The 57,671-nt window shown below is 36.0% G+C and carries 53 protein-coding genes, 1 tRNA gene and 1 pseudogene (1 of these 55 only partly in view); 48 read left to right on the forward strand and 7 right to left on the reverse strand.

Translation table 11 applies throughout. The features are described 5' to 3' along the window. The 7 genes from CJZ72_RS08890 to CJZ72_RS08920 form a co-directional block, all read left to right on the forward strand. On the forward strand, window positions 1-556 hold the 3' portion of the coding sequence (locus CJZ72_RS08890) for a YggS family pyridoxal phosphate-dependent enzyme (protein ID WP_095443771.1). Its footprint begins 131 nt before the window's first position; 556 of the gene's 687 nt are visible here — the last part of the coding sequence; its start codon lies beyond the left edge, outside the window; its stop codon occupies window positions 554-556. After that, window positions 556-1,146, forward strand: coding sequence for a cell division protein SepF (locus tag CJZ72_RS08895; protein WP_095443772.1), 591 nt, complete (start codon window positions 556-558; stop codon window positions 1,144-1,146). The genes CJZ72_RS08890 and CJZ72_RS08895 overlap by 1 nt, the downstream gene beginning before the upstream one ends. 29 nt (window positions 1,147-1,175) lie before the next feature. Beyond that, window positions 1,176-1,445, forward strand: coding sequence for a YggT family protein (locus tag CJZ72_RS08900; RefSeq protein WP_005881034.1), 270 nt, complete (start codon window positions 1,176-1,178; stop codon window positions 1,443-1,445). Between the two features lie 35 nt (window positions 1,446-1,480). Continuing rightward, window positions 1,481-2,263 (forward strand): YlmH family RNA-binding protein, encoded by a 783-nt coding sequence (locus CJZ72_RS08905; RefSeq protein ID WP_005881032.1) that lies wholly within the window; start codon window positions 1,481-1,483, stop codon window positions 2,261-2,263. Window positions 2,264-2,283: 20 nt separating this feature from the next. Continuing rightward, window positions 2,284-2,991, forward strand: a complete 708-nt coding sequence (locus tag CJZ72_RS08910; protein WP_005881030.1) for a DivIVA domain-containing protein — start codon at window positions 2,284-2,286, stop codon at window positions 2,989-2,991. 254 nt (window positions 2,992-3,245) lie between these two features. Beyond that, the gene (gene ileS / locus CJZ72_RS08915; protein ID WP_095443773.1) at window positions 3,246-6,038 is read left to right on the forward strand and encodes an isoleucine--tRNA ligase; all 2,793 of its coding nucleotides are present in this window, start codon (window positions 3,246-3,248) and stop codon (window positions 6,036-6,038) included. Window positions 6,039-6,365: 327 nt separating this feature from the next. Beyond that, window positions 6,366-7,661 carry an ISL3 family transposase gene (locus tag CJZ72_RS08920; RefSeq protein WP_095443774.1) on the forward strand — a complete coding sequence of 432 codons (1,296 nt, stop codon included), beginning with the start codon at window positions 6,366-6,368 and terminating at the stop codon, window positions 7,659-7,661. A 248-nt stretch (window positions 7,662-7,909) separates the two neighbouring features. On the opposite strand, the gene zwf is transcribed toward CJZ72_RS08920, so the two are convergent. From zwf to CJZ72_RS08935, 3 genes are all read right to left on the reverse strand, one after another. Continuing rightward, window positions 7,910-9,430, reverse strand: a complete 1,521-nt coding sequence (zwf, locus tag CJZ72_RS08925; RefSeq protein WP_095443775.1) for a glucose-6-phosphate dehydrogenase — start codon at window positions 9,428-9,430, stop codon at window positions 7,910-7,912. Between the two features lie 14 nt (window positions 9,431-9,444). Continuing rightward, the gene (locus CJZ72_RS08930) at window positions 9,445-10,092 is read right to left on the reverse strand and encodes a metal-dependent transcriptional regulator (protein ID WP_005881023.1); all 648 of its coding nucleotides are present in this window, start codon (window positions 10,090-10,092) and stop codon (window positions 9,445-9,447) included. Window positions 10,093-10,277: 185 nt separating this feature from the next. Beyond that, window positions 10,278-10,628 (reverse strand): DUF4828 domain-containing protein, encoded by a 351-nt coding sequence (locus CJZ72_RS08935; RefSeq protein ID WP_226103617.1) that lies wholly within the window; start codon window positions 10,626-10,628, stop codon window positions 10,278-10,280. 164 nt (window positions 10,629-10,792) lie between these two features. Here CJZ72_RS08935 and sfsA point away from each other — a divergent pair, with 164 nt between their 5' ends. The 11 genes from sfsA to CJZ72_RS08990 all read left to right on the forward strand — a co-directional run bounded on the left by sfsA (window position 10,793) and on the right by CJZ72_RS08990 (window position 21,275). Beyond that, a complete protein-coding gene (sfsA, locus tag CJZ72_RS08940; RefSeq protein ID WP_053108810.1) occupies window positions 10,793-11,521 on the forward strand; it encodes a DNA/RNA nuclease SfsA in 729 nt (242 codons plus the stop codon). Window positions 11,522-11,537: 16 nt separating this feature from the next. Then, entirely contained in the window at window positions 11,538-12,551 is a 1,014-nt protein-coding gene (locus CJZ72_RS08945; RefSeq protein WP_053108811.1) for a Gfo/Idh/MocA family protein, read from the forward strand. Beyond that, window positions 12,551-13,834: a DEAD/DEAH box helicase gene (locus CJZ72_RS08950; RefSeq protein ID WP_081133883.1), complete on the forward strand. Its 1,284-nt coding sequence runs from the start codon at window positions 12,551-12,553 to the stop codon at window positions 13,832-13,834. The genes CJZ72_RS08945 and CJZ72_RS08950 overlap by 1 nt, the downstream gene beginning before the upstream one ends. 64 nt (window positions 13,835-13,898) lie before the next feature. Further along, window positions 13,899-16,601 (forward strand): sigma 54-interacting transcriptional regulator, encoded by a 2,703-nt coding sequence (locus CJZ72_RS08955; RefSeq protein WP_005881016.1) that lies wholly within the window; start codon window positions 13,899-13,901, stop codon window positions 16,599-16,601. 154 nt (window positions 16,602-16,755) lie between these two features. Continuing rightward, window positions 16,756-17,073, forward strand: a complete 318-nt coding sequence (locus tag CJZ72_RS08960) for a PTS sugar transporter subunit IIB (RefSeq protein WP_005881015.1) — start codon at window positions 16,756-16,758, stop codon at window positions 17,071-17,073. 25 nt (window positions 17,074-17,098) lie between these two features. Then, window positions 17,099-17,419 carry a PTS lactose/cellobiose transporter subunit IIA gene (locus CJZ72_RS08965; protein WP_005881013.1) on the forward strand — a complete coding sequence of 107 codons (321 nt, stop codon included), beginning with the start codon at window positions 17,099-17,101 and terminating at the stop codon, window positions 17,417-17,419. A gap of 126 nt (window positions 17,420-17,545) precedes the next feature. Further along, window positions 17,546-19,003 (forward strand): PTS sugar transporter subunit IIC, encoded by a 1,458-nt coding sequence (locus tag CJZ72_RS08970; protein WP_053108820.1) that lies wholly within the window; start codon window positions 17,546-17,548, stop codon window positions 19,001-19,003. 63 nt (window positions 19,004-19,066) lie between these two features. Then, the gene (locus tag CJZ72_RS08975) at window positions 19,067-19,288 is read left to right on the forward strand and encodes a hypothetical protein (protein WP_005881009.1); all 222 of its coding nucleotides are present in this window, start codon (window positions 19,067-19,069) and stop codon (window positions 19,286-19,288) included. Between the two features lie 32 nt (window positions 19,289-19,320). Beyond that, window positions 19,321-19,503 (forward strand): DUF3188 domain-containing protein, encoded by a 183-nt coding sequence (locus tag CJZ72_RS08980; RefSeq protein ID WP_081133882.1) that lies wholly within the window; start codon window positions 19,321-19,323, stop codon window positions 19,501-19,503. Next, window positions 19,503-19,916, forward strand: coding sequence for a DUF3284 domain-containing protein (locus CJZ72_RS08985; RefSeq protein ID WP_081133881.1), 414 nt, complete (start codon window positions 19,503-19,505; stop codon window positions 19,914-19,916). Before CJZ72_RS08980 ends, CJZ72_RS08985 begins: the two co-directional genes overlap by 1 nt. 180 nt (window positions 19,917-20,096) lie before the next feature. Continuing rightward, on the forward strand, window positions 20,097-21,275 hold the full coding sequence (locus tag CJZ72_RS08990; RefSeq protein WP_198324534.1) for a GNAT family N-acetyltransferase: 1,179 nt from the start codon (window positions 20,097-20,099) through the stop codon (window positions 21,273-21,275). 209 nt (window positions 21,276-21,484) lie between these two features. Here CJZ72_RS08990 and CJZ72_RS14515 read toward each other — a convergent pair whose 3' ends face one another. Beyond that, a complete protein-coding gene (locus CJZ72_RS14515) occupies window positions 21,485-21,649 on the reverse strand; it encodes a hypothetical protein (RefSeq protein WP_053108829.1) in 165 nt (54 codons plus the stop codon). 153 nt (window positions 21,650-21,802) lie between these two features. Here CJZ72_RS14515 and CJZ72_RS08995 point away from each other — a divergent pair. Beyond that, window positions 21,803-21,876: transfer RNA gene (locus CJZ72_RS08995), tRNA-Arg, on the forward strand. A gap of 405 nt (window positions 21,877-22,281) precedes the next feature. On the opposite strand, the gene CJZ72_RS09000 is transcribed toward CJZ72_RS08995, so the two are convergent. Further along, on the reverse strand, window positions 22,282-22,533 hold the full coding sequence (locus CJZ72_RS09000) for a YjgN family protein (RefSeq protein WP_081133879.1): 252 nt from the start codon (window positions 22,531-22,533) through the stop codon (window positions 22,282-22,284). Between the two features lie 489 nt (window positions 22,534-23,022). Next, a complete protein-coding gene (locus CJZ72_RS09005; protein ID WP_081133878.1) occupies window positions 23,023-24,255 on the reverse strand; it encodes an aminopeptidase in 1,233 nt (410 codons plus the stop codon). A gap of 256 nt (window positions 24,256-24,511) precedes the next feature. Here CJZ72_RS09005 and CJZ72_RS09010 point away from each other — a divergent pair. After that, a pseudogene (locus tag CJZ72_RS09010) lies at window positions 24,512-25,080 on the forward strand (TetR/AcrR family transcriptional regulator). A gap of 121 nt (window positions 25,081-25,201) precedes the next feature. Here CJZ72_RS09010 and CJZ72_RS09015 read toward each other — a convergent pair. Continuing rightward, window positions 25,202-25,642, reverse strand: a complete 441-nt coding sequence (locus tag CJZ72_RS09015; RefSeq protein WP_081133877.1) for a flavodoxin — start codon at window positions 25,640-25,642, stop codon at window positions 25,202-25,204. 167 nt (window positions 25,643-25,809) lie between these two features. Here CJZ72_RS09015 and map point away from each other — a divergent pair, with 167 nt between their 5' ends. The 28 genes from map (at window position 25,810) to CJZ72_RS09155 (ending at window position 57,451) form a co-directional block, all read left to right on the forward strand. Then, window positions 25,810-26,574 carry a type I methionyl aminopeptidase gene (map, locus tag CJZ72_RS09020; protein ID WP_005880991.1) on the forward strand — a complete coding sequence of 255 codons (765 nt, stop codon included), beginning with the start codon at window positions 25,810-25,812 and terminating at the stop codon, window positions 26,572-26,574. 31 nt (window positions 26,575-26,605) lie between these two features. After that, a complete protein-coding gene (locus CJZ72_RS09025; RefSeq protein ID WP_005880989.1) occupies window positions 26,606-27,529 on the forward strand; it encodes a YihY/virulence factor BrkB family protein in 924 nt (307 codons plus the stop codon). A gap of 79 nt (window positions 27,530-27,608) precedes the next feature. Beyond that, window positions 27,609-28,739, forward strand: a complete 1,131-nt coding sequence (locus tag CJZ72_RS09030; protein ID WP_053108839.1) for a glycosyltransferase family 4 protein — start codon at window positions 27,609-27,611, stop codon at window positions 28,737-28,739. After that, window positions 28,740-29,540 carry a glycosyltransferase family 2 protein gene (locus CJZ72_RS09035; protein ID WP_081133876.1) on the forward strand — a complete coding sequence of 267 codons (801 nt, stop codon included), beginning with the start codon at window positions 28,740-28,742 and terminating at the stop codon, window positions 29,538-29,540. After that, a complete protein-coding gene (locus CJZ72_RS09040) occupies window positions 29,540-30,367 on the forward strand; it encodes a glycosyltransferase (RefSeq protein WP_053108843.1) in 828 nt (275 codons plus the stop codon). Before CJZ72_RS09035 ends, CJZ72_RS09040 begins: the two co-directional genes overlap by 1 nt. Before the next feature lie 4 nt (window positions 30,368-30,371). After that, the gene (locus CJZ72_RS09045) at window positions 30,372-31,079 is read left to right on the forward strand and encodes a glycosyltransferase family 2 protein (protein ID WP_081133875.1); all 708 of its coding nucleotides are present in this window, start codon (window positions 30,372-30,374) and stop codon (window positions 31,077-31,079) included. A gap of 97 nt (window positions 31,080-31,176) precedes the next feature. After that, a complete protein-coding gene (gene rfbA / locus CJZ72_RS09050) occupies window positions 31,177-32,043 on the forward strand; it encodes a glucose-1-phosphate thymidylyltransferase RfbA (RefSeq protein WP_005880980.1) in 867 nt (288 codons plus the stop codon). A gap of 13 nt (window positions 32,044-32,056) precedes the next feature. After that, on the forward strand, window positions 32,057-32,629 hold the full coding sequence (rfbC, locus tag CJZ72_RS09055; protein WP_095443777.1) for a dTDP-4-dehydrorhamnose 3,5-epimerase: 573 nt from the start codon (window positions 32,057-32,059) through the stop codon (window positions 32,627-32,629). Window positions 32,630-32,653: 24 nt separating this feature from the next. Continuing rightward, window positions 32,654-33,682 carry a dTDP-glucose 4,6-dehydratase gene (gene rfbB / locus CJZ72_RS09060; RefSeq protein ID WP_095443778.1) on the forward strand — a complete coding sequence of 343 codons (1,029 nt, stop codon included), beginning with the start codon at window positions 32,654-32,656 and terminating at the stop codon, window positions 33,680-33,682. Between the two features lie 151 nt (window positions 33,683-33,833). After that, the gene (gene rfbD, locus CJZ72_RS09065; protein ID WP_081133873.1) at window positions 33,834-34,682 is read left to right on the forward strand and encodes a dTDP-4-dehydrorhamnose reductase; all 849 of its coding nucleotides are present in this window, start codon (window positions 33,834-33,836) and stop codon (window positions 34,680-34,682) included. Between the two features lie 56 nt (window positions 34,683-34,738). Next, on the forward strand, window positions 34,739-36,766 hold the full coding sequence (locus CJZ72_RS09070) for a DUF7657 domain-containing protein (RefSeq protein WP_095443779.1): 2,028 nt from the start codon (window positions 34,739-34,741) through the stop codon (window positions 36,764-36,766). A 220-nt stretch (window positions 36,767-36,986) separates the two neighbouring features. Next, window positions 36,987-38,228 (forward strand): EpaQ family protein, encoded by a 1,242-nt coding sequence (locus CJZ72_RS09075; RefSeq protein WP_269768796.1) that lies wholly within the window; start codon window positions 36,987-36,989, stop codon window positions 38,226-38,228. A gap of 297 nt (window positions 38,229-38,525) precedes the next feature. Beyond that, entirely contained in the window at window positions 38,526-39,332 is an 807-nt protein-coding gene (locus tag CJZ72_RS09080; protein WP_081133871.1) for an ABC transporter permease, read from the forward strand. Window positions 39,333-39,343: 11 nt separating this feature from the next. Next, entirely contained in the window at window positions 39,344-40,564 is a 1,221-nt protein-coding gene (locus CJZ72_RS09085) for an ABC transporter ATP-binding protein (protein ID WP_081133870.1), read from the forward strand. Beyond that, on the forward strand, window positions 40,554-42,140 hold the full coding sequence (locus CJZ72_RS09090) for a class I SAM-dependent methyltransferase (protein WP_081133869.1): 1,587 nt from the start codon (window positions 40,554-40,556) through the stop codon (window positions 42,138-42,140). The genes CJZ72_RS09085 and CJZ72_RS09090 overlap by 11 nt, the downstream gene beginning before the upstream one ends. Before the next feature lie 39 nt (window positions 42,141-42,179). Continuing rightward, entirely contained in the window at window positions 42,180-44,318 is a 2,139-nt protein-coding gene (locus tag CJZ72_RS09095; protein WP_081133868.1) for a glycosyltransferase family 2 protein, read from the forward strand. Between the two features lie 207 nt (window positions 44,319-44,525). Beyond that, window positions 44,526-45,917 carry a sugar transferase gene (locus CJZ72_RS09100; RefSeq protein WP_081133867.1) on the forward strand — a complete coding sequence of 464 codons (1,392 nt, stop codon included), beginning with the start codon at window positions 44,526-44,528 and terminating at the stop codon, window positions 45,915-45,917. Between the two features lie 51 nt (window positions 45,918-45,968). Continuing rightward, on the forward strand, window positions 45,969-46,772 hold the full coding sequence (locus tag CJZ72_RS09105) for a glycosyltransferase (protein ID WP_081134018.1): 804 nt from the start codon (window positions 45,969-45,971) through the stop codon (window positions 46,770-46,772). Between the two features lie 33 nt (window positions 46,773-46,805). Beyond that, window positions 46,806-47,660, forward strand: coding sequence for a LicD family protein (locus CJZ72_RS09110; RefSeq protein ID WP_095444042.1), 855 nt, complete (start codon window positions 46,806-46,808; stop codon window positions 47,658-47,660). Continuing rightward, complete coding sequence (locus tag CJZ72_RS09115) at window positions 47,657-48,358, forward strand: IspD/TarI family cytidylyltransferase (protein ID WP_005880956.1); 702 nt, start codon at window positions 47,657-47,659, stop codon at window positions 48,356-48,358. Before CJZ72_RS09110 ends, CJZ72_RS09115 begins: the two co-directional genes overlap by 4 nt. Before the next feature lie 9 nt (window positions 48,359-48,367). Continuing rightward, on the forward strand, window positions 48,368-49,423 hold the full coding sequence (locus CJZ72_RS09120; protein WP_081133866.1) for an NAD-dependent epimerase/dehydratase family protein: 1,056 nt from the start codon (window positions 48,368-48,370) through the stop codon (window positions 49,421-49,423). After that, complete coding sequence (locus tag CJZ72_RS09125; protein ID WP_081133865.1) at window positions 49,424-50,401, forward strand: glycosyltransferase; 978 nt, start codon at window positions 49,424-49,426, stop codon at window positions 50,399-50,401. Between the two features lies 1 nt (window position 50,402). Beyond that, window positions 50,403-51,383: a glycosyltransferase family 2 protein gene (locus tag CJZ72_RS09130; protein ID WP_081133864.1), complete on the forward strand. Its 981-nt coding sequence runs from the start codon at window positions 50,403-50,405 to the stop codon at window positions 51,381-51,383. A 5-nt stretch (window positions 51,384-51,388) separates the two neighbouring features. Beyond that, window positions 51,389-52,867, forward strand: coding sequence for an O-antigen polysaccharide polymerase Wzy family protein (locus CJZ72_RS09135; protein ID WP_095443780.1), 1,479 nt, complete (start codon window positions 51,389-51,391; stop codon window positions 52,865-52,867). Between the two features lie 9 nt (window positions 52,868-52,876). Beyond that, window positions 52,877-54,418 carry a lipopolysaccharide biosynthesis protein gene (locus tag CJZ72_RS09140; RefSeq protein ID WP_095443781.1) on the forward strand — a complete coding sequence of 514 codons (1,542 nt, stop codon included), beginning with the start codon at window positions 52,877-52,879 and terminating at the stop codon, window positions 54,416-54,418. After that, a complete protein-coding gene (locus tag CJZ72_RS09145; RefSeq protein WP_095443782.1) occupies window positions 54,415-55,569 on the forward strand; it encodes a glycosyltransferase in 1,155 nt (384 codons plus the stop codon). The genes CJZ72_RS09140 and CJZ72_RS09145 overlap by 4 nt, the downstream gene beginning before the upstream one ends. A 23-nt stretch (window positions 55,570-55,592) precedes the next feature. Continuing rightward, the gene (locus CJZ72_RS09150) at window positions 55,593-56,498 is read left to right on the forward strand and encodes a hypothetical protein (RefSeq protein WP_095443783.1); all 906 of its coding nucleotides are present in this window, start codon (window positions 55,593-55,595) and stop codon (window positions 56,496-56,498) included. Between the two features lie 5 nt (window positions 56,499-56,503). Continuing rightward, window positions 56,504-57,451, forward strand: a complete 948-nt coding sequence (locus tag CJZ72_RS09155) for an NAD-dependent epimerase/dehydratase family protein (RefSeq protein WP_095443784.1) — start codon at window positions 56,504-56,506, stop codon at window positions 57,449-57,451. Window positions 57,452-57,671: the final 220 nt, after the last annotated feature.

A 57,671-nucleotide genomic window follows, 5' to 3' on the forward strand; every position in this document is an offset into this window, starting at 1 on the left:
GATTAAAGCGGGAGTAAACAATTGCGCAGAAAATCGCGTAGATAAGTTATTGCAGAAAAAACAAGATTTGCAAAATCATCCTGATATCAAGTGGCATTTAATTGGTAATTTACAGCGCAGAAAGGTAAAATTGATTGTAAATGAAATTGATTACTTTCATGCGTTGGACAGTTTAAGATTAGCAGAAGAGATCCAAAAAAGAGCAGAAAAACAACTTGCTTGTTTTGTAGAAGTGAATGTCTCTGGTGAAGAGTCAAAACAAGGGATATCCCCAGATGAACTTCTTCCTTTTTTAGAATCGTTGGCTTCATTAACTAAGATAAAAGTTGTCGGTTTGATGACAATGGCGCCTAAAGATGCTTCTGCTGACCAAATTCGTAAAGTGTTTGGAACGCTGAAAGAGTTGCGTGATCTTGTTCAGAAGAAAGAACTTCCACATGCACCATGTACAGAATTAAGCATGGGAATGAGTCAAGATTTCCAATTGGCAATCGAAGAAGGTGCTACATTCATTCGTGTAGGGACAGCGTTATTCAAAGACGAGGAGGAACGATAATGCCGCTTTTAAATAGAGGAGCAATTGCTAATTTTTTCGGATTAGCTGATGAAGAAGAGTACGAAGAATACCCTGAAACAACTAATAGAGCTGTAACACAGCCGACTAAGAATAAACCAACACAAGTGCAGATGAGTCAACCCAAAACAACGGTGGTCTCAAAACCACGTGAACAACAAAGGACTACACGTCCTGTGACCCGTGAAACTGCACAACCAGAAACAAAAAAAGTAATTGAATTACATCAATCATCTGCTAAAAATGTCCGTAAAGAAGAAGCTACAAAATCTTCATTTACACCAAAGACAAATTTAGCTGGAAAAATCACGGTCATGGAACCACGTACGTACTCTGAAGCGATGACCATTGCGAAACGGATCATCACTGGAGAAGCCACGTTAGTTAATTTTCATCTTGTGGAAGAAAAACAAGCAAGAAGAATCGTTGATTTTCTAACTGGAACTGTCTATGCACTAGACGGTGATATCAAGCGTGTGGGAGACGAAATCTTCCTATGTACGCCTACAGGTATGGAAATCGATAGTTCAACGGCTCAATCGTTTGCGGACGTGAACATGTTTGACCTATAAGAGGAGGAACTACGATTTATACTATTTTTATGTTACTTAATTTGCTTGGGCGAGCAGCATATTTTTACAGTATCTTGTTGATGGTCTATGCACTGTTATCTTGGTTTCCGGGAGGATACCAATCAGGAATCGGTCGGTTCCTAGCTAAAATATGCGAACCATATATACAGTTATTCGAACGACTTCCTTTACGGATCGGCGGCTTTGATTTCACGATCTTGGCATCGATTCTCATTTTGAATTTAGCGGTACAAGGACTGCAACAAATCGTCCTATGGTTGATGATGGCAGTTTACTGATCAACGAATCAGAGAGAAAAATAGGAGGGGGAAAAATGGACGCAAATGTATATCAGCATTTTCGTGCGGATGAACGTTCTTTCATTGACTCAGTTGGTGATTGGATCGAACAGGTCCAGGGTCAATATGCACCGTATCTTACAGATTTTCTAGATCCAAGACAATCCTATATATTAGAAACGTTGGTTCGACAAGAGACCGAACTACGCTATTCTTTTTATGGGGGATATGAGCAGGCGGAACGAAAGAGATGTTTGATTTTCCCCGAATATTATCAACCTGAAGATGAGGATTTTGAAGTTTCATTATATGAGATTCACTATCCAAGCAAATTTGCCAGTTTGAGTCATGGAAAAATTCTGGGTACATTGGTTGGTACTGGGATCAAACGTTCTTACTTTGGCGATATCATTTCTGACGGGGAACGTTGGCAAGTCTTCATCGCACAAGAAGTAGAACAGTTTGTTGTAACTCAAGTAACAAAAATTGGTAAGGTCGCTGTTCGTTTAGAACCGAAGAAGTATACAGAATTGATTCTGCCCAAAGATAGTTGGACTGAAGAAAGAGGTACTGTTGCTTCATTGAGACTAGACAGTGTCATCTCAGAGATTTATAATATCTCCAGACAACGTTCAAAACAGTTGATTGAGTCAGGTAAAGTAAAGGTGAATTGGACTGAAAACACTCGACCCGACTTTTTACTTGAGTTACTGGATATTGTTTCGATCAGAGGTTTTGGTCGCATCCAAATACAGGGACTTGAGGGGAAAACTAAAAAAGAAAAGTATAGAGTATTGTTTGGTGTATTACGTAAATAAAACAAGAAGGTGGTTTACTCATGGCTTTAACTCCATTAGATATCCAAAATAAAACATTCCCGACAAAAATGCGGGGATATAATCAAGACGAAGTAGATGATTTCTTAGATTTAGTTGTTCGTGATTACGAAGAAGTAACACAAAGAAATCGTGAACTTGAAAAAGCAGTGAAACATTCAGAAGAAAAACTCGAATATTTCAATGAATTAAAAGATGCGTTGAATCAATCGATCATCGTTGCCCAAGATACTGCAGATAAAGTAAAAACTAGCGCAAGCAAAGAATCAGAAGTGATCGTTACTTCTGCACAAAATAAAGCAGATGAATTGGTGGCCACAGCTGAAAAACGTGCGCACCAATTGACGACAGATGCTGAAGAAAAAGCAAGAAAAATCTTGACAGATGCTACTGAAAAAGCAAAACAATTAGCAACTGAAACAGAAGATCTGAAGAAAAAAACACGTGTGTTCCATCAAAGAATCAGCTTGATGTTAGAATCACAATTAGAACAAGTGAAGAGTCCAGAATGGGATGAGATTTTACAACCATTCTCAAGTTATGTCACAGATAGTCATGAAGTAATCAAAGAAGTTTTGGCAAAACAACTTGACAATGAAAATCAAACTGATGTAAACTCAGACACAGGAATCATGGAAGCACCAATCACAGCATTCGATACTCAGGCAATCGATATTTCGATCGTTCCTGGAGATCATGAAGAAGAGTAGAACAGAAAAGCCTCTTGCCATTCTTTAAGCGAGCCGATGATAGTGGAAGATCGGTAAGACACTGCAAGATGAAAGATCCTCTACCTGAATTGTTTCTGAACTAAGAGTAGGAAACAGCGGTTGACCTCGTTATGGGTCTTCGAGAGTTACATCATCATGTAACTGAATTTGGGTGGTACCACGGCATGTTCGTCCCTTGGATGAACATGCTTTTTTGTGTTCTCAAAATTATTAATCAAGGAGTGTAGTGCGTAATGAAAATGAAAGAAACCTTGCAACTAGGTAAAACAAAATTCCCTATGCGTGGGAACTTGCCAAATCGCGAAGCAGATTGGCAAAAAGAATGGGAAGAAAATAAAATCTACCAAAAAAGACAGGAACTAAATGAAGGAAAACCAAGTTTTGTTCTTCATGATGGCCCTCCTTATGCAAATGGAAATATCCATTTAGGTCATTCACTAAATAAAATCAGTAAAGATATTATCATCCGTTCAAAATCAATGTCGGGTTTTCGTGCACCCTATGTTCCTGGTTGGGATACTCACGGCTTGCCGATCGAACAAGTATTAGCCAATAAAGGAATCAAACGTAAAGAAATGTCTAAGGCTGAATATTTGGAAAAATGTCGCGAATACGCACTTTCACAAGTAGACAAACAACGGAATGATTTCAAACGATTGGGTGTCGCAGGTGACTGGTATCATCCATATGTCACTTTAGATCCATCTTATGAAGCTGCCCAGATCAGAGTGTTTGGTAAAATGGCTGAAAAAGGCTATATCTATAAGGGATTGAAACCTATCTATTGGTCACCATCAAGTGAGTCTTCACTTGCTGAAGCTGAAATCGAATATAAAGATGTGAAATCACCTTCTATCTTTGTTGCTTTTAATGTCAAAGATGGAAAAGGGATCGTTGATGAAGATGCTGCTTTTGTGATTTGGACAACAACACCTTGGACATTACCAGCTAACCAAGGGATTGCAGTAAATCCTAGCTATACGTATGTATTAGTGGAAGCTGATGGCCGTAAATTTATAGTTGCAAAAGATTTATTAGAAACTGTCCAATCAGAAATCGGCTGGGAAAATGTAAGTGTCTTAAAAGAGTTTTCAGGTCAAGAGATGGAATATATGACTGCTTGGCATCCATTCTATGATCGTGAATCATTAGTGATCTTAGGTGATCATGTCACTTTAGATGCTGGTTCTGGTCTAGTACACACAGCGCCTGGACATGGGGAAGACGATTATATCGCTGGGAATAAATACAAGTTACCTGTAGTATCACCAGTTGATTCTAAAGGCGTGTTTACAGATGAAGCACCTGGGTTTGAAGGGATCTTTTACGATAAAGTAAATCCAATGGTCACAGATCTATTAAAAGAAAAAGGCGCTTTATTGAAATTAGACTTCTTTACCCATAGCTATCCTCATGATTGGCGTACAAAAAAACCGGTGATCTATCGTGCAACACCTCAATGGTTTGCATCGATTGATGATTTCCGACAAAACATCCTTGATGAAGTCGAAAAAGTGAACTGGATTATTCCATGGGGGAAAACACGTCTTTATAACATGATTCGTGACCGAGGCGACTGGGTTATTTCACGACAACGTGTTTGGGGTGTGCCATTACCAATTTTTTATGCAGAAAATGGGGAAGCAATCATCACACCAGAAACAATTGAACATGTTGCGAATCTATTCGCAGAACATGGATCGATCATTTGGTTTGAAAGAGAAGCAAAAGAGTTACTTCCTGAAGGATTTACACATCCAGGTTCACCGAACGGTCAATTTACGAAAGAAACAGACATCATGGATGTTTGGTTTGACTCAGGTTCATCACATGAAGCAGTTTTACGTCAACGTCCAGAATTGACATTCCCTGCAGATATGTATTTAGAAGGTTCTGACCAATACCGTGGTTGGTTCAATTCAAGTATCACAACGAGTGTAGCAATCAATGGCGTGGCACCATATAAATCAGTTCTTTCACAAGGATTTACTTTAGATGGAGAAGGCCGCAAAATGAGTAAATCACTTGGAAATACGATTTTACCTGAAAAAGTGATCAACCAGTTTGGAGCAGATATTTTGCGTCTTTGGGTAGCAAGTGTCGACTATGAAGCGGATGTCCGCGTTTCAATGGATATCTTGAGCCAAGTTGCAGAAGTTTACCGTAAAATCAGAAATACCATGCGTTTCTTGATCGCGAATACAGAAGATTTTGATCCGAAAAAAGATACAGTTTCTTATGAAGAACTACGCTCTGTTGATAAATATATGACAGTTCGTTTAAATGAAGTTATTAAAGAAATTCGTGAAGAAGGATATGAAAAATATAACTTTATGCATATCTATCGTACAGTGATGAATTTCTTGACAGTAGATCTATCTGCATTCTATCTAGATTTTGCCAAAGATGTGGTTTATATCGAATCAGAAAATGATTATCAACGTCGTTGCATGCAAACTGTTTTCTATCAAACAGCTGTGGCATTGACAAAATTATTGACACCAATCATTCCACATACAACGGAAGAAATTTGGTCATTCTTGAAAGAAGAAGAAGAATATGTGCAATTAAGCGAACTTCCTGCATATGAAACATTTGCTAACCAAGAAGAGTTGATGGATACGTGGGCAGCATTTATGGACTTAAGAGATAAAGTATTGAAAGCTCTTGAAGAAGCACGTAACAGTAAATTGATTGGGAAATCTTTAGAAGCTAAATTAACGATCTATCCAAATCAACAAGTACGTGAATTGCTAACAGCGGTGGACGCAGATATTCCACAATTATTGATTATTTCACCTGATTATTTTGAAGTGAAAAATGATCAAACAGATGTACCTGCAGAAGCTGTGACATTCGATGATGTTTCGATTTTAGTTGAAAAAGCAGATGGAGAAACTTGCGATCGTTGTCGCCAAATCCGTAAAGATGTCGGAGTTGATGAAAAATTACCTCATCTATGCGGACGTTGCGCACATATCGTAGAAGAAAATTATCCAGAAGCAGTTGATGAAGGATTTGAATAACAGTTAAAAGAACAGAAGTGATAAGGTACCAGAAATCCTCAGAATTCATAAAAATCATTTTTCAAATTTTGAGGATTTGGGCTTATTGCTAGAGAATGGGATTCTCGTTCGTTTATAGTGATATAGAGGTCGAGACAAAATTCGCTTAGGTTTGAGAAACTGGATAAAAAAACGAACAATACATTTTTGTATTGCTCGTTTTTTTGGCTCTATACTTTTTGATGTTGGTGAACTTCGCCAACATCTTTTTTGTATAAAAAAATATAGAAAAGACACCCTGAAATCCTTTAGAATTAATTTGGCTACCAATTCATAGGAGGATTCAAGATGTCTCATACTCAGCTTATCAAAGATACCCTAAATATTCTAGACCTAAATATCCATTTCGAGGAAAATTGTTTAACTAAAGAAAAATACAAAGGACAAATTTGCTTGATTTACAAAGGAACTCTTCTGTACAAGCCAGAAGAGTGTCCCCATTGTCTTTGTGTCGTCCCCTCTAGGATCATTCGTTGGGGGACGACAACCGTTCGGTTGTTACTGAATGATGTCTCTGAGTATCGAACTTATTTGGAGTTGAAGAAACAACGCTTTAAATGTAAGTCTTGCCAAAGAACATTCGTAGCGGATACCTCTGTTGCTGAAAAACACTGTTTCATTAGTCAAAAAGTTCGTTGGTCTGTTATTGCTTGCTTAAAAGAGAATACTTCCATGACGGAAATCGCCCGTCAGAAAAATATCTCCACTTCTTCGGTCTATCGTGTCATGAAGCGATTCTACCGCCCATTGAATCCTTTCAAACAGACTTTGCCAAAGGTCTTATGCTTTGATGAATTCAAATCGGTTCGAAGTGTTGCCAGTGCAATGAGTTTTATCATGATGGACGGACAAAGCCATGCATTATTGGATATTGTCGAAAATCGACGCTTGCCTTATTTAGAACGCTATTTTTCTCGGTTTTCATTAGCGACTCGAGAAGCTGTTGAATTCATTGTTATTGATATGTATGCACCTTATGTTTCGTTGGTTAAAAAGCTTTTCCCGAATGCTCAGTTGATCATCGACCGTTTCCACATCATCCAACATATTGGCAGAACTTTCTTGAATCACCGAGTGAAAGAAACCACTGCACGACTTAAAGGATCTTCTCACTCTCAACGAGGACTAGGGAAAAAAATGAAACGTTATTGGAAACTCCTACAAAAAGAAGAAGCAAAGTTAAACTATGAAAAACGGGTTTGGCGTGCCAGTTTTAAAGATTATTTGACTGAAAGTGAGATTGTCGATCGACTGTTAGCTTCTTGTCCCAACTTACGCCAAGGCTATCAGTTATACCAAGACATTCTTTATGCGGTAAAGAAAAGAGATCAGTCACTATTTGAGGATTGTTTAACTAGAGACATTAGCGATCTGCCAGAAACCTATACAACCACTTTACGAACGTTTAAAAAGTTTCTGCCACAGATCCAAAATGCGCTTCACTACAGCTATTCAAACGGACCATTGGAATGTTTAAACAACCACATCAAAGTATTAAAACGCAATGCGTACGGCTTTCGCAGCTTTTACAATTTTAAACTACGGATCATGATTCGTCATGGCAAAACATTTTTAACCAAATAAACAAAACAGAAAGAGGGTTTCTTCTTTCTGTTCTGTCCAAATTATTCTAAGATTTCTCTTTACCAACATCATTTGACAAAGAGCCGTTTTTTTTTTTTGAAATTTTCGAAAAAACTGACTTTTGGACGCCGTTTATTCGAGAGTCTGTAGCAAACCTGTTTTTAGATTTGTCCCACACTCTCGAAACTATTTGAATATTTTTATTGTTTAGCACTTTTTGTACTACAAAATCTTCAGATTACTTAGTCTTATAATTTGCCACGTTCACGGTACCATTCATCTGGTTGCCAGATCCATTCAAAGCCATCTTTTTCAAGTAGTTTGAAGGCTGCTTCAGGACCCATCGTACCTGCTTTATAGTTAGGGAAATCAGGTTTGGTTTGATCCCATGCTTGACGGATGACATCGATGATATGCCAAGATTGTGCGACTTCTTCCCAATGGGAGAAGTTTGTTCCATCACCTTTTAAGGCATCTAATAGTAATTTTTCATAGGCTTCAGGACTATTTTCGACAATTTCAGAACTATTACGATACTCTAATTTGATCGGTTCGGTATTGAACCCTTGACCGACTTCTTTTCCATTCAAGGATAAGGAGAATCCTTCTGTTGGTTGGATATAGATCGTCAATACATTTGGTGGAAGTGTCGTGTCCTCACAAGGTTCATCAACAGATGTTTTGAAGACATTTACGGGCACTTGTTTGAAAACGATATTGATCCTTGTTCCTTTTTCTGTTAGACGTTTTCCTGTACGAACATAGAAAGGCACACCTGACCAACGGAAATTATCGATCGTGAATTTTCCTGCGACAAAGGTTTCAGTTGTTGATGCAGGATCAACTTTGTCTTCTTCACGATAGCTTTTGAACATTTCACCATCAAGTTGTCCCTGATCATATTGGCCACGAACAAAGTTTTCTAGGACCTCTTGTTGATCGTAGATTCGAACAGCTTTCAGTGCTTTGATTTTTTCAGCGCGAATTTCCTTTTCAGAAAATGCGACTGGTGGTTCCATAGCTAATAAAGCAACGACTTGAAGAATATGGTTTTGGACCATATCTTTCAATGCACCACTGTGGTCATAATAGCCTCCGCGGTCCTCGACACCAAGAGCTTCACCAAAAGTGATCTGGATATTATCAATGTAGCGATTGTTCCATTGAGATTCAAAAATATTATTTGCAAAACGGATAGCAGAAATATTTTGGATCATTTCTTTTCCTAAGTAATGGTCGATCCTAAAGATATCTGGTTCTGGAAAGACCTGACGGATCTTTTCATTTAGATCGTAAGCCGATTGGTAATCTGATCCAAAAGGTTTTTCGATGATCAATCGGTTATAGCCATTTTCAGTGACGATTTTTTGAGATTTTAAATGGGCAACGATAGTACCAAAAAATTGTGGAGCCATAGCAAGATAATAGATACGATTGCCATCTAGTTGGTATCGCTCATCTAATTGATCAGCCAATTCTTTTAATGTTGCATAATGAGTTGAATCATTGACATCATGAGATTGGTAGTAGAAATGACTCGCAAATTCCTTTGCTTCTTCGTCGGAAGGATTTAAGGATTGGATTGTCGAAATGACAACTTCGCGGTAATGTTCATCGCTCCAAGGTCTCCGAGCAGTACCGATGACAGCAAAATGTTTTCCTAGATTGCCTTTTTTGTAAAGACGAAACAAAGAGGGATACAATTTACGTTGAGCTAAATCACCTGTACCACCAAATATCGTAAATAAAACATTTTTTTCATTAGACATGTAGGTAAGCTCCTTTATAATTTATCGACAAAAATCGTGCTGGCAGCTTTAAAACTGACAGAAATTTTCTTTTGTGCATTTTGGATGGTGATTGGACCTTCATATGCGGCAACATCAATGATTTCATATTCTTCATCGATATTAAGGTCGATCGTTACAAGATAGTCCAATAATTCTTTTTCGTCAAGGACTCGTGCAATCCGAACGGTTGAACCTACTGGATAAGAATCTAGTGTTTGTCGGCGTTCTTCATGGACCACTTCATCTTTGTGAGGAATATTCCCACCATGTGGACAATGTTTAGGATGATTCAAATAGTCTTCTAAATGATCTGCAAGTTGTTCTGATGTTACATGCTCCAAAACCTCTGCATCATCATGTACTTCATTCCAACTGTATTCTAGATGTTCGACTAAAAAAACTTCCCATAAACGATGTTTGCGAATCAAACTGCTTGCTTTTTTCAAGCCACTCTCGGTCAATTGTACACCTTGATAAGGAGAGTGTTCCACAAGTTGTTCCTTCACAAGTTTTGAAATCATTTCACTGACTGAAGCTGGTGAGACAGCAAGACTAGAAACGATTTGCTTGTTATTTACTTTAGTTGTATCTCCGCCTAACTCCAAAATGATTTTCAAATAATCTTCTCGGTTTGGTGTCATATTCGATCATCCTTTCATGGTATGAAACCATCACTAGTAAGTGTATCAAAAAAAAAGTGAATTGACTATTTTTCTAGACAAAAAAACAGAAATAAACATCGATAAATGTCTATTTCGATAGGAAAAAAACGAAAGTCAAGAAATACCTTCTTGTTCTTTCGTTTAGACTATATGGAAATCAATTTTTAACGCCCGATTTTCTTTATCTGATAAGTAGAATCTGTTGATTCATCGTAAAAAGTCATTTTTTCATAAGAAAGAGTCAAATAATAGCCATAGTGATCTCGAACAATCAGTTGTTGCTCATTCAATTCAATCAGTGTGGTCCCTAATGAGTGATCATTGATGGAAAAATCAAAAGTTGGAGAAACACGCAGTTGTTCGTTTTGTTGGTTATCATCTATGAATGACCAAACACCTTGATACTGTGAAGGATCAAAGCTCTTTTCTTGTTTCTTTTTCTTTTTAATCGCGATACTACCACCTACTAAAGTTGCTAAAAAAGCTGCTGCACCATAGATTATTTTTTTTCGCATCAGACCACCTCTTCTTTTAACGATTAATTAAAGACAACGAATGTCTTACTTTCTTCTATTGTACCGAATAATATCTAAAAATTCTCTAAGACTTTCGACTGGTTTTTCAAGAGTTTTTACTCAAATTATGATAGGATACATAGTAGGAAGAAAGGTGACGATTTTTGAAATACCCACAAGTTGAAACTGCATTTTTTATTGAGCGGCCAAATCGATTTATTGCCTATTGCTTGAATCAAAGAGGTGAGGTCATTACCACCCATGTTAAAAATACAGGAAGAGGAAAAGAGGTTTTTGTTCCTGGTGCAAAAGTTGCAGTAAACTATGCCCCTAGCCCAAAACGTAAGACAGACTATGATCTGGTTGCGGTCCAAAAAAAAGATGAGTGGTTCAATATCGATAGCCAGCTTCCCAACAGATTAGCGATGGAGGGGATCCTTGATGGAACCATCCAATTACCAAACCTATCAGGAAAAATCATCAAATATAAGCGAGAAGTAAATTATCGACATTCAAAGTTTGATATTTATTTAGAAACATCAGCGAATCAGAGAGTATTCGTTGAGGTGAAAGGCATGACACTGGAGAACAAAGAAATCGGCGCATTTCCTGATGCACCAACTCTGCGAGGATTGAAACATGTCGAGGAATTAGTTGAAGCTCATTTAGAAGGCTATGAAACGTATGTGCTTTTCATTGCACAGTTTGAGCATCTTCGAGTAGCTACCATCCATGAAGAGATGCAACCAGAGTTAGCACAGAGGATTCGCTATGCGCAACTGAATGGCGTAACCGTTTTAGCGTATAATTGTCAGGTAACGGCTGATCAAGTCAAGATAAAACAGGAAATACCGTTTGATATCGATCAACCCTTTGAAGACCCTAATCTATAGAAAGAAGGTAACGAACATGATAAATTTAGGAATTATTGGAACCAATTGGATCACACATCAATTTGTTCAAGCTGCACTTGGTACTGGAGAATATGAATTGACAGCGGTCTACTCAAGACATCTAGAAAAAGCACAAGCATTTGGTTCGAAATATGAAGGTGATATTGAGTATGCAACTGATTTAACGACATTCTTTCAATTGGAGCATTTAGATACTGTTTACATCGCTTCACCAAATAGTTTACATTTTCAACAGGCGAAGCAAGGAATTCTAGCTGGTAAGAATGTGATCGTTGAAAAACCAGCATTCAGTACGCCAAAAGAAATGGATGAGATCATTCATTTGGCAAATGAAAAAAAAGTATTCTTCTTTGAAGCTGCACGTAATATCCATGAATCTGGCTTTAAAAAAATTACTGACTACTTACCTTTAAAAGATGAGATATTAGGGGCTAATTTTAGCTATATGAAGTATTCATCACGTTACGATCAAGTGCTTGATGGAGAAGTGCCAAATATTTTCTCTACTCGATTTTCAGGTGGAGCAATGATGGATCTAGGGGTATATCTCGTATATGCAGCAGTTGCTTGGTTCGGTATGCCCACAGAAGTTCATTATTTCCCAAGAAAGATTTCAACAGGCGTTGATGGACTTGGTTGGGGAATATTGCGTTATGAATCGTTTGATGTATCCATCCAACCTGGCAAAATTGGCGATTCTTATCTACCTTCAGAAATCTATTTCGATTCTGGAACATTAGTGATGAATGGGGTCAATGCCATTGAAACAGCAGAATTCCATGATCGACAACATCAAGACATTACTACTTTGGAAATCAAAACCGCAGAAAATCCTATGGCTGATGAAGCAAAAGATTTTGCGAATGTGATCAAGCATCCAACAGATCCAACTTGGGGATTGCTTTATGAAGAATGGATCGAGTTAGCACGCAGTGTCAATCAAGTAGTTTATGATCTAAGAAAAAATGGGGGCATCAAATTTGATGCCGATAATGAGGAAGATTTTTAATGAATGAATTTGTACAAACATTTCCACAAGCATGGCAAGAAAAATGGCAAGAAAAGGCGTTTTTAGAGGCGTCACTGATACAAAAAGCAGTCTTTCAACCACTAAAAGACCAACAAAACGTGATCGGTATTTCTCCGACTGGTTCAGGGAAGACTTTAGCTTATCTGCTTCCCTTACTATTGAATGTTGAAAAGGATCACGGGAGTTCCTTACTGATCTTGGTTTCATCTCAAGAGTTAGCGATCCAAGTAGCAGAAGTCACACGAGAATGGGCTAAAGCGTTAGACCTAAAAGTCCAATCCTTAGTAGGGGGCGCTAACGTTAAACGACAAGTGGAAGGTCTGAAGAAAAGACCTGAGATCCTAGTGGGTACCCCAGGACGAGTCTTAGAACTGATGAAATCAAAAAAAGTCAAAGCACATCAATTGAAAACAATTGTCTTTGATGAAGCTGATCAGTTGCTGGATGAAGGGAATAGTCCTTTAATCGATCAACTACTGCATCAAGCACCTGTTGAGTATCAATTAGCCTTTTTCTCAGCAACAGCCGATCGTTCGTTGAAACAAATCGAAGAATTGACAAAAAAACAAATCGAAGTAATCGATGTTACCAAAGAAGATGATTCAAGAAAGGGGCAAAAACATTACTTTTTGCATGTACCAGCGCGTAAAAAAGATGAATATCTTAGAAGACTAGCGTATGTTGATGGCTTTCAAGGTTTAGTCTTCTTCAATCAGCTAAGTGAGTTAGGCGCTATGGAAGAAAAATTGCTTTTTAGAGGAGTCGCTGTGGGAAGTTTAGCTTCTGACCAAAACAAATTAGTACGAAAAGCAGCACTTGACCAATTCAAAAATAATAAGATCACAGCTTTATTTACAACTGATGTCGCAGCTAGAGGTTTAGACATCAAGGGTCTACCTTATGTTGTGAATGCGGAAGTTCCTCTTACAGAAGAAGCTTACCTGCATCGATCTGGCCGAACAGGACGAATGGGAAGTGAAGGAATAGTCATCACATTTGTTCAAGATCACACTTTGAGAGATTTGAAGAAAATTGCGCGAAAAGCGGATCTATCAATTAAAGAGATTTTTCTTCATGGCGGTCAATTGTTAGAGGAATCGCCCGAAAAAGAAGAAATGAATCGCGAAAATGAACCACACAAAAAAGCTTCCAACTATCCTTTGAAAAAAGAAACAGCAAAAAAAGAGCCAGTGGATGTTGTACGTAAAAAACGTAAAAATAAACAAAAAAAGGATAAAAATAAAGGAGCAAGGCGCAAATAAGCGCCTTTTTGTGTTATGATAAATGAAAACGGAATCACTGTTATTTAACTAAAGGTGGGATTGCATGAACGAAAGACAAGAAGAAATATTGGACTTATTGCATGAAAATCAGCATGGATTGACAGCTAGCGATGTAGCAGAAAAGCTTTCGATCGATCGAAGCAATGCAAGTCGCTATTTAAGTGATTTATATAAGGATCATTATATTATCAAAAGTCCGGGTCGTCCGGTCGTTTACTCAATGCCTCCTAAAAAGACTGCATCAGACAAAGTTCATGTTGACTACTCTACACAAGTGACATTTGAAACATTAGTTGGAGAGAACGATTCGTTAAAAGTCAGCATCCAACAAGCGAAAGCGGCAATTTTGTATCCGCCTCGCGGGTTACACACCATCATATTCGGAGAAACTGGTACTGGTAAATCCATGTTTGCCGAGTGTATGTATCATTTTGCAATCGACTCAGAAATGCTTTCAGAAGACGCACCATTTGTCTCTTTTAACTGTGCCGATTATGCACAAAATCCTCAGTTGCTATTTGGCCATATTTTTGGGATCAAAAAAGGTGCTTATACGGGAGCCTCACAGGATAGCCAAGGATTGATCGCAAAAGCAGATGGTGGGATCTTATTTCTAGATGAAATTCATCGTTTGCCGCCAGAAGGACAAGAAATGCTGTTCACTTTTATTGATAAAGGCGTTTATCGGCCATTAGGTGAAAGTGCCCATACACATGAAGCCTCCGTCCAGATCATCGGCGCGACTACGGAATCCTCAGAAAGTTTCCTTACCACGTTCAACCGCAGGATCCCAATGGCTATCACTTTACCTAACCTTGCTTCTCGGTCATTAGATGAACGCTATGAAATCATCTCACTGTTCATCAAACAAGAAGCGAATCGGTTAAATCAGCGGATAGATATTGAAAAAGAGGCTATTCTAGCATTTATGCTATATGATGCAGAAGGGAATATCGGTCAAGTCAAACGTGATTTGAAGTTGGTATGTGCAAAATCATTCCTCCATTACCGCACGCATAATGAAGAAAAACTGATCATTCGTAAAGAAGAGCTTTCACTTCAAGTCCAAAAGGGGCTATTGAAGATCAAAGAAGTTCCAGAACGTCTTGATCGTTTCATGGATAGCAAAAGTCAGTATCTCACTTTTGAGCCAGGTTTTGCAGATGTAGTCTGGTCGCAAGATCCTGAAAGAAATATGCAGGTATATAACGATATTGAAGAAAAAATGCTTTCCTTATCTGAAACTGGCGTAGAGAACATTGATTTGGAAACCCTGATTTCAAAAGATGTCGATGCGTACTTTCAAACATATGTCAAAGAGTTGACGAAAAGTACGATTCCCAAAGACTTATTACCAGATGACATTTGGCGTTTGACAAATGAGTTATACGATGTGGCGGAAAAGAGGCTTGATCGTATCTATAATGAAAAAGCTCGGTTCGCCTTTGCCCTTCATTTACAAAGTACCTTGGATCGTGTGAGGGACGGACATATGATCGTCCATCCTGATTTGAATAATGTACGTAAAAACTTCAAGAAGGAATTTCAAGTAGCCATCGATCTATCAACAATCATTGAAGAGGAACAGCAAGTGGAGATTCCTTTTGATGAAATCGGCTTTATCAGTATGTTCCTATCGATCAGTCTAGGGGAAAGCGAACCGGTCAAAGAAAACAAAGTAGATGTCCTAGTTTTGATGCATGGCAGACAAACTGCCTCAAGTATGTTGGAAATGGCTCAGGAACTATTGGGAACGAAAATCGGTAAAGCTTTCAATATGCCTCTTTCGATGGAAGTCCAAGCGATGTATGAAGAAGTATTGCATTACGTCCAAAGCCGCCAAGAATACTTGACGAATGGGTTGATCTTACTGACCGATATGGGGTCGCTGAATACCTTTAGCGATTTGATTTTTGAGGAAACGGGTATCCGAACAAAGGCAATTACTATGAGCAGTACGATGGTGGTCATCGAAGCAGTCCGGATGGCAAATGTAGGCAGAAGCTTGGAGGATATTTATCAAAGTATCCAAATTTCTTTTGAAACGATCGTTAGAGATCAGTTTAAAGTCGAGCAACAAGAAATCATTGAACGTAAAAAAGCTGTCATCGTCACTTGCTTTACTGGTGAGGGAGTAGCGGCAAAACTATATCAACGGATCGTTCCAGTGATCGATCAGAAAAAGGTCGAAGTGATCCAGATGCAGTTTTTGGAGCGTGAATCATTCAAAAGACACATCGATGCTCTACTAGAAGAATATGAGATCAAAGCAATTGCTGGAACAGTGGATGTGGATTATCAAAATATTCCTTTCTTTTCTGCGTATGACATATTCAATGATGAAAAATTGAATACATTGAAACGGATTGCAGACGATGAAGTACCAACAGCTAAAATTGTTGATTCATTAAAAGATTCACTCAATTCGATCTCTTCAGTCGACGTATTGATCCACTCATTGCAAAAGACGATCCAACAAATCCAAACGGATCTCTCAATCATCGTAGAACCAGGTGTAGATATCGGGATCGTGATTCACTTAGCGTTCTTATTAGATAGTTTAATGAAGCATGAAAAATCACGAGTGTTTGAAAATCTGGAAACTTTTTCTAAAGTCTACCGCTTGGAAATGGATATCATTCGTACGAACTTAATTAGCTTAGAGCGAAAATATCGAGTAAATATCCCTGAAAATGAAGTAGCATTTTTGACCCAAATGTTTATTGAAAATAAAATAAAGAAATAATGCACACTAATCTTGAGTATTACACACTATTCATCTGTGTGCGCACTGTGTAAAAGAGTTAAAAGGCGTGAAAACGCTATTTTAACTCTTTTTTCATTTGGCATGCTTCTTGCGTTATATTTATGTGTAAAACCAAATAAAGGGAGTGGAACAAATGGCGAAAAAAACGATTATGTTAGTATGCTCTGCAGGAATGAGTACCAGTTTATTAGTAACAAAAATGCAAAAAGCAGCAGAAGAAAAAGGAATGGAAGCAGATATTTTTGCTGTTTCGGCTTCAGATGCGGATAACAATCTTGAATCTAAAAACGTAGATGTCATGTTATTAGGACCGCAAGTTCGTTTTATGAAAGCGCAGTTTGAGCAAAAACTTGCACCAAAAGGGATTCCTTTAGATGTGATCAATATGCAAGATTATGGAATGATGAATGGTGCAAAAGTATTAGAACAAGCAGAAAAATTGATGAAGTAATTACAATTCAATTGGAGGTAGCGAAGTGGAAGATCAACAAAACCTTGAAGCCATCATGGGTTTGATCATGTTTGGCGGCAATGCCAAAAGCGACGCAATGGAAGCGATTACGGCAGCTAAAAAAGGCAATTTTGAATTAGCTGAACAGAAACTCACAGATGCAAAAGAATCACTTGTACAAGCACATCATTCGCAAACGCAAATGTTGACACAAGAAGCACAAGGAAACCATATGCAAGTGACATTATTGACTGTACACAGTCAAGACCATTTAATGACATCGATTGCTTTTACAGATCTAGCCGAGGAAATCGTCGATCTGTATCGCCGTCTCGAAGTAGAATAAGCACTATCTCTTAGAACAAGAACTTCTTTTTTGAACGGAAGAAGAAAAAAATTTTTGAACGGATTTTTTTAATTTGGTATAAGGAGACTCTTCTTTATATAACTAACTTATAGGAGGAAATAAAAAATGAACGGATTAACAAGTTGGATGGAGAAATACATCCTTCCGGTTGCCGCAAAAATCGGTGCGCAGAAACACTTAGTTGCTTTGCGTGACGCATTTATCGGTACGTTACCGGCAACGATGGCTGGATCAGTCGCTGTAATGATCAACGCAATTATTCGAGATTTACCACAGCAATTTGTCAGCACTTATGCGGATAGCTTAGCAGCTGATAAAGGAATTTTCGCAGTATTGAATGTTATTATTGGTATCAATGGTTTTGTTTGGAATGGTACATTAGCCATTGCAGGTCTGATCTTCGCTTTCTCATGGGGCTATAATTTAGCAAGAGCCTATGGGGTGAATGATCTAGCAGGTGGTATCGTTGGTTTAGCTACGCTTATTCAAGGAATTTCTTTTGGACCAGCTTTATCAGCTGCGTTGAATGTCGATGTTCCAAAAAATGTAGCAGATGCGATCAATGGAACAGAATTAGGTGCTACGATCGCAGACGGTACGTTATCTGTCGGTCTTTGGGGTTGGTTGAAACTTGATCATTTGAATGGTAATGCTTATTTTACAGTCATGATCATGGGTGCTATCTCAGTAATTATTTTCTGTAAATTAATGTTGGCAGATATCACGATCAAAATGCCGGATTCAGTTCCGCCAGCAGTATCAAAAGCTTTTGCAGCAATTTTACCAGCAACGATTGCTTTATATATCATTGCAATTATCAACTATATCGTTGGTCGCTTGGCAGATGGCCAATTGATTATTGATTTGGTCCAAAAATATATCGCTGAACCGTTCTTGGGTCTATCACAAGGGATCGGCGCAGTATTGATCGTCACAGTTTTCGTGCAGATTTTCTGGTTCTTCGGTATCCATGGACCAAACGTTTTGGCACCAGTCCTAGAAGGAATTTGGGGACAAGCACAACTGATCAATATCGATATTTTCCAAAAAGGGTACAATGGAAAAACAGGTACTCCAGCAGTATTAGATGCAATTGAAGATGGAAAAGCGTATATGTGGGTTCGTGGATCATTTGATGCCTTTGCTTGGTTCGGTGGATCAGGTGGTACAATCGTTCTCTTGATCGCCATTTTATTATTCTCAAAACGTGCAGACTACTTAACAGTAGCAAAACTATCCATTGGACCTGGTATCTTCAATATCAATGAACCAGTGATGTTTGGTTTACCAATCGTCTTGAATGCGATCATGTTCATCCCATTCTTAGTTGCCCCTGTTGTCGCAACTGCAATTGGTTGGGTCGCAACTTATCTGGGATTAGTCGCACCTGTTTCCCAACAAGTCACGTGGGTTGTTCCGCCATTCCTGCTATCATTCCTAGCAACCGGGGCAGACTGGCGTGCGCCAATCGTTACACTCGTATGTATGGTAGTCACCTTCCTGATCTGGGCACCATTTGTTATCTCTGCAAATAAAATGGACCCTGCGGCAGGCGAACAGTAAAAAATTAGTGGAGCAGAAGCATTTCCTGCTTCTGCTCACTTATCAATGTAGGAGGAAAAAAGTATGATCTCAATTGCAAGTGCAATGCAACAAGATGCTATCAAAGAGTTATTAGAAGGATACAACGAAGAGGGTATCTCTTTTACATTCAAAGAAAAACAAGGAATCAAATTATTATTCGAAACAACAGCTGAAGATACAGAAGCAGCAGCTAAAAAGGCGAAAGAATTGATTAAAGCACAACCATGGGGCACTGTTTTATATTTCCAAGCAACAGCAGTTTAGTCTTCGTGGCTGAAAGATAGGATGGGTTCAAAATGATAAAAAACGGTTTATTCTTATGTAGTGTTGGTTCACTGATCGTATTATATAGTTTAAATCCTAGTTCACAAAAATATGATCTATACAGTATGGTCACTGGACTTTTTCTGGCAGGTTTAGGTATATATTTCTTTTTGAAAGGGAAAAAAAGAGAAGAAGCAAAGGGGAAAAATAACTAATGGAAATTGTAAAAAAATTAAATATTCCGGCATCGTTTTTCTACGATAAAGTTATGGACTCTGTCCTTTTTGATGTACGTAAAGCGACTGGAAAATCAGTGACTCGTAAACAGTTAAAAAATTTGGAATACGTGAAGCAATTTTCGCAAAATAACCGTGCTCGTATCAAAATCGAAGAGCTCATTGAAAACCAGTCCTATAAATTTCGTACGTCAACAACAAAAAATGATTTTGTTGTCCATTACCAAATCAAGCCTATAGATGATTCTTCCTGTGAAGTGCATTACACAGAACAGATGGAATCTCATGGAATGCTACAAAAATTGAATGATATGATTTTAGGAACATTATTGATGTATTTCAAAAAACGTCGTTTCAAAAAAATGTTAGTGATGATTGAAGAAACTTACTAAGCTTTTGCTCAAGAGTAACAGAGCAAAAGACTATAAAATAATTTGAAGAGTCAAAGGTTGTGGCAAAGACGATGGGGAAATAATAAAAAAAGTTTATTTAAATGATATTGTTTACTAAACTGATTATTATTGAACGAGTCTTGTCACAATTTTGTTGTGTTGATGGAAGGGGTAATAATGATGGCAAATGATGTGAAAGAAGTAGGACTTGATTATGTCGATGAAATGTGTGATCTAGCGATTTATGCATTCAATGCAAAGGATACGGTAGAAAGAAGAGAAAAATTCCGAATGCTTGCTGAACATTCATGGAATTATGGCTTTTTTGATCAGGACGATCAATTAACCAGTCAAGTAATGGCTACCCCTTTTCCTGTTGAATTTCATGGGAAAGAATATTTGATGGCAGGAATCGGTTACGTTGCTTCTTATCCCGAAGCAAGAGGACAAGGCGGGATCAATCAAATCATGGAAAAAATCCTCAAAGATTGTCGTGAAAGAAAGGTCAGCCTGTCCTATCTAGCGCCATTCTCATATCCGTTTTATCGTCGTTATGGTTATGAGCAGGTATTTGATCAAGCAAACTACCAACTAGATAGCAGAGACATACCAAATGTGAAAAAGACATCAGGAAAAATGAAACGTCTGTCATTCGATCAAGCGAAAGAAGCAATGGATACCATCTATTCACAAATGCCTGAGAATAGTCGGGGCGGGTTGAAAAGAGAATCATGGTGGTACAATTATAAGTTTAAAGTCAGAAAAGAAAATCATTACGCCTTATATTATGATGAAACGGGTCAAGCAAAAGGATATGTTGTATACCAATTAACAGCACCAACGTTCAAGATAGTAGAATGGGGCTACTTGACACATGAGGCTTTTAAGGCACTTGTTCGCTTTGTCGGTTCGCATAGTGGGGCGTTTGAATCATTTGAGTATGCTTGCGGATATTCAGGCAATAGCCAAAATTATTTATTGCAAAATCCATTTGCTAAAATGACCGTGGTACCATACATGATGGGACGGATCGTTGACATAGAACGTTTCTTAGAGTCGTACCCCTTCAATGGAAAAAATACTGCATTTGCTGTGGAGATCGTCGAAGATGAGTATACAAAATGGAATGAAGGAATCTTTGAGGTCCATATCGTTGATGGGAAAAATCAGCTAAAAAAAGTCGAGCGAACTGATTTGCCCACCATCAGTGGAAACATCCAGCATATGACTCAGCTATTGATGGCTTATCGTAAGTTAGATGAATTGGTTTTTTATGATAAAATCAAGGTTAGTGAATCGATCGCTGCATTGAACTTGCTTTTTCCTCAGCAACAGCCGATTTTAAATGATTATTTTTAAGTAAAGAGGATATGTTGGGATAAAAAAGAGGTTGGGACAGAAGTGTTTAACTCCGAGAAATAAGAAGAAATTCACGAAAATTGTTTTTCAAATTTTTGTGAATTCCGGCTTATTTTTGAAGGAGTTGCTTCTGCTCCCACCGTTTATTCGGAGTTAGAGTCTGTGGCAAAACTGATTTTTAGTTTTGTCCCACGCTCTTTTTTTCAATTTTATAATAAATCGTCTTTTTTGGTAAATTTAAACTTTCGACTCTCTTTTTTCTGAGGTTTGTTTTTTTCATGCTGATCGATTGCCTTTTTTGAAAGTTCTTCTCGTTCTTTCTTCGATGCATCGAAACGTTCAGCATAAACTTTTTCTTTTGGTTTGTCATTCATAAAAAAACCTCCTCTATCACCTGAATTTATAAGTACATTTTATCATTACAGGGTCTGTCTTGGAAACGTTTTGCCTCGTTAAAACCAAGAGATTTTAGAATAGAAGCTTGCATGTGGCATATAAACAAGCTAAAATAATAGTATTGAGTTTTTGTTCCTGTAGCTCAGTAGGATAGAGCGATCGCCTCCTAAGCGATAGGTCGCTGGTTCGATCCCAGTCAGGAACGTATATATAGAGCGAGACAAAAGTCGTTTAGGTTTGAGAAATTGGAGAGAAAAAAACGAGCGTGGGACAAAAGTAAGAAACACTTCTGTCTCACACTCGTTTTTTTGAAATTTACGAAAGATCTGCCTTTTGGACGCCGTTTATTTGAGAGTCTGAAGCAAAACTGATTTTTAGATTTTTCCCACATTCTTGCTTTGTATTTGTGCAAAAAACGCCAAACAAGTTATCATTTTCATATAAAGTAGTGAACAGTATCGATGTTTTATCTTGGGTCACCGCTTCTCATAGAGGAAGCAAATGAAACACCTCGATACATAAACTGTACTTAATAGATAAAAATCAACCATAAAAATCAACCTGCTACATGCGTATGTTTCACTCGCCATTGTTCCAATTTGATGTTTAATCAAAAACCGTAAATCCCCAGCGTGATAAATGTCAGAAATAGCCACTTGATCCAATTTCCAAATAATTGCATTGCTGTACCATCGAAATACAGTCTTTTTCCATTGATCACTGTATGCTTGATCTTCCAATTATACAGCAAGCAAATTCCCCACGGTGCACAGATGCCGAAAGTACACACGGTAATCAAGGTAGCTAGGATCGATATGCCGATATACGTCACTAATCCGCCATCAAAATACGAGTTCCTCATTTCTAATTCCTCTTTTCTAGGTTGGATTTTTTTGTAAAGAATCTGTCTAACAAGAACAGTGTGCCGTATGCCAGTTCGAGTACGGATTTTTTTGGTCCCATGAAAAAACTTGTTGCGCTTAAGATAGTAATAAGTCATTCTACCTTTTTTTAGAGAAGGTGACAAATCGCTTTTTTCTCATTTTTGATAAAGTCGTTTTTATGATTTTTCGAGCACTTTCAATTGTAGAAAAATCAACACATCAAAGAATGTATTCGTACCTCAGTAGGTCTTAGGCTGTCTTTCAAGTATTGCTAGCATCAATGTCATTCAAATGGAATTTTCTCATGGATATGGATAAGATGTGCAGATAGTCAGAAAAAAATAAACTAGCAATCACCACTAACCAAGAAAATTTCTCCTAGTCAGTGATAGTTGCTAGTTTTTAGGATAATTAATCAGTAAAAAATTCTGATTTCATTCTTTAATGAAGAAGGGGGTGCTAACTGATCATGCCCAATTACCATTGCGGAAAACAGGAACTGTTGAGCCGTCTTCACGAATGCCGTCAATATTCATTTTATCGGATCCTACCATGAAATCCACATGAGTTTGACTTCGATTCAAACCTGCTTCTGCTAGTTCCTCATCGGTCATTTCTGTTCCGCCCTCTACACTGAATGCGTAAGCGGCGCCGAGTGCTAAATGATTGGATGCATTTTCATCAAATAATGTGTTATAGAAGATGATACCTGATTGAGAAATAGGAGAGGGATCAGGTACAAGCGCTACTTCTCCTAACGAACGGGCACCTTCATCTGTATCCAATAATTTTGCTAATACGTCTTGACCTTGTTCTGCAGAAAAATCGATGACTTTTCCATCTTTAAATGTGAATGTCATTCCAGAAATAGTAGTCCCAGCATAACTTAGTGGTTTAGTACTAGAAATATACCCATTGATCCGTCGATAATCTGGGGCAGTAAAGACTTCTTCCGTTGGCATATTTGCCATGAATTTTTCGCCACGGGCGTTATAGCTTCCAGCGCCTTCCCAAAGATGATTTTTTGGCAACCCTATAATGATGTCTGTACCTGGGGCAGTATAGTGTAAAGCAGAAAACTGTTCTTTATTTAGCTCTGCAGCTTTTTGCGCCAATGTTTCATCATGCTTTTCCCAAGCTAATATTGGATCTTCTTCATACACACGAGTAGTTTTAAAGATCTGATTCCATAAAGCATCGACCTGTTCTTCCTCAGGTAGATCAGGGAAGACTTTTGCAGCCCATTGTTTGCCTGCTGCTGCAACAACTGTCCAACTTACTTTATTTGCTTGTGTCGCTTTTCGAAGATTCATCAAGGCTTTGCCAGAGACAGCTTGAAATGTGGCTACACGATCGCTATCGATTCCGGCAAATGCTTCAGGATCGGATGAAACGACACTGATTCGACTTGCACCTTTAGCTACCCAATCGTCTGTTTGATCAATTTTATATTGAGGGATTTGTTCGAGACGATCATTTGCTGCATGAGAAAGAAATTCTTTTTGGATGACATCGTCTGTCCATTGAACGATGACTTCAGCTGCACCTGATTGATAAGCTTCTTTTGTAATCAAACGTGCTAGAGGAGCCTGATCAACGTTGATTTGTAGGACAACGGTATGATCCTTTTTTACGCTGACACCAGTTTCAACGATCAAACGTGCGTATTTTTCAAGATTTTCATTAAAATTTGCTAACATAGTTTTTTTCCTCCTCATTATTTATCGGATAACTATTTGTATGATAACACTTAATAAAAGTATATACAATTTGCATAAACATGTAAATGTTAATTTATTGGATAAAAAAATAGTGCTCTTTTTCTTGATAATTGCTTTGATTTGAGTATTTTTATAAATATTCAAAAACAAGTTGTGTATAGTAAAAAAAACATGTTACAATAAAATCAATCAATGGTGGAAGCGTTATAAATAATTTCAAGGAGATTAAAAAATTATGGCAAGAAAAAAGACGATTACAAAGGAGCAGATTTTGTCAGCTGCATATGAAGTGGCTACCACAGAAGGTTTTTCAAGATTTACTGCTAGAAATATTGCAAATAAGATGAATTGTTCCACCCAACCGATTTATCTTGAATTTAAAAACATGGATGACTTAAAACGGGCACTGTTTGTACAAATCTATGATTACTTAAAATATGAAGTGTTTCCTGTAGTACATACTGGGAATACGATTATTGATTTAGCTTATAACTATATCCATTTCGCTAATCGCGAGAAAAAACTATATAGTTCATTGTACTTAGAAGAATATGGTGGGGGAAAGGAGATGCAGGCTTTCTCTTATAATTATTTTGTACAAATGGTCAAGGACGACCCCCAATATGCGTACTTGTCAGATGAACAAATCGAATCCTTGCATAATGGTACTTGGATTATTGTACAGGTATTGCTGTCTTGATGTCCTCAAACATCATCCACCCCACAGATCACCAGATTGAAAAAATCATCCAAGACAATATTGATGCTATTTTGAATTTGAAAGAACCGATCGAAGTGGATTGATAACCATTCATTGTGCCGTTGAAAATCTCTGCCAAGCGTACCCGTTGATTTCCGAAATTAAATGCTTCTAATGATAAAAAGAGCGCATCCTGTCACTTCTCTCCGACAGGATGCGTTCTTTTTATATTTTTGCTGCAAGTGCTTTTGCGAAAGCTTCAAGATTCTCGATGTCTTCTTCTTCAGCGTTCAGATCGACTTTGACATTCTCTGCACCTTTGACAGCACTAGTTTTGGCGAATGCTGCATCAAAGTCGTCTACCGATTTACAAAATTCATCGTAAAAGGTATCACCTGAGCCGCACACACCATAGATTTTTCCGGATAAGTCTAATTCTTGTAAGTCTTCATATAGATCAACAATCTCATCTGGTAAATCACCGTCATCGTATGTATAAGTGGCGACGACACAAATATCTGCATCTTCAAACTCATCTGCATCCACTTGGGTACACTCGTTGATCTCAACTTCGATATCTAAATTTTCAAAAGCTTCTGCTACGATATCCGCAATTTCTTCTGTATTTCCAGTCATACTTGCATATACAATTTTTGCTAAAGCCATGGGTTGTGCCTCCTGATTAATAAATGAAATGAAGTGTTCATTTTTATAAAGTATACCAAAACATCGAGTAAAAGAAAACAGAACTTAGTGATTTGAGAGAATCTGATTTGGCGAAATTCAAGCTACTATGGTAAAATGAAAAGGATTTGTAAAAAGGAGACGAAAGTATGATTACATTAAAATCAGCACGAGAAATTGAAACGATGGCAGAGTCTGGTGCCTTACTAGCGGATGTACATAAAAATCTGCGAGATTTTATCAAACCAGGGATAACAAGTTGGGATATCGAAGTATTTGTTCGTAATTATATCGAAAGCCATGGAGGAATTGCTGCACAAATCGGTTTTGAAGGATACGAATATGCAACATGTATCAGTATCAATGATGAGATTTGTCATGGTTTTCCACGTAAAAAACCGCTAAAAAGCGGAGATCTAGTAAAAGTCGATATGTGTATCGACTTAAAGGGTGGAATTTCCGATTCATGTTGGTCTTACGTTGTTGGCGAATCTACACCTGAAATCGATCGTTTGATGGAAGTAACGAAAAAAGCACTTTATTTAGGGATCGAACAAGCACAAGTAGGCAACCGTATCGGTGACATCGGGCATGCTATCCAGACATATGTAGAAGGGGAAAACTTAGCTGTGGTCCGAGATTTTATTGGTCATGGTGTCGGTCCTACGATCCACGAAGAGCCACCAGTCCCTCATTACGGTGAAGCCGGCAAAGGGTTACGCTTGAAAGAAGGAATGGTCATCACGATCGAACCAATGGTAAATACTGGGACATGGAGAATGAAAATGGATCCTAATGGCTGGACAGCGTATACAAGAGATGGTGGTCTGTCTTGCCAATATGAACATACCTTAGCAATCACAAAAGATGGTCCAAGAATTTTGACATCTCAAGGTGAAGAAGGTACCTATTGATCAACTAAATGAATAGATATGGGAGAATTTTATGAAACTTTTGGCAAGAATCAAACAGAATGAAAACTTGATGCGGTTTATTGAAACAACACAAAAACGTATCACTGATTCAGAGATGGGAACTACGTCTGTTGTTGTAGCATATTACTTACTCCTATCATTGTTCCCCCTGATTATTGCATTCGGGAACATCTTGCCATTTCTCCATATCGACCAAGAAACAGTCTTGACATATGTACGAGAAGTGATTCCAGAGACGATCTATCAGTTTATCGGTCCGGCAGTTAAAAACCTGCTAACTCAAAGCTCGGGCGGACTTTTGTCAGTGTCTGCTCTGGCAGCTTTGTGGTCTGCGAGTCAGAGTATCAATGCACTGCAAATTGCCATGAACAAAGCGTATGGTGTGGAAAACAGAAAAAACTTTTTGATCGTCCGTTTTTTTTCACTTGTAGTGATCCTTTTGTTTATGTTTGCAATCAGTGGAGTGACGATCGTTTTAGGTCTTGGACAGTTGATTTTAGAAGCAATCCAACCTATTTTTAAATTTTCTGTGAACTTCATTGATCAATTCCAAACATTGAAATGGCCAATTACGTTGGTTGCTTTATTCGTTATTATGTTTTTGATTTATTTGATCGTTCCCAATGCGCAACTAAAGCTAAAGGCAGTGATTCCAGGAACGATTTTTGCAACAGTCGGTTGGATGTTGCTCTCACAAGTATTTGGTATTTATGCAAAGTATTTCGCAACACGAGTCAGCGGCTATCAAATCATCGGAAGTTTTATCGTGCTGATGTTGTGGTTGAATTTTGCAGCAACCATCATCATACTTGGCGGGATCATCAATGCTGTTGTGCAGGAATACATAACAGGTAAAGAAGTAAAAAAACGACGAGATCCTACTAATAAATGGATCACTCGTTTGAAAAATAAATTTTCTCATAAAAAAAATTAGATATGAGAGTTCTTCTTGTCAAATGCATAGAAGTGTTTTTATAATACTTTTGAACTCTTAGATTAAAGTAGGTGCCGATATGCTTGTTTCATTTAGTATGGTCATAAGATTTTTCTCAACGATATTATTATCTTTAATATTAACTCCTATATTTAAAATCATTTCAGTACAAACAGGAATGGTCGATAAACCAAATGAACGACGCATCAATAAAGTTCCAATGCCTTCTGCTGGAGGCTTACCTATTTTTCTTTCATTTGTGGCATCGACGCTATTCTTTTTTCGTGATATTATTCCCAAATTTTATATCCTTCCTATTTTATTCGCTGCTTCAGTCATTATCATAACAGGTGTGTTGGATGATAAATTTGAGTTGACACCGAAACAAAAAAGCGTCGGGATATTATTGGCATCCTTGATTATCTATTTTGTTGCAGACATCCATATCGATTCGTTTACGCTACCGTTTTTCGGTTATATCGAATTAGGTTGGCTGAGTTTTCCAGTGACCATATTCTGGATTTTTGGTATTACAAATGCAGTGAATCTGATTGATGGGCTAGATGGATTAGCAGCTGGGATATCATTGATCGGATTGATCACGATCGGTATTATTGGGTACTTTTTTTTACATGCTTCTACGGTTTATATACCTATTGTCATCTTTTGTTTGGTAGCAAGTATCATTGGTTTTCTGCCGTATAATTTTTATCCTGCAAAGATTTATCTTGGAGATACAGGGGCACTTTTCTTAGGCTTCATGATGGCAGTTCTTTCTTTACAAGGATTAAAGAATGTGACGTTTGTTTCTTCTATTTCGTTACTTATCGTCATGGGAGTACCCGTCACGGATACATTTTTTGCTATCGTGAGAAGAAAAGCCAATCGTGTGTCATTTTCTACTGCGGACAAAAAACATTTACATCATCGCTTGATGAGCTTAGGCTTTACTCATAAAGGAGCGGTTTTAACGATTTATGCGATAGCACTGATGTTTTCCTTCACAGCGATGATCATGAATTACACTGGAGAACTAGGAACAATCGTTTTGATCATTTCTATGCTTTTTGCAGCGATTCTATTATTCGAATTGATTGGTCTGATCAATGAGAAGCATCAGTATATTCTTAAGACCTTGCGCTTTTTGGGTAATAAAGACTATCGGACACAAGTGATACAGAAATACAAGAAGAAATGGAATAGACGCTAAATGGAAAAAAGAATCGAACAGCCAATTTTAATCAGTATTGTGACGGCAAATAGCCAAAAAATCTTTCAAACCCTAGATACGCTTATTGCAAGTCTTGAGGATCAGCCAAACATCGAAATTCTGATATTTGATAACTGCTCTATGCCAGACTACCAAGAAAAATTAAAAGAGTATCTGCAATATCCGTATATCAAAATTTATTTCAATGCAGAAAATAAAGGATTTGGGTATGGTCACAATCATAACTTGTTATCAAGCCAATCTCCTTATGCAGTCATTTTTAATCCAGATGTTTTAGTTGAAGAACAAACAATCGTGGAATTAGTTCAACTTTTAAAAGAGCATCCAGAATGTGCGATGCTCGCACCTAAAATATTGAACGAAGATGGTACGACACAGTATTTGATTCGTCAGCGATTGGCTGTGTTTGATTATATCTTACGTTTTATTCCTTTCCACTTTGTCAAACAGATGTTTGACAAACGACTTGCAACGTTTGAATGTCGGGAATTGCCTGAGGACTCGAATAGCTATGTTCGTATGATCTCTGGGAGTTTTATGGTGATAGATGTCAAAAAATTCAAAGAAATCAATGGTTTTGATGAGCGTTACTTTATGTACTTTGAAGATAATGATCTCTGTTTAAAAGCCGAAAAGGCAGGATATAAACTTCTTTATACACCAAAGTATTCGATCATCCATTTATATGGTAAAGGCGCCCATCGGAATTTTAAACTTTTCCGCGTATTCTTGACTTCGATGGGGAAATTTTTCAATAAGTGGGGGTGGACTTTTTTTTGATGGAAAATCAATTATTAGTTGTGGTTGTTCTTTATCAACAAAGTTTGTCCCACATGCCTTCATATGATCTTTTTTCCAAAGCTGTCTTTAAAAAAAAGATTCAACTCGTAGTGTATGACAATAGTCGTGAACCACAAACAGACCCGCTTTTTGAGACAGATAATGTTTTGTATTATCATGATGGGGAAAATCCAGGGCTCGCAAAAGCTTATAATTATGCGTTAGCGCATGCTAAAAAAGAGCATTCTTCTTTTGTTCTATTGGATCAAGATAGTCGATTAAGCGAGTCGTACTTTGATGAGTTATTGCAGATTATTTGGGTAGAGGATCAAGTAGCTGCTGTTCCCATGGTTTATGATCATGGACGTCAAATTTCACCGGTCTATGCAGATCAGTATGTGAATCGCCAAGTCCAAATGGTGGATAAACCACAACTCGTTAGCGACCGATTGATGGCGATTAATTCTGGCGCCGCTTTTTCCATTGATTTTTTAAAAGAAATCGGAGGATTCAATGTTGAATTTCCTCTCGATTTTTTGGATCATTGGTTATTTTGGAAAATACACCAGCGAAAGAAAAAAGTAGCTGTTTTACCTCAGAAAATCGAACATGATCTTTCCGTGCTTGATTATACGAAGGTGAACGTGAATCGATACCGCTCTATTTTACAGGCGGAAACTCTATTTTACCAAAATTATGATCAAGGATTACTAAAAAAACATCGAAAACAATTATTACTGCGTACAGCAAAGCAGTTTTTGACAGTCAAAAACAGAAAAATCTGGCGATTGACCTTACAATCCTTTGCTGAAAATTGGAAGGTGTGAGTTTGTGCATTCAGTTTGTATGGCTACTTTTAATGGTGAAAAATATTTAAAAGAACAACTAGACAGTATTTTAAAACAGCTGTCAACCAATGATGAGTTGGTTGTTTCTGATGACGGTTCCACAGATGGTACATTAGCGATTCTAGCGGAATATGCTGAAAAAGATGCACGGATCAAAATTTTTGAAGGACCAAAAAAAGGGCTTATTGCTAATTTTGGTCATGCCATTGAACAGACGAAAGGTGATATCATCTTTTTAGCAGATCAGGATGATGTGTGGCTAGAAGGAAAAGTCGACAAAATAGCAGCGTATTTTGAAACACATCCAGAACAATTAGTAGTAGTTTCTGATCTTGTGATTGTTGATAGTGAATTGAATGAACGTCACTCTTCTTATTTTGAGTATCGTCAGTCAAAAGAGGGATGGTTGAATAATTTGATCCGCAGTCACTATATCGGGGCGGGAATGGCATTTCGTTCTTCTTTGAAAAAAGACATTTTGCCTATTCCAATCGATGTTCCGATGCATGATATGTGGATCGGTTTATTAGGTGGAAAACATGTCGGCTTTATTCGACAACCGTTGACACTTTATCGCAGGCATGATTTCAATGTAAGTGAAATCAATACCCATTCAAAGATTCGTCAGAAAATTTTTTGGCGGCTCCATTTGCTAAAGGCTCTTGCCAAAAGAAAATGGTTGAGACGTTGATAAAAGATGTATAAATTGTCAAGAATTTCATGACAAATAGATAGTTTGATGAGATAATAACAAAGTAAAATTCCAAATAAAAGGAGAACTTATATTCATGAAGGGAATCATTCTTGCAGGAGGAAGCGGGACTCGCTTGTATCCTTTGACTAAAGCAACTTCGAAACAGTTGATGCCAATCTATGATAAACCAATGATTTATTATCCAATGTCAACTTTGATGTTGGCAGGTATCAAAGAAATTTTGATCATTTCGACACCTCAAGATACACCACGATTCAAGGATCTATTTGGTAATGGTAGTGAATTAGGCCTTCAGATCGAATATGCAGTACAAGAAAGTCCAGATGGTTTAGCACAGGCGTTCATCATTGGAGAAGAATTTATCGGTGATGATAGTGTGTGTCTTGTCTTAGGCGATAATATCTATTACGGCGGCGGATTATCCAAAATGTTGCAACGGGCTGCAGCGAAAGAAAGTGGCGCAACAGTTTTCGGTTATCATGTAAATGATCCAGAACGTTTTGGTGTCGTTGAATTTGATGAAAATATGCATGCTTTATCAATCGAAGAAAAACCGGAAAAACCGAAATCAAATTATGCAGTAACAGGTCTGTATTTCTACGACAATGAAGTCATAGAGATTGCTAAAAATATCAAGCCTTCAGAACGCGGGGAACTAGAAATCACTGATGTGAACAAAGCTTATTTAGAAAAAGGCAATCTCTCTGTAGAATTGATGGGACGCGGCTATGCATGGCTTGATACTGGTACCCATGAGTCATTGCTAGAAGCATCTACCTTTATCGAAACAATCGAAAAACGACAAAATCTAAAGGTCGCTTGCTTAGAAGAAATAGCTTACCGCATGGGCTATATCAATAAAGAACAACTAGCTACGCTAGCTCAACCACTGAAAAAAAATCAATATGGTCAATATCTTTTAAAATTGGCCTCTGAATAGGGAGTCTTTAGTAATGAAAGTAACCAATACAAAATTAACAGATGTTAAAATCATCGAAATGGATGTTTTTGGCGATCATCGTGGTTTTTTTACAGAAAGTTATTCAAAAGCAAAATTTGCTGAATATGGCTTAGACTTCGATTTCGTCCAAGACAATCATTCGCTGTCAGCTGAAGCTGGCGTTCTTCGTGGCCTTCATTTCCAAAAAGGAGAAGCAGCGCAAACAAAACTGATCCGAGTAACATCAGGGGCTGTTTTAGATGTAGTCGTGGATATCAGAAAAGGAAGTCCTACCTATGGTCAATGGGATGGGTTCATCTTGTCTGAACACAATCATCGTCAGTTGTTAGTACCAAAAGGATACGCCCATGGCTTTGTCACACTTACACCAAATGTAAACTTTCTTTATAAATGTGACAACTACTATAATGCTGAAGCAGATGGCGGCATCGCGTTTGATGATCCGGATCTAGCAATTGAATGGCCAATCGATCTTTCAAAGGCAACCATGTCTGAAAAAGACCACAACCATCCGACTTTAAAAGAATTTGAAGCAGAAAATCCATTTGTTTATGGTGAAATCTAACAGTTGACGAGGAGTGAGATTCATATGAAAAATATCATTGTTACTGGTGGTGCCGGCTTTATCGGTTCCAACTTTGTCCACTATGTGGTAAATAATCATCCAGAAGTCCATGTAACCGTCTTAGACAAGTTGACATATGCTGGAAACAAAGAGAATCTGGCGGGGCTTCCTAGCGATCGTGTAGAATTAGTCGTAGGAGATATTGCTGATGCGACAATCATTGATTCTTTAGTAAAAAATGCAGATGCTGTAGTACACTATGCGGCAGAATCGCATAATGATAATTCTTTAAAAGATCCATTTCCATTTGTTCAAACGAACATCATTGGCACTTATACATTACTTGAAGCTTGCCGTAAATATAATGTTCGTTACCATCATGTCTCAACAGACGAAGTCTATGGAGATCTTCCACTACGTGAAGACTTGCCTGGACATGGAGAAGGAGTAGGTGAAAAGTTCACTGCTGAAACACCTTATAACCCATCGAGCCCATATTCTTCGACTAAAGCTGGCTCAGATTTATTAGTAAAAGCATGGGTGCGTTCATTCGGTTTACAAGCTACGATCTCAAATTGCTCAAATAATTATGGCCCATATCAACATATTGAGAAATTTATTCCACGACAAATCACCAATATTTTAAGTGGTATTCGTCCAAAATTATATGGTGAAGGTAAAAACGTTCGTGACTGGATCCATACAAATGATCACTCTTCTGCTGTGTGGTTGATTTTGACTAAAGGAAAGATCGGTGAAACGTATCTGATCGGTGCAGATGGTGAAGAAGACAATAAAACAGTGATGGAATTGATTTTAGAATTGATGGGACAACCTAAAGATGCCTATGATCACGTTAATGATCGTGCAGGTCATGACCTTCGCTATGCGATTGATTCAACAAAATTACGTGAAGAACTTGGTTGGAAACCAGAATTCACTAATTTCCGTGACGGTTTAGCCGACACTATCAAATGGTATGAAGACCATCAAGACTGGTGGAAAAAAGAAAAAGAAGCTGTTGAAGCAGCTTATGCTAAAAACGGACAGTAGATCCACTATACGTAGCTTGTCGATATCTGAGAAGATGCGATTGGTAACGTGAAAATATGTTGATTTACTTATGTATCACAAATTATAAAAGGGGAGCTGTGACAATTGTTACAGACCCTTTTTTAAAACGAAAAAAGAGGAGAGAACAACAATGATTTTATTAACAGGAGGAAATGGACAACTTGGAACAGAGTTGCGCCACTTATTAGATGAAAAAGGACTATCTTATGTATCGACAGATGCGAAAGAATTAGACATTACAGATGCTGAAAAAACAATGGCTTACATCACTGAATTGAAACCAGAAATCATTTTCCATTGTGCAGCATATACTGCGGTAGATAAAGCCGAAGAAGAAGGCAAAGAATTAGATGAAAAAATCAATGTGGATGGAACAAAAAATGTGGCCCTTGCAGCTAAAGCATCAGGGGCAAAATTAGTGTATGTCAGCACGGACTATGTCTTTGATGGCAAAAATAAAGACAAAGAATATGAAGTTGATGATGCAACGAATCCTTTGAATGAATATGGCCGCACAAAATTATTGGGAGAACAAGCTGTCCAAGATATTTTAGATGATTACTACATTATCCGTACTTCTTGGGTATTCGGTATTTATGGACATAACTTTGTCTTCACGATGCAACGTTTGGCAGAAACCCATGATCGCTTGACGGTCGTCAATGATCAATTTGGTCGACCAACATGGACAAGAACACTTGCAGAATTCATGATCTACGTGATTGAACAACAAGCGCCTTACGGTATTTATCATTTGTCGAATGAAGATAGCTGTTCATGGTATGAATTCGCCAAAGAAATCTTAAAAGAAACAAATGTTGAAGTGGCACCAGTCACTTCAGAAGAATATCCACAAAAAGCTGTTCGCCCCCAATATTCTGTCATGAGTTTGAAAAAAGCAGAAGCATTAGGTTTTGTTATCCCTACTTGGCAAGAAGCATTGGAAAAAATGCTAGTGGCAGCCAAAAATAATCAATAGATATGAATGTTTTTCCTCATTATTAAAAGAAAAGAAACAAGAAATTGGAGAATGATATGGAAAAACAAACAAGAAGTGCACGACAGACATCGAAAAGAAAGGAACAGTCAGGTTTTTCTTTTCTTGATGTATTTCTAAAGCTTCGATATTTGATTGGTCTTTTAGTCATCGTGGTCATTGTTATGTTCAATTTAAATGGTAGTTCTCTAGGTACATGGGATAAATATGTTTCACAACGAGAAGATGATAAGAAGACAGATGTGATTTTTGGCCAAAATCGAGAGGTACGGTCAGATGAATGGTTAGTCCAAACGCCATTTTATCTTTCACAAGCTGAAAATGATTATCCCTTAGTAAATGATGATTATTCACTAAATGGTCAAAATATGGTTATTGCTTATAATTCGCCAGTAAAAGATATCACAGTGATTGGCAAACCTTTTAACTGGGGCTTCTTTTTCCTTGGAAGAGATCGTGGGCTATCCTTTTATTGGGCGATGAAACTGGTTGTCATGGTGTTATTAGGCTTTGAGGTTCTGATGATTTTAACCCGAAAGAAAAAAGCGTTATCGCTGATTGGTTCTTTTGCACTGACCTTTTCACCAGCTGTTCAATGGTGGTTCATGCAGCATGTAGGTGATCTGATATTCTTCACGTTAGGTCTGATGGTCGCTTTTTACCATTATTTTTACCAACATGAGAAGAAGTGGCTCAGGGCATTGATGATGTTGTTGGTTGTGATTTTTGGACTCGGGTTTATCTTAGTCATTTATCCAGCGCATCAAGTGATGCTCGCATATTTGCTTGTCTTTTATTTTGTTGGACTGCTGATCTACTACGGGAGAAAGATTACTTGGGATTGGTTCGATGCTGTTTTGATTATCGGAGCTGTTCTTTTCATTGGCGTGATCATGGTCCATTTTTGGCTCACTTCAAAAGATGCCTTGATGGCTTCGTTAAATACATTGTATCCTGGAAAACGTGTCAGTACAGGTGGGAATTGGACAATCGGTAAATTTTTCTATTTTCTGACAAACTGGAAGATTCCTTTTAAAGATATCACTTTTTCTAATAATTCAGAAGTGGCACTCTTTTATCACTTTTTCTCGACCGTTTTTTTGGCTAGTCCATTTGTGTTATTTGGCAAAAAAAATAGTGAACAAAAATTGTTTGGTCGAGTTTTGATGTTATTTTGTTTGTTTGCGATTTTTTGGATCACTGTGGGATTACCCAAGGAAATCGCTGAAATCACTTTATTGTCTTACGTACCAACGGCTAGAGCCTATTTAACATTTAGTTTTGCGGCTTGTCTACTGACGATTTGGTTTATTGCGTATATTTGGCAAGAAGATGTTATTCCAACATGGTATAAATTTATCCTATTAATTGTAAATGCAGGTATTTATACGTATGCATTAATGAATTCAAAAATGGCGGATTATTTTTCCGTTTTGGAGATAACTATAATTGTTGTGTTGGGTACACTGATGTTGGCATTTGTCTTATTCCATAATGCTCGTTTGTTCTACTTCTCCTTTGCAGCATTGATCGTAGCTTCTGGATGTTTCGTCAATCCGGTCGTAGAAGGAACAGGAGCTATTTTTGAAAAAACATTGGCAAAAGAGATCCAGCAAATCGCTCAGCAAGATCCTGGAAAAATATGGCTATCAGAAGATGAACTCTATAATTTTACGCCAACGTTAGGTGTAAAATCATTTAATACGGTTCGCTTTTATCCAGATATGGATGCTTGGAAAAAAATTGATCCAGATAAAGAGTACGAGAAATACTACAATCGTTATGCCCATACGCGAGCGTTTATTGCGAAGGAGGATACTTCTTATATACTAGACCGTCCAGATATGTTTTCTGTAACGTTGAATTTCAAAGATGCAGAAAAGCTAGGCATCCACTATGTGGTAAGTAAGCGTCCACTAACAGATTATAATTTGCTTGGTGAGGCGCAATTTACTCAACTTTATGGCCCAGATACCGACGGATATATGATTTTTAAGGTGACTTATCCTGAAAATGATTTAGGCAATAGCACTAACACCACTACTAATAACATAGTCAATTGGTAAGGATAGGAAAAATACAGCTTTTTACTTATCCTAAATTGATGAGTAAAAAGCTGATTTTCCGTAATAAGATGGATCATTTTGTAGAAATAGGATGAACTATTTTTAGATGATCCGTCTTTTTTCTTGGAATTTTCTTGCTATTTGATTGATTGTTAAAATAAAACTTTTGTTTATTTTTCAAAAACAGTATAATCAAATAGAATAGAAGGAGGGGAAGAAAATTCAAACGATAGTAGAAAAATTGATTAATAAAATGAGTGCAGTACTGTTATTGTTACTTGTATCAGCTATTTTTTTTATTTGGACAGTAGGCCTAAGCGTTCCTTCGGCTACCTTTTTGTATAACAATAGTTCATTATTAGTGACATACGGTATCTTTATTTTATTTGCATTGAATCTCTATAAAATAAGAGGTTTTGACTTTTTCTATCTCACAATTGCGATAATAGTGTATTTCTTTTATGCTCATTTTCGCGAAGTTAGAGATAGTTCAATGTATATTGACCTATTGATCCCTCTTATTGTGGCATTAGTACTGATTGTAAAATGGATCGAATTTGATAAATGGGATCGAGCACTTTATATGCTAGTTTTTTCTATCTTTTTAGGCATTACCGTTTATCGCGTATTCACTGAAATAAAGGTTCCGGAAGGACAAAGTATCTGGACGCCAAATAATGGACTTTCAGATATTTGGATCAATACCAATACCATTGGCAGTTCGCTTATGATGCTTTCCTTATTGATCAGCAGCTTTGCTAGTTCATTTGAACGATGGTATGTACGCTTACTAGGGGTACCTGCGCTAGTTGCGGGTATTTTAGGGATCTGGGTCTGTCAATCGAGAGGGGCATTGATTGCCATGATCGTATTTGTTTTATTAGATATCTGGCCAAAGCAATTCTTTAAAACGATCAGAGCTCCATTCCTAGGATACTTTGCCGTTGCTGTGTTGGCGTTACCACTTTCCTTTTTAGCTGCTATTTCAGAAAAAGTCAATATTTTCACGGGTAGAGAAGAAATCTGGTTGAAATTTTACGACACGATCGCAGAAAAAAGCCAACAGGTTTGGCTTGGAATGAAACCATTTATTTTTCAACGAGGAACGCAATATTTGGGTAACCATAACAGCTATAATTCATTCCTAAACCTCTATGGGTTAGTAGGTGTAGTAATCGCAGCGATTCTGCTCCTCATCTATGTTGGAAGACTAACATTAAGTGGTGACTTATCAAATGGACAAGTTACTTTCCTGTGGGCTTTTTTTGCGGTATTGATGCAGTCATTTATGGAAGACACACTCACATCATTTGCTTGGCTTCCAATTGTCTATTTACTGTTAGCGATGACCTCTCATCGTTATGATTTACCGAAACAACACCCTGAATTGAACTCCATGCCAGTAGAAACGATAGAATCTGGGACATCACGAGTCGCCCGTCACTATGGCACGACGCATTAAGATATCGCCTCTCAGTGTTTTTATCTCTGTAATTCAATCAAGAATTAGCCGCCAAGCACTAAAATTTGTAAACCAAATTTTAGTGCTTGGCGGCGTTTTTATGAGAGAAGTGTATTTTGATTATTGTCTAGGTAAGGGCTGCATTGCAATTACTGACTATCTTTTGTAAAATAAGAACGTTAGAGTTAAGTTTACTTAATAGAAAATTAAGAAATAAAGAATATCGCAGTCCGTCAATAAAAATGTGGTAGAATGGCACATGACTGTAATTAACAGAAATTGCTTGGAGGAACACAAATGTTTAAAGATCTGTTTTTATTTATGAAAGATATCTATCAGAACAGAAAGTTATTGCTTCAATTTTCAGTAAATGATTTCAAGTCACGCTATGCGGGCTCTTTTTTAGGGATTTTATGGGCATTTATCAACCCGGTATTTACTGTCTTGATCTACTGGTTAGTTTTCGGCTTTGGCTTAAAAGCAGCGATGACTGATGGTAAATATCCCTTTATCGTTTACTTGATCACTGGGATGGTCCCTTGGTTCTTTTTCTCTGATGCATTTACTTCGACAACACTTGTTTTTAGGGAGTATACGTATTTAGTGAAAAAAGTAGTGTTCAATATCCGTATTTTGCCAACCACAAAAATTTTAGCAAACCTTTATACTCATCTTTTCTTCATGTTGATTGGGTTATTGGTTGCGGCAATTTATGGGATCTTTCCTACTGTGATGACACTGCAAATAATCTATTATTTGTTCTGTATGTGTGCTTTTTTAACAGGATTAACTTGGCTGACTGCATCGATCCAACCTTTTTTACCCGATCTAATGCAGCTGATCACTATTTTACTACAGTTGATCATGTGGACATTGCCGATTCTTTGGAGTCCAGCACAATTTAATCCAATGATCATCAAGGTTCTTAAATTGAACCCACTGTATTACGTTGTCCAAGGCTATCGTGAATCTTTCTTAAGTCAAGCCTGGTTCTGGGAACATGGGATGTACACATTGTATTTCTGGGTCTTCACGTTAGCTATTTTTATAATCGGATCAGCAGTGTTCCGTAGATTGAAACCACATTTTTCAGATGTGCTGTAAGGAGTATAGACATGACAGAGTATGCGATCAAACTAAACAACATTACAAAATCTTATAATATGTATGCAAAGCCTTCGGATCGTTTTCGTGAAGCGTTAAATCCCTTTAAAAAATCTTATCATGATGTTTTTTATGCATTGAAAAATATCAATGTTGAAATAAAAAAAGGTGAGATGATCGGATTTGTTGGAGAAAATGGATCAGGAAAATCAACGATGCTTAAAATCATCACTGGGGTATTGACTCCGACTTCAGGCACGATGGAGATTGAAGGGAAAATCTCTGCTTTGCTAGAATTAGGTTCAGGATTCAATCCAGAGTATTCTGGCTATGAAAATATCTATTTAAATGGAATGGTCTTAGGCTTTTCTCGTGATGAGATCGATGGGATGGTGGATGATATCATTGAATTTGCAGATATCGGTGACCATATTTATCAGCCAGTAAAAACATACTCAAGTGGGATGTTCGTACGTTTAGCTTTTGCGGTTGCTATCAATGTCAATCCAGATATTTTGATTGTAGATGAAGCATTAGCTGTCGGTGACTTGGAGTTCCAATTGAAGTGTATGGAAAAATTTACTGAAATCAAAAATTCAGGCAAGACAATTTTATTCGTTTCTCATGATATCAGTTCAATCCGCCGGTTCTGTGATCGTTCGTATTGGTTGAAGAATGGCGAAATCGTAGAATACGGTGACACAATGGACGTTACTACGAATTATGAGAATTTCTTGAAGAAAAAATCAGTCAAGACAGTCGATCGGAATAAAAACCAGGTGGAACGTTTTGCTGCGCCAGATATTGTTGATGTGCTGAGCGCTGAACTATTAGATAAAGACAAAAAGCCAATTGATGTCTTGCAACAAGGAGAAACACTTTACGTCAAAGTAACTTATGAAGTAAAAGATGAGACGATCAAGAATCCAGTATTGGGAATTGCGTTACGAACAGTAGACAATTTTTATGTCTGTGGATTAAACACGTTGCTTGATGGAATCAAGATCCCTTGGAAGAAAGGAAAAAATGTTTTTTATCTAGAATACAATAAACTTGGACTATTGGCTGGCGAGTATTATTTTGATGTAGCGGTCTTTGAAGAAAATGCCACTGTTCCTTTAGTCTACAAAACAAAATATATGAATCTATTTGTCAATGGTTCGTATATCGGCGAAGGAATCGTGATCTTGGACCATAAATGGGAAGAAGGTAATCAGAGCGATGAAATATGATTTTGAGATGGATTTAGACGAGCAAAGTAGTGTAGGTAAAATTGCTGCTCAAATCAAACCTGGAAGTAAAGTATTGGAATTTGGCCCAGGTAATGGCCGATTGACGAAACATTTGATCGGCGCAAAAAATTGTCAAGTAAGTATCGTGGAACTAGACAAAGAGTTATTTGATTTTGTCAATGAGTTTTCACAAGATGGCTTCTATGGTGATATCGAAAGTTTTGAATGGGCGAATTACTATGCTGGTCAAACATTTGACTATATCTTATTTGCAGATGTTTTAGAGCATTTAGTCAATCCAGGAACAACCTTGAAAAAGGTCAGAGAATTCTTAAATGAAGATGGTGAGATCCTCATCACATTTCCAAATCTCGTTCATAATTCAGTGATGATCCACCTCTTCAATAATGAACTACCTTGGGCTTCTTACGGTTTGTTAGATGAAACACACAATTCTTTTTATACGCATGATGGCTTCCAAAAAGTTTTTGAAAAAGCTGGGCTATATGTCAATATCGAGGATTACCTTTATTTAGCAGTAGGAGATACAGAGTTAAAATCAACTTATGGAGAATTACCTGAAGCGGTCCGTTATGATTTCAAAATGCGCCCATTCGGAGAAGTTTATCAGTATTTCTTCTCGTTGATGAAACATCCGGTGGAAAAGAACAAAGTTTCTGAACCGCAAAATTCAAATTATGTACGACTAATGGACATGAAACAAAAAACTGCCAGTCAAGAAACGAGTCAAACGATTCCATTCAACAATCATACCGGTGAAAACCAAGTACTCTCTTTTTCTATCCCAGAAGATGTAGAAACTGTTTCCTTCTTGTTTGAAGAACAACCAAGTACCATCGAATTTCAAGTGGAGATTTCTGGGGAGAAAAGCGAGTATCTTCAAACAAACGCGGTCATCCGTACACCAAGTGATTGCTACTTATTTGATGGAAAAGAACGACCAATGTTTCTTCTTTCTAATATTGCTGGGAAAGAGATAACGGTTCATTGCCATTATCGATTCATTGGTGAACTAACTAAAACGATGGAAGAATTGCTAGCTACGATCAAACCATTAGCAGCAAACCAACAGCAACTTGAAGCAAGAATCGATATGCTTGAAAAAGAAAACCAGCAATTAAGAAGCGATAAGACGACATTAGATCATTACTTGCAAACAACAACTACTCGTTATTATTCATTATTGGATGAACAAGAGTTCACAATCAAATCACGTGGGAAACGACTAAGAGAAACACCAAAGAAAATCCAAGCAAAAGAAATTTCTTTATGTGTCGATAGTCGATCATGGAATCCTGAAACGAAACTATTGACGATCATAGGATGGGGGATTTCGAATAGTGATCGTAAACCGTTAGCGTATCATTTGTCAGAAAACCAATCTCCTTATTTTAATGTGTTACAGGTTGAACGTCCTGAAGTCAATCAGGCAGAACAACTCCCAGCAGGAATGAAAGCTGGTTTTGAGTTACAGATACTAAGTGAGCAAGACCAACGCTCATTTATGGTCGAGTTGACAGCTGAGAATGGGCAAACATGGTTTGTTGAAATCTGATCACATTTATTCAAGAAAGATAAAGGAGAACGGAAGATAGTGCAAAAAAAAGAAATTGCCGTATTTATTGATAAAATCACCCGTGAACGAGCAACGGGCGATTTGCTGATCGTCGGTTGGGCAGTCGATGAGGTTACAAAAGAGATCCCTCATATCAAAGTAGATAAAGAAAATGTTATCGCAGAGGTAACAAATGTCGTTCGACTCGATATCAATCATTTATACAACTTAGATGTGAAAACACCAAGCGGTTTTTCGATCCGCTTATCTGGACGATTAAAAGGCAGAGCAATCTTAGACTTCCAGACCAAGAAACATCAAAATGGAATCGCTGTGAAACTAAATAGTCGTTACCCTTATGATGATGGACTAGAAACAGGTTGGGAAAAGAAAAAACGGTTATTGAAAAAAGGCATCAATTACGCCCGAACACATGGTGTAAAAAAAGCAATTCGCCGAGTAAAACTAGAACTAAAACCAGGTTCAATCGATTATGCAGAGTGGATCACTCGCCACGAAAATATCGATTTGAAAAGTCAACGAGAGCAGTCCAAACAATTTGATTATCGCCCGCTGATTTCAATAGCGATGCCCGTTTATAATGTAGAAATCAAATGGTTGGAAAAGTGTATCGATTCTGTGTTGAATCAAACTTATGACAACTGGGAATTGTGTATCAGTGATGACGCATCCACGGATCCAAAAATCAAGAAATGTTTAGAAGCTTATGAGAAAAAAGAGCCACGGATCAAAGTTGTTTTTCGAAAAGAAAATGGGCATATCAGTTTAGCAACCAATTCTGCGTTAGAAATCGCAACAGGTGAATTCATTGCATTGCTAGACAATGATGACGAATTACCACCCCATGCACTTTTTGAAGTAGTGAAAGTTTTAAATGAACGACCTGAACTTGATGTGATCTACAGCGACGAAGATAAGATCGATGCTGAGGGGAATCGTTTCGATCCACATTTCAAAGCAGATTGGTCACCAGATACTCTGATGGGAAATAATTACATTTCACATTTAGGCGTTTACCGATCCAGTATCGTCAAGTCACTTGGTGGGTTCAGAAAAGGCTATGAAGGGTCACAAGATTATGATTTAGTCTTACGAGTAACAGAACAGATCCCAGCAGACCATATTTATCATATTGATAAAGTACTTTATCACTGGCGAACGATTCCAGGTTCAACAGCCAGCAGCGGTGAAGCAAAAAGTTATATCTATGATTCTGGCGTGAAAGCCTTAACTGATGCATTAAATAGAAGAGGAATCAAAGGGACAGTTCGTCCAGGTTTGATTTCAGGTTTTTATGAAGTCACTTATGATGTAGTGCAAGAAGAGTTGGTCAGTGTCATTATCCCAACTAAAAATGGGTATGATGATTTGAAACTATGTGTGGACTCGATTATTGAAAAAACAAGTTATCCAAATTATGAGATAATTATTGCAGATAATGGAAGCACAGACCCTAAGATGCAAGAGCTGTTCGCCGAATATAAAAAGCAATTGCATGAACGGTTTATCGTAGAATTGATCGATATTCCTTTCAATTATTCTCGAATCAACAATTTAGCTGCCGAAAAAGCAAGTGGAAAGTATCTCTTATTTTTAAATAATGATACCGAAGTCATTGAACCAAATTGGATGACGACAATGGTCTCCTATGCTCAATTCGATCGTATCGGCTGTGTTGGAGCGAAATTATATTATCCAGATGATACGACTCAACATGCAGGAGTGCTAGTCGGGATTGGTGGCGTTGCAGGACATGCATTGAATAATTATGATCGGACCCACTGCGGTTATTTTGGACGGTTAGTCATCGATGTAAATTATCTAGCAGTTACTGCTGCTTGTATGATGGTTAAAACAGTTGATTTTAAAGCTGTCAATGGATTTGATGAAACATTAGAAGTGGCATTCAATGATGTCGATCTATGTTTGAAAATATATGAACTAGGCAGATACAACGTTTATGCACACCAAGTAGAACTTTATCACTTTGAATCAAAATCTAGAGGTTATGAAGATACCCCTGAAAAGCAAAAAAGATTTGCTGGTGAAATCAAAAAAATGCAAGACAAATGGCCAATCTATATTGCGCATGATCCATTTTACAATGATAATTTAACAAAAGAAGGAATCGGAGACTTTTCGCTGCGCCCTGATTAATCCATCAATAAAAAGCCGTTATGTTGCTAAGTCATTACACATAACGGCTTTTTACGTGGGCAAATATTAATGCATACAAGTTGTAAGTCGTTAAAAAAGCAAAAGCTGTTTTTTTTAATTTCCATTACAATTTGCTTATAAACTAGGTTTTTAAAGGTCGCTATGGTAAGATAATAGAGGTATTATTTTGTGATTAGGAGTGTATATATGAATAAAAATGGAGAATGGAGTGCTGCACGACGGATATTCATTATATTAATGGATGTTATTGTATACAATGTAGCAATATATAGTAGTTTCTTACTGAAATTTCGTGGAGAGGTGCCATTACGAAATTTCGAAACTTTCCAACACTCAGCATTTATTATTTCAGTGATTTTTATTGCGTTGAACATTTTGTTGGGTGCATATGTTTTTTATAATCGAATGGTCAGTGACATCGTGTTTGTCACAGTCATCGGTCAGGTATTGATGACACTAGGAATCATGGTAGTGACTTTTGCGGGCCGTTGGTTTGCTTTTCCACGTATTGTTATCTTACTCTCGTTTATCCTCGGTACGATTTTCTTAAGTATCTACCGTATTCTTGTCTATAAACTTTATTTACGAGTAAGTCGAGATAAAAAGGTCGTCATCATTGGGCTAGAAAAAGATGTCGCACCAGCGATCCAAAATTTTGGTTCAAAGAAAAACAATAAACATAAAGTCGAAGCAGTCATTCTTGATAACTATTACGAAAACATCAAAAATATGATTGAAGACATCGACATTGTCTATCTTGCTTCTCATATCAAAGAATCCGAAAAAATCAAAATCTATCAATTAGTTACTAAAAATGAAAAAAAATTATTTTTGAATACAACATTTGAAAACTTGACGATGATTAATCCGAATATTATGAATTTCGAAGATGAAAGTATCATTGAAGCATCTGGGTTTAGGATCCAACCAGAATATGAACTATTCAAGCGTTTATTCGATATCATCGTTTCACTTGTTTTACTAGTTATTGCTTCACCATTTATGATATTCACAGCAATCTTAGTCAAAGTGACATCACCTGGACCAATCATCTATAAACAAGTGCGAATCACAAAAAATCAAAAGGAATTTTCGATTTATAAATTCCGCTCGATGACCGCAACAGCAGAGGCAAAGTCCGGGCCAGTTTTAGCTAAAAGCAACGATGCACGAGTAACACCTGTAGGCAAATTTATTCGAGCTGTCCGCTTTGATGAATTGCCACAAATCTTCAATGTGCTTAAAGGGGATATGTCGATCGTAGGACCACGTCCTGAACGTCCTTTCTTCGTCGATCAGTTCAATGCAGAAAATCCTTATTATTACTTACGACACAATGTTCGTGCCGGTATCACCGGGTATGCACAAGTCTATGGGAAATATGTCTCTGATTACAACAGTAAATTGCGTTTTGACTTGCTTTATATTAAAAAATATTCATTGATGCTTGACTTAAAGATCTTATTACAAACTATCAAGATCTTGTTTGATAAAATGTCCTCTCAAGGACTAGAAGATGACGAAAATGTGATCTCATTGGCAGAAATTGATTTTCCAAATGAAAAAATCTTTCGCTAAAAAATATTTGAGAAGAAAGCAGGGAGAAATTTGAAAAATAAAAATATCAGTATGTTGCTTTCTTTGTATGATAAAGAAAAGCCGGAATATTTACGAGAAGCGCTCGCTAGTATTTTTAGACAGACAATTTTACCTGATGAAATTGTGTTAGTTTATGATGGGCCAATCAATAAAAAATTAGAAATAGTGGTAGAAACATTTGAAAAGAAATACCCTGATAAATTTAAATTAGTTAAATTAGAACAGAATCAAGGTTTGGGAGTGGCTCTAGCTAAAGGTCTAGAACATACGTCGAATCAACTGGTTGCTAGGATGGATACGGATGATATCATGGCTGAAAACCGTTTGGAAAAACAACTTGCTATATTTGAACAACGTCCAGAGATTGCTATTGTTGGAAGTAATATCGATGAATTCGTTAATAACAAGGAACACATAATCGGAAAAAGAATTGTTCCAGAATATAACGATGAAATACGCAAATTTTCGAAAAAAAGGAATCCGTTTAACCATATGACTGTGATGTTTGATAAGAATGCTATATTAAGTGTTGGTAATTATCAGCCATTGATTGGATTTGAAGACTATTACTTATGGGTAAGACTTTTGAAAGCAGGATTCCAAGGGTATAACGTGCAAGAACCTTTAGTTTATGCTAGAGCTGGTGCAGACATGTATGCAAGACGTGGAGGTATAAAATATCTTATGCCAGGATTAAAAGGACGTTATCATGTCTGGAGAGCCGGCCTAGGTACGGTAAAGGATTTTTTATTTGTATCATGTGCACATAGTCTAGTGTGTTTATTGCCTAATAAGTTAAGAGGGAAAATTTATCAGTCACAATTGAGAAAATAGGGGGATGTTTACTTGTATAGTAGTGATCCTAAAATGGAGAAATTACAAAAAATTACTTTAAAAATGGCTCAAGAAATTGTTGATTTCTGTAAGAAAAAACAGCTTATTTGCTATTTCTGTGGTGGCGGTGCAATTGGAGCAGTGAGAGAAAAGGGATTTATTCCTTGGGACGATGATCTTGATTTTTTTATGCCAAGACAAGATTATGAAAAATTTTATAAGCTTTGGTATGAATCAGAGATAAATAAGAAATATCCAATTCAAAAAGCTTCTAAAAATTATAATGATCATAATTCTTTTACAACGATTCGAGATGCGGATACTACCTTTATTAAAACTTATCAAAAAGATCTTGATATTGTACATGGAATAACGATTGATATCTTTCCTTTAGACGTTGCCCCAGATTCTAAATTCAGTAGAAAAATACAAAAAATGTGGGCTCTAGTATACGCTCTATTTTGTTCTCAAGTAGTTCCAGAAAACCATGGTGGGATCATGGCTACAGGGGGGAAAATATTGTTAAGTATTTTCAAGAAACAAAATATCCGTTACTATATTTGGTCTTTTGCAGAACGACAAATGACTAAGTATAATAAAAAACCAACTAAGTATGTAACAGAATTATGTGTTGGACCTAAATATATGGGAAACATTTATTATGCAGAGGACTTTTCAATTGCAAAGTTTGTGCCGTTTGAAAATACCGAAATGCCCATTCCAGTTGGTTATGATCGTTATTTAAAAACCGCTTTTGGTAATTATATGGAAAGACCATCCAAAGAAAATCAGAAAACAATTCACGATTCGATTTATATTGATCCAGATTGCTGTTACAAAGAGTATAGAGGGAAATACTATCTTACTGAAGGAGCGGAAGAAAAATGATCACAGCTATTATAATTGCCGGTGGAGTTGGCAAAAGAATGGGGCAAGATATCCCAAAGCAATTTATTACAATTGATGGAAAACCAATCATTATTTATACTTTGGAATCATTCCAACATCATCCACAAATTGATCGCATATTAGTTGTTTGCAAATCAGGCTGGGAAGAAACTATGTGGGCTTACATCAAAGAGTTTAACATTAGTAAAGTACAATGGGTGATCACCGGTGGATCTAAAGGACAAGAATCAATCAATAATGGCGTGCAGTTCTTAAAAGACTATTCTGAGGATGATGACACAATTATCATTCACGATGGTATTCGTCCATTAGTAGATGAGTTAGTATTATCTGATGTGATTGTCAAATGTAAAGAATATGGAAATGGTGTGACTTCTTTACCATATAATGAACAAATATTTATCAAAAAAACAGAAGAAACAACGGAACAGTATGTTGACCGCAATACGTTACGACGTGTTTCAACACCTCAAGCTTACCAATATGGCAAGTTGTTATCTGCTTACAATCGTGCAATCAAAGAAAATATTGGGATGACAGACTCATCTTATACAAACACAATGATGGTTGATCTTGGTGAAACTCTCTATTTTGCTGCGGGTTCTGATAAAAATATTAAGTTAACGACAACAGACGATTTAGAATTGTTCAAAGCATATTTAAAAATGAAAGACTAGGTGATGAGCATGGCTTTAAATGAGAATACGATATATCGTAATGACTTAATGAAGGTGATTAAGTACACGAAAGATTTAAAAAGCTTAGATGGAAAATCGCTATTGATGATTGGAGCTTCAGGAATGATTGGTTCATTTCTAGTTGATGTTTTGATGGTGGCAAACGAATATTTAGAAACCAATATCAAAGTATACGCTATGGGCAGAAACCGCAATAAGTTGGAAAAACGATTCCAATCCTATATCAATGATCGTAACTTTGAAATAATTGAAGGAGATGTTACGCAGCCATTCCCATCATCAATTACTGCTGATTATATTATTCATGGTGCTAGTAACACCCATCCAAAAGCCTATGCAACTGATCCTATTGGAACAATTATGACCAATCTTGCTGGAACTGAACAAGTCTTGAAACATGCTGTGGCTACGAAAGCAAGCAGAGTTCTTTTTCTTTCAACTGTCGAAATATATGGTGAAAATCGTGGAGATGTTGAAAAATTTACTGAAGATTATTGTGGCTATATCGATTGCAATACGTTACGAGCTGGCTATCCAGAAGGCAAACGGGTAAGTGAATCTCTTTGTCAAGCTTATATCGCAAAACATCATTTGGACATCGTTATTCCGAGATTATGTCGAACCTTTGGACCAACGATGTTGTTATCCGATTCGAAAGCATCTTCTCAATTCATCTTGAATGCAGTAAACGGTGAAGATATTATCTTAAAAAGTGAAGGAAACCAGTATTTTTCGTACATTTATGTAGGTGATGCTGTTTCTGCAATTCTTCATTTGTTACTTCATGGAGAAAGTGGCGAAGCGTATAATATCGCAGATGAAAATTTTGATTTGCATCTTAAAGATCTTGCCAAAAAATTAGCAGATATTGGAAATAAAGAAGTACGTTTTGAATTACCGGATGAGATCGAAAGCAAAGGTTTTTCTAAGGCGAATACAGCTATTTTAGACAATCAAAAAATTATCAATAGCGGTTGGCAGCCATTATTTTCATTAGATGAATCTTTGATCCATACAGTACAATTAGTTAAGGATGAGATATAAATGTGTGAGATTAGTATAATAGTTCCCATATATAACGTAGAACAGTATTTAAGAAAATGTGTAGATTCTATTTTAGCCCAAACATTTACGGATTTTGAAGTAATATTAGTAGATGATGGTTCTCCAGATAATAGTGGAGCAATTTGTGATGAGTATGCAAAATTAGATAGTCGAGTGCGAGTTATTCATAAAGAAAATGGTGGATTAAGTGATGCTCGTAATGCAGGAATTGAAATAGCTAAAGGAAAATATTTAGGATTTGTTGATAGTGATGACTTCATTGATAAAGATATGTATGAGATTTTGTATAACGCTTTTAGTGTAGAAGATGTCGATATGGCAATTGTCGGTTATTATGATGAATATGGTGATTGTATATTAAATATTGATAAGGATATAGAGAGTTTTACTGTCATAGATAGTACTCAAGCTATTGAAGAGATTCTCAAAGGAAGAAAATTAACCGCAAATGTTTGGAACAAGTTATATAAAAAAGAATTGTTCCAACATATCAGATTTCCTAAAGATGTTATAGCTGAAGATGCCTTTGTTATCATTGAACTTTTACTATTAGTAAATAAAGTAGGTGTAGCTACTAAACTTAAGTATCATTATATACACCGAAAAGAGAGCATTACATCTGCTAAATTTAGCGTTAAAGATATAGATACCATAACAGCATGGGAATATAATTATAATTTGATAAAGAAGAACATTCCAATTTTAGTTAGTGATGCACACGCAAGAGTAATATGGGCAAATTTCTTCGTTATTGATAAATTAGCATTAGTAAAAAGAACACCAGAAGAAGATAGATATTATAAAGAGATAAAGCTAACATTAAATAAAAATTTTTTTAAGATTATTAAAAGCAAAAATTTTACGTTTAATAGAAAAATTAGCTTTTTTACTTTACTCTTTTCAAACAGATTATATTCATATCTTGTGAAAAAAAATAATAGTAATAAATGGAGATAAGATGATTAGTATAATAGTTCCTATATATAATTCTGAAAAAACATTAAGAAGATGTTTATTATCAATTAAAAATCAAACTTATCAAAATATAGAAGTAATTTTGGTCAATGATGGTTCAGTAGATAATAGTGTAGAGATATGTAATGAGTTTGTAAGAGAGGATTCTAGATTCACTCTTATAAATCAAAAAAATATGGGGGCCGGAGGCGCAAGAAACACCGGTTTAAAGGCTTCTAAAGGATCGTATATTGGTTTTGTGGACAGTGATGATTTAATAGATATCGAAATGTTTGATATCTTATTAAAAAATCTATTAGAGTCTAAAGCGGATATATCCATAATCCAGTTAGAAAATATTTATAATCAAGAAAATGGGTCTTATTCAATAAATAATTATGAAGAAAGAAAAGATAAAATTATCTACTCCCAATTTGAAGCCTTAAAGAATATTTTAGACGGAAAGACATTTGGTACACATTCAGTTACAAAGCTATTTAAAAAAGATATATTCAAAAATAAAAATTATCCTAATAGTAGCTTTGCCGAAGATTCAGAGTTGATGATTGATATTTTTTTAGAAATAAATCAAGTTATTTATGAGAGTACACCATTATATTTTTATATTAGAAACAGTAATAGTTCAACTGAGGGGAAATTTAAGGTTGAAATGTTCAATATAATAAAAGTTTGGACTAAAAATGAAAAAAAAGTTATAGAAAAATTTCCAGAGTTATATGAAAATGCTCATAGTAGAGTCTGCTGGGCTTACTATTCAGTTTTGGATTTAATAATTAAGTCTAATGTGCAAAAAGAATATAAAAAAGAAGTCAAGCAGATAGTAAGTTTTTTGAGAAAAAATATGAGTTTTATACTTTTTAAAAGTAGACTTAGCTTGAATAGACGAATTGCAGGATTATTTTTACTAGTTGATTTGAGAATTTATAAATTATTGACAAAATTACAGTTTAAATTAAGAAGGTGAGTAGGATGCTAAAAAAACATTTGACAATAAGAAATGTTATAAGTTTAATAACAATTATTACTGGATGTATTCTATTTTTAAGTGGAGAATTATACAATAGCTATGAATTACAGGTATTTGGGATCACATTCATCTGGTTAAACAATATGTTTTTTTCTTTATATAATATAAAAAAGAGAGTAATATTCTTTTTTCTTAATGTAACTATGTTTACTCTTTTAATAAGTAGACCATTGATAGCAACAATTAGAGGAAGTAAATTTTGGTATTTTCCTTACAATAATATCAACTTTGCATTAACAGGAGTTTTCTTTAGTCTACTTTTTTTGTTCATAGGATCATTAGTAGCAACTATTGTTACTAAGAAAGTTATTAATAAGTCAATCTTGATAAATCAAGATACTCACGAAGATGAAAAAACTCATTTGTTGCGAATCACTTCAGGTGTCCTTTATATTATTTCTATATTGTCTACCTTACTTATAAATATTGAAAAATATTTATATGCTAAATCAACTAGTTATCTCGAATTTCATGCTGGTTTTACTTCCCATTTACCCTTTTTCATAAAGGGATTTTCATTGTTTAGCACATTTGCTTTATGTATATTTTTAGCAACATTTCCTACAAAAAAAAGAAGTATTACTATGCTAGCATTGTATGTTTTAACAACTGTTCCTACATTTCTTATGGGAAGTAGAAATAGCTTAGTATTAAGTTTTCTCTTTGCTTTGGTGTATGTCATAATGAGAAGTTTTTATGATAAAAAAGAAAGCTGGTTTGGCAAAAAAGAAGGAATCATTATTGGTGCCATGGTCCCTCCTGGGTTGTTTGGCTTAGGAATAATGAATTACCTGCGTGCAGGAGAATCTGCTCCAAAGGGGATATTCTCTATTATTATTGATTTTTTTTATAAACAAGGAACAACATTTGACACATTGAGTATAGGCTATAAGTTTATGGATAAACTTCCATTTTCAGAAATAAAATTATATACATTTGGACCTTTTCTTGATGCATTAAAGTATGGTGTAATAAGCCAAAAACTTTTTGGAATGAGAAGCATGAATGAAGGGAATAATTATTACCGAGGAATTGCTAGTTATCAATTAGCCAATAATCTAGATTATGTAAGTAGATGGAAGGATTTCTTTAAAGGAAATGGATTTGGTTCGTCTTTTATACTTGAAACGTACCTGGATTTTGGCTATATTGGAGTGATTATTTCTAGTTTTATTTTTGGAGTATTAACTATTTTATTTATAGTATACTTTAGAAAAAACAAAATATTTATTAATATATTTATATTAACATCTTTGATAAGTTTTTTCTTTTTACCACGAGATGCTACGCTTAGATGGGCAGTATTTATTTTAAAACCTTCGTTTTGGATGTGCGTTTGTTTTTGCTACGTTGGAGCATTTTTACTAAGTAAATTTAAAAGTAAAAAAATAGTAAAATATTTTAGTACTTTATTTAATTAGGAGGATATTTTGAAAAAGAAAAGCAGAATGCAATACTCTCTTATTAATTCGAGTGTTTCAGCGACTATATATATTTTTAACATTTTAATTAAATTTATTTCTAGAAGTATATTTATTTACTTTTTAGGAGCTGAATATCTCGGATTAAATGGATTATTTACAAATATTTTATCTATGTTGTCTTTAGCTGAATTAGGAGTTGGTACTTCAATAGTCTATTCTCTATACTCACCAATTGCCAAAGGCGATGAGAGTAAAATTAATTCGTTAATGCATCTATATAAGAAAATATACACGTTTATTGGTTTAGCAATAGGAGTATTAGGAATCATGTTGGTGCCTCTATTACCCTATATGATTGGTGATGCAAGATATATCAAAAATATTTATGTGATATATTTCTTATTTTTAATAAATTCTGTAAGTAGTTATTTTTTTACTTACAACAGATCGTTGCTTATTGCGGATCAAAAATCATATATTCCAGTGGTATATGATTTTTTATGTAATTGTTTTGTTACAATATTTCAATTTATAAGCCTATACTTTTATCAAAATTATATAATTTTTTTATGTATACAAATATTAGGTACAATTACAGCAAATGTACTATTGACATTTAAGGTAAAGAAATATTATCCGTATTTAAAAAAATCCAAATCTTATTCTTTGGATAATGAAACTAAGGAAACTTTGAAAAGAAATACAATAGGGAATTTATCTTCCAAAATTGGCGGCGTAGTGGTTAGTGGTACTGACAACATTTTTATTTCTTCCTTTGTAGGTATTAGTACGGTAGGGATATACTCAAATTATATTTTGATTGTTAATAGCATAAGAGGGCTCTGCGGACAAATAACTAACTCAATTACTTCAAGTATTGGTAACGTTGCTGTTGATAAAGATGATCATTTAAGTATCAAAGTATTTGAGCGTCATAACTTTGTGAATTTCACTTTAACATACTATTCAAGTATAATACTAATTGCTACAATAAATCCATTTATTGATTTTTGGGTGGGATCAAAATATAAATTATCATCGATGACCGTGTTTTTAATTATCCTTAATTTTGTAATATTGATGATGAGAAACTCATCAATAGTTTTCATCGAAGCATTTGGTTTGGCTTGGCAACAAAGATGGAAATCTGTGATTGAGGCAATCCTTAATATCGTATTTTCATTTTTCTTTTTGTTAGTTTTTAAATTAGGTATTAATGGAGTACTTTTTGCTACAACAATATCTTCTTTACTGACTGTTTGTTGGATTGAACCTTACGTAGTGTATAAATATGGACTACATTCTTCTATCTATAATTATATAAAAATTGTCTCGAAGCAGTTAATTACATTGGTAATCGCAACAACAATTATATTTTTTGTGATTGTGGGGAGATTCGCTTCTAATCTGACAGGAATACTACTATATGCAACAACAAGTTTTATTGTGGGAACTATTATATATCTATTAGTCTATTTTAAAGCTCCTGAACTGCGATTTTTATACGTTACATTGATTAATATTTTTCGAAAGAAGTTGATTAAATGAATGTAGGATTTATATCTGATAGTTTTCCAATGGGAGGCATTGCTAGAGTAGTTACATTAATAGGTAATGGTATTGAGAAATTTGATAACAATTCATTTTATTTAAGTGCATCTGGAGATAGCTCAAATTTTTATAAAATACCTTCAAATAAGCTTACCGTCTCTAGGTATAAGATTAGAGAAACTAAAATTTTAAAGTATGCAACTTATATAAAAAAATATACTGAACTAGCATTAAATAATAAAAGTGTAAATCTAGCTAATTACATGAATAAACAATATATGGCAATTTCAGAATTTATACAGTCTAAACATCTAGATGTTATCATAATATGTAGATACGATCTTACTTTTTTGGTTCCCAAATTAAAGAAAAAGTTTCCTGGCTTAAAAGTGATAGTATGGATACATGGACCTGTAAATATATACACGGAAAAGAAAGAGAGAATAAAATATTTAGAATTTTATAAGGATAGTCTTTTAAAAAGTGATGCTGTTGTATGCTTAACTGAATATGACATTGCTGCTTTAGCAAAAATAAATATCAAAGGAATGAAAATATATAATCCGATTATTTATGAAAAAAACGACGACTGTATAAATACGGAAAGAAATAATAATATTTTGTGTGTTTCAAGGCTTGATATAGAGAGCAAAGGAATAGATATTTTAATAAAATTGGCAGATAAACTACCAGATAATTGGAATGTTAATCTAATAGGAGATGGGACAAAATCACAGATAGAAAAATTCCAATATTTGTATTCTAAAATGAAATATCCATCAAAAATAAATTACTTAGGACCTAAAAATTCTGATGAATTAGCCATATACTATAGAAATTCTAAAATTCTAGTCTCACCTGCATTATATGAAGGTTTTGGATTAACGCTTGTTGAGGCAATGAATTTTGGATTACCTGTTGTTACTTTTGAAACGACAGGCGCAATGGAAATAACTCAGAATGGTAAGTTTGGATATCTTGTGAAAGATTTTTCAGAAAAAAGATTCATAAAAGACATGATTGATTTAGTTAATAATGAGAAAATTTTAACAGAATATGCTCAACTAGCTCTTTTAAGAAGCAATACTTTTTCATTAAATTCTATAGTACGACAATGGAAAGAGTTATTAAAGTATGTGACTTCATAATTAAGAAAGTGTAGGAAAAGTAATTGAAAAAAATTATTTATTTAATAGGGATCATAAGTATATTTTTAATTCTAGTTGGTTGTACAAAAAATGTGGAAAATGCTCACTTGTCATTTGATGAACCTGCTTTTTATGCCGATAGTGAGGGGAAAGTCGAAATAACGGGTACATTGAAAAATGGTGAAAATGGAATTTTAGATGGGAATATCAATACGAAAAATATCAAAGTAAAAGTAAATTCAAAAGGTAGATTTAAGATATACTATAATATACAAAATATTCATGATGATAAAATATATTTAGGAATAAAATCAAATGGTACTATAGTTGGCGAAGAGGCTGATATAATTATCAATCCTAAAACTAGAGATGATTATTTAGTTTCGGCAAATGACATAATAAATCAATATCGTGAAGATGGTAATATGGTTTTAAATCCATCTGAAATTAGTGAAAATGATATGGCTAATGTTGGTTTATCCATAAATAAAATTTCTCCGATGACATCTATGCAATTTGAAGTCAAAACAATTAGCAATTGTGATGCAAAGGTGAGAATTTTTACATTCAGTTCATATGAAGAATTAAATAATGCCTATCTGTACTTAATTCAAAATACAAGAAGTTTAATAAATTTTGAAGGTATAAATTTAAACATACCAGATACACCTGATTTTATTTCTCCAGTTGTAAATGATATTAAAACAAATAATGATCCTCAGCTATCTGAAAAATACTCTTATTATATTAACAACGTTAATAAAGAACCTTTACTGTTCTCCTGGGTTTATGAAACTTGGATTGAAGATTCTGGCTACGTTCTTATACAACAGGATCCTGAAATAAGCAAAAATGTGGCAGGGGAATATGAGAGTGAAATAAATCTATTATTGAACAAAAATAAGATTAATGAATCAGAAGTGGAGTGAAATTCATGAAAAAAATATTGATCACCGGTGGGGCCGGTTTTATTGGTTCTACCTTGGCCAATCATTTGGGAAAAGAGAATGTGGTAATCGTCGTCGATGACTTATCGATGGGAAAAATAGAAAATCTGGATATGACGAAAAATATCACTTTTATTGAGGGAGATGTCGCAGATAAATCCTTGATGGAAGAGATCATGAAAGCTAATCAATTTGATTATATCTTCCATTTAGCAGCAGTTGCTAGTGTGGCTGATTCAGTTGCTAGACCGGTGGAAACACATCGTGTGAATTTTGAAAGTGTATTGATGATTCTAGAATTGATCCGTAAGTACCAACCTGATTTAAAACGAATCGTATTTAGTTCTTCAGCGGCTGTTTATGGGGATGAACCGACCTTACCAAAAAAAGAAGAGTCTGTGATTCGACCATTGACACCTTATGCAGTTGATAAATTTGCTGCAGAACAATATGTGCTAGACTATTGTCATTTGTATGATGTACCTGGTAGCGCAGTTCGTTTCTTCAATGTCTACGGACCAAATCAAAATCCAAATTCTCCATATAGCGGCGTGATTTCTATTCTGATAGATCGCTACAAGAAACAACTAGCAGGAGAGAAAGCTTCCTTTACATTATTCGGTGATGGGAGCCAGTCTAGAGATTTTGTTTATATAGAGGATGTGATCCAAGCGTTACTTTTAGTTGCAAATGAAAAAGCAGCATTGGGGACACAATTCAATGTTGGAACAGGTAAAGCTACCACGCTTTTGGAATTGATTCATGCAATCGATAAAATTCTTGACGTAGAACTGGCGCTTGAATATAAAGAAGAGCGTTCAGGTGATATCCATGACTCTCTAGCAGATATCACTAAGATCCAGTCAATTGGTTACCAACCGAAATATGATATTTTAAGTGGAATGACTAATTATATAAAAACTGAAATCAACTAAACGAGGTTGAGACAAAAGTGTTTCGCATCAAGAAATAAAAAGGAATTTCCGAAAATTTCTCCTCCAATTTTTGGGAAATTTCAACGTATTTTCCGAGGATGCGACGTTTGTCTCACCGTTTATCCATTTTCAGAGATACTAGAAGAGACTGAGACAATTGTTGTCCCAGTCTCTTTTTTAGGCTCTTTGTCAAATGATGTTGGTAAAGAGAAATCTTAGA

It is taken from the genome of Enterococcus durans (genome assembly GCF_002277935.1).
Lineage (GTDB): Bacteria > Bacillota > Bacilli > Lactobacillales > Enterococcaceae > Enterococcus_B > Enterococcus_B durans.

Coding starts and splice junctions, on each gene's coding strand:
- CJZ72_RS08905 (WP_005881032.1), top strand. CDS start 1,481: ATGGACGCAAATGTATATCAGCATTTTCGTGCGGATGAACGTTCTTTC.
- CJZ72_RS09035 (WP_081133876.1), top strand. CDS start 28,740: ATGGAAAAAAGAATCGAACAGCCAATTTTAATCAGTATTGTGACGGCA.
- ileS (WP_095443773.1), top strand. CDS start 3,246: ATGAAAATGAAAGAAACCTTGCAACTAGGTAAAACAAAATTCCCTATG.
- CJZ72_RS09000 (WP_081133879.1), bottom strand. CDS start 22,533: ATGAGGAACTCGTATTTTGATGGCGGATTAGTGACGTATATCGGCATA.
- zwf (WP_095443775.1), bottom strand. CDS start 9,430: ATGTCTAATGAAAAAAATGTTTTATTTACGATATTTGGTGGTACAGGT.
- CJZ72_RS08990 (WP_198324534.1), top strand. CDS start 20,097: ATGGCAAATGATGTGAAAGAAGTAGGACTTGATTATGTCGATGAAATG.
- CJZ72_RS09110 (WP_095444042.1), top strand. CDS start 46,806: ATGGAGAAATTACAAAAAATTACTTTAAAAATGGCTCAAGAAATTGTT.
- CJZ72_RS08960 (WP_005881015.1), top strand. CDS start 16,756: ATGGCGAAAAAAACGATTATGTTAGTATGCTCTGCAGGAATGAGTACC.
- CJZ72_RS09025 (WP_005880989.1), top strand. CDS start 26,606: ATGAAACTTTTGGCAAGAATCAAACAGAATGAAAACTTGATGCGGTTT.
- CJZ72_RS09030 (WP_053108839.1), top strand. CDS start 27,609: ATGCTTGTTTCATTTAGTATGGTCATAAGATTTTTCTCAACGATATTA.
- CJZ72_RS09080 (WP_081133871.1), top strand. CDS start 38,526: ATGTTTAAAGATCTGTTTTTATTTATGAAAGATATCTATCAGAACAGA.
- CJZ72_RS08975 (WP_005881009.1), top strand. CDS start 19,067: ATGATCTCAATTGCAAGTGCAATGCAACAAGATGCTATCAAAGAGTTA.
- CJZ72_RS08950 (WP_081133883.1), top strand. CDS start 12,551: ATGAATGAATTTGTACAAACATTTCCACAAGCATGGCAAGAAAAATGG.
- CJZ72_RS09090 (WP_081133869.1), top strand. CDS start 40,554: ATGAAATATGATTTTGAGATGGATTTAGACGAGCAAAGTAGTGTAGGT.
- CJZ72_RS08985 (WP_081133881.1), top strand. CDS start 19,503: ATGGAAATTGTAAAAAAATTAAATATTCCGGCATCGTTTTTCTACGAT.
- CJZ72_RS08910 (WP_005881030.1), top strand. CDS start 2,284: ATGGCTTTAACTCCATTAGATATCCAAAATAAAACATTCCCGACAAAA.
- CJZ72_RS08955 (WP_005881016.1), top strand. CDS start 13,899: ATGAACGAAAGACAAGAAGAAATATTGGACTTATTGCATGAAAATCAG.
- CJZ72_RS08980 (WP_081133882.1), top strand. CDS start 19,321: ATGATAAAAAACGGTTTATTCTTATGTAGTGTTGGTTCACTGATCGTA.
- CJZ72_RS09120 (WP_081133866.1), top strand. CDS start 48,368: ATGGCTTTAAATGAGAATACGATATATCGTAATGACTTAATGAAGGTG.
- CJZ72_RS08945 (WP_053108811.1), top strand. CDS start 11,538: ATGATAAATTTAGGAATTATTGGAACCAATTGGATCACACATCAATTT.
- CJZ72_RS09070 (WP_095443779.1), top strand. CDS start 34,739: ATGGAAAAACAAACAAGAAGTGCACGACAGACATCGAAAAGAAAGGAA.
- CJZ72_RS09155 (WP_095443784.1), top strand. CDS start 56,504: ATGAAAAAAATATTGATCACCGGTGGGGCCGGTTTTATTGGTTCTACC.
- CJZ72_RS09135 (WP_095443780.1), top strand. CDS start 51,389: ATGCTAAAAAAACATTTGACAATAAGAAATGTTATAAGTTTAATAACA.
- CJZ72_RS09115 (WP_005880956.1), top strand. CDS start 47,657: ATGATCACAGCTATTATAATTGCCGGTGGAGTTGGCAAAAGAATGGGG.
- rfbA (WP_005880980.1), top strand. CDS start 31,177: ATGAAGGGAATCATTCTTGCAGGAGGAAGCGGGACTCGCTTGTATCCT.
- CJZ72_RS14515 (WP_053108829.1), bottom strand. CDS start 21,649: ATGAATGACAAACCAAAAGAAAAAGTTTATGCTGAACGTTTCGATGCA.
- CJZ72_RS09105 (WP_081134018.1), top strand. CDS start 45,969: ATGTTGCTTTCTTTGTATGATAAAGAAAAGCCGGAATATTTACGAGAA.
- CJZ72_RS09130 (WP_081133864.1), top strand. CDS start 50,403: ATGATTAGTATAATAGTTCCTATATATAATTCTGAAAAAACATTAAGA.
- CJZ72_RS09005 (WP_081133878.1), bottom strand. CDS start 24,255: ATGTTAGCAAATTTTAATGAAAATCTTGAAAAATACGCACGTTTGATC.
- map (WP_005880991.1), top strand. CDS start 25,810: ATGATTACATTAAAATCAGCACGAGAAATTGAAACGATGGCAGAGTCT.
- CJZ72_RS08920 (WP_095443774.1), top strand. CDS start 6,366: ATGTCTCATACTCAGCTTATCAAAGATACCCTAAATATTCTAGACCTA.
- CJZ72_RS09040 (WP_053108843.1), top strand. CDS start 29,540: ATGGAAAATCAATTATTAGTTGTGGTTGTTCTTTATCAACAAAGTTTG.
- CJZ72_RS08935 (WP_226103617.1), bottom strand. CDS start 10,628: ATGCGAAAAAAAATAATCTATGGTGCAGCAGCTTTTTTAGCAACTTTA.
- CJZ72_RS08895 (WP_095443772.1), top strand. CDS start 556: ATGCCGCTTTTAAATAGAGGAGCAATTGCTAATTTTTTCGGATTAGCT.
- CJZ72_RS08930 (WP_005881023.1), bottom strand. CDS start 10,092: ATGACACCAAACCGAGAAGATTATTTGAAAATCATTTTGGAGTTAGGC.
- rfbB (WP_095443778.1), top strand. CDS start 32,654: ATGAAAAATATCATTGTTACTGGTGGTGCCGGCTTTATCGGTTCCAAC.
- CJZ72_RS08900 (WP_005881034.1), top strand. CDS start 1,176: ATGTTACTTAATTTGCTTGGGCGAGCAGCATATTTTTACAGTATCTTG.
- CJZ72_RS09085 (WP_081133870.1), top strand. CDS start 39,344: ATGACAGAGTATGCGATCAAACTAAACAACATTACAAAATCTTATAAT.
- CJZ72_RS09015 (WP_081133877.1), bottom strand. CDS start 25,642: ATGGCTTTAGCAAAAATTGTATATGCAAGTATGACTGGAAATACAGAA.
- rfbD (WP_081133873.1), top strand. CDS start 33,834: ATGATTTTATTAACAGGAGGAAATGGACAACTTGGAACAGAGTTGCGC.
- CJZ72_RS09100 (WP_081133867.1), top strand. CDS start 44,526: ATGAATAAAAATGGAGAATGGAGTGCTGCACGACGGATATTCATTATA.
- CJZ72_RS09145 (WP_095443782.1), top strand. CDS start 54,415: ATGAATGTAGGATTTATATCTGATAGTTTTCCAATGGGAGGCATTGCT.
- rfbC (WP_095443777.1), top strand. CDS start 32,057: ATGAAAGTAACCAATACAAAATTAACAGATGTTAAAATCATCGAAATG.
- CJZ72_RS08970 (WP_053108820.1), top strand. CDS start 17,546: ATGAACGGATTAACAAGTTGGATGGAGAAATACATCCTTCCGGTTGCC.
- CJZ72_RS09125 (WP_081133865.1), top strand. CDS start 49,424: ATGTGTGAGATTAGTATAATAGTTCCCATATATAACGTAGAACAGTAT.